This is a genomic window from Oxalobacter vibrioformis, from assembly GCF_027118995.1.
GTDB lineage: Bacteria > Pseudomonadota > Gammaproteobacteria > Burkholderiales > Burkholderiaceae_D > Oxalobacter > Oxalobacter vibrioformis.
Genome location: NZ_CP098242.1, coordinates 2,234,500 through 2,289,942, shown reverse-complemented (window position 1 = coordinate 2,289,942; position 55,443 = coordinate 2,234,500). Strand labels below are relative to the sequence as shown.

Below are 55,443 nucleotides of genomic sequence, written 5' to 3'. Positions count from 1 at the left end.
TCACGGACAATACCGGATCAGATACCGTCAATCTGCCGCTTTCGCGTCAGCGGGCAGCCAATGTCCGGGATTACCTGGTTAAAAAGGGTGTGGCGGCCAACCGCTTTTATATTGAAGGGCACGGTTCAAGCCAGCCTGTTGCAGATAACAGGTCAGAAGCCGGACGCGCAAAAAACCGGCGGGTAGAAATTTATGTTGCCGAGGCAGCCAAACAGGGAGCCTCATCATCAACGCCATCCCAGCAGCAGCCATCCAGGCAGATGCGCCGCTGACATTATCCGGCAATCAGGCATCAAAAAACGGGTACAGCATGCTGTGCCCGTTTGTTTTTCCAGCATAACACCTGTCCGAAAATATTGCCAAATCCCAGGCAGGCATGTAGATTAGCAATTACAAAACACTTTAAACATTTTTCGGAACACTTTTCCTCTTCAGATCACAGGGAAAGCGAGAAAAAATAACGAAACACTTACGCGAAAAAGCTGCCAGGCCAGCGCGGACTGGTATTCCTCTGTTTCGCCCGGATCAGAAGGCATCAATAGCATGAAAAAACACCAGTCTCCCACACAGAAAATGCAGGAGCCGTCCCATTCGCTCCCCTCATCAGTCAAAAAAAACTCTCCTTATGCCGGACTGGATCGCATGTCCATGCTCGTCAGCTCACTCGGTACGCTTCGCCTTGCATTGATGAATACCGTCAATACGAACGCTTCCCTGGATACAGGCGATTGCCATGCCCTTGCCGCATTTGTCACACTGCTGGAGGAGGAACTGGAAAATGTTATTGAGGAGCTGTATCCGGCCCGGCAGAAGTAGCGCTTTTTTCCCCGGATTGATTTTTTGACGGTGCAGGTTGGCTTCGTGCCGTTTCCGGAACGGTTTTGCCCGATAACACATTCAGACGCATTTTTGCCTCAACATGCCCTTCATCCGCAGCGCGTGTGTAGTAAAAGCGGGCTTTTTCCAGGTCCTTTTCGATTCCGGTTCCTGTCTCACACATGTTGCCAAGCATATAGTTGGCATTGGCCTTAACCAGCGGATCCCTTTTCATGAACAACCCGATGGTTTTTGAATATTCCTCTCCCGGCACATAGACATCCCAGAAAATTTCCTTCAGAATCCGGCTCTTTTCCGGTATGCCGATTGCAGCGGCCCTGCCAAACCAGTCAAGTGCCAGAAAATAATCCTGTGCGACGCCCTTTCCTTCATAGTGCATCATGCCGAGCTGATAACAGGCATGTGCATCACCTTTTTCAGCGCCTCTCATCAGCCAGTTTTCCGCAGTCCGGATATTTTTTTCGACTCCCCGGCCTTCCAGGTACATCATGCCCAGCTTGTAACGGGCACCCATATCCTTTTCATATTGTGCAGACTTCTCATACCACTCTGCCGCTTTCTTATCGCTTTGGGTTACGCCTGCGCCTGCCTCGTACAAGGCGCCCATGATCAATTGCCCGGCATAATTGTTATATGCTGCCGACTTGTGCGCCCAGTGAACCGCCTCATCAAAGTCCTGCGGCACACCCAGGCCTTCAACATACATAAATGCCAGGAGCGTCTCGGCAAACACCGAATCCTGTTTTGCCGCCTTTTTCAGCCAGTATGATCCGTTTTTATAATCCGGTTTTCCCTCTATTCCCGCCATATATAAAATGGCAAGCCGACTCTGCTCACTCACATTGCCCGCTTCTGCTTCTTTCTGGATTTCCGGCAACCTGGAAAGATATTGTTGCGCATTCAATCCTGTTTCTTCAGCGCCCCCCCATGAGGAACACGCCAGAAATGAAACCATCAGGATAGTGTTGCGAAACCACTGTTTCGAACAGCACCACCCCGACTTCTGTCCATCCTGCAACAGAACAGCGCTTTCCTGTCTTTGGCGCATGTCAAAAAGCGGAGGCGTCATTGGCATGATGATCAGCTTTCTTTCTGGTTGGCCAATGCCTCTTTGGCTGCCTCATTACCCATCTCAGCCGCCTGTCGATAATACTGGCGCGCCTTGCCTGTATCTTTTCCGGTTCCCTTCCCTTTTTCATACATCCAGCCAGCCATAAAAGCAGCTTTGCCGCGCACACCAGGATCCCGCTTCATCATGACTGCAATTGTCCGTGTATAGGCTTCACCCGGCACATAGGCGGCACCATAAAGCTTGCTTAAAGAATCCCGGTATGGATTGGGCCGGGTGGCCGCAGCTTTTTCAAACCACGTCAGCGCCTGAACATAATTCTGTTTGACAAATCTGCCTTCGTAGTAGAGATTTCCCAACTGATAAATGGCATAAACATCATCATGTTCTGCTGCTTTTGCAAGCCAGTCCAGCGCCTGTACGGTATCCTGTTTTACCCCTTTTCCTTCAAGATAAAGCATCCCGATCCGGTAACGCGCGCCCATATTGGAAGGATCAAGCGTTGCGCTGGTATACCATTCCATTGCCTTTTTGTAATTGCGCTTTAGCCCGGCGCCTTCCTCGTAAAAAACCCCCAGCATCACCTTGCCCAGGGTTTGATTCTTGGCGGCCGACTTGAAAGCCCATCGTCCGGCTTCAACAAAATCCTGGCTGGCACCCAGCCCTTCAGCATACATAACGGCAAGCAGCCCATAAACAACCGGCACATCCAGTTCGGCAACCTTGCGATACCAGTAAATTGCTTTTTCATAGTCGGGCTGCCCTTCAACACCAGCAGCATAAAGAATACCCAACTGAAACTGTTTTTCTGTATCGCCGGACTCTGCCTGTTTGATCAATTCAGGCAGCCTTGGGCGATAGGTCGCCATATCCATATCCAGATCAAGTTCATCGGCCATTACAAGCGATGAAGCACATCCGGCAAAAAAGAGCATCAGCAGGAAACGATACACACCGCGGGCAAACAGGCAAACGGTATTCAACTCACGCACTTTGACTGTCTGGTTTTTCTTACGAAACCACTTCATTTTGTCTCCGGGTCAATATCATGGTCAGTCTGGTATTTCTATGGCTTTTTTCAGTCACCTTATAGGCCTGACGCATTCACAACACCGATGCTATCATCTTCCGTCTCATGAACACCCTGTTCCATGATGCTGCCGATCATATCCATGACAACCAGTGCGACAGGATTATCCAGAATACCGATAACCTCCTCAATCCCGTCCATTTCCTGGGCGGTATACATGACCCTGGGGGCGGTGATGTTTTTTGCTTCAACCACGGTCAATGCCTGCATTGAAGAAGAGCCGTCCGTGGGTCGGGAGATTTCCGTTTTTTCCATGATGATGACGGGCTGCGATGCCGCTTTTTCCGGTAGTACCTTGAGTTCAGCGGCAGCAATAACAGGCGCCGGTTTTTGGGTTGTTTCCTGCTTTTCTGATGCTTGCCTGGCGGCTTCTTTTGCGGCAGCTTTTTCCTGCTGCTTTTTGGCTTTCAACTTTTCCCGTTCTGTTTTTTTCATGGCCGCCAGCCTTGTCCGGGCATCCTTGTGTCCTGCTTTGGCCGCCATGGCGTAATAGGCTTTTGCACAGTCCCGATTCAGCGGCGTTTCCCCAAACTTTTCATAAATGCGTCCCAACATGAAATTGGCATTGCGTTTGACATTAGGATCCTTTTTCATCATCTGCCGCATGCGTTTTGTATAGTCTTCTCCAGCAACGGCAGCCGAGCCGAAAATATCAGGGAATTTTTTACGGGTAACCGGACCGTCCGAAGCCAGTGTTTTTTCAAACCATACACCTGAGCGTACATAATCCACGCCGACACCGGTTCCGGTGAAATACATATAGCCAAGCTGGTAACGGGCATGCCGGTCTCCCTGGCTGGCAGCCGATTCGAGCCATTCGATGGCACGCGCCGGATTTTTCGGTACGCCCTTCCCTTCCAGGTTAAGCATGCCTAACCGGTATCGTGCACCGATATCACGTGCTTCCCGTGTTGCATATCCATAATATTGTGCTGCCTTCGTGTCGTCCTGCGGCACACCGGAGCCGGATTCGTAGAGCATGCCCAACAGCATGTATCCGGACCCGTCTCCCGAATCGGCAATTTTCTGCGCCCACCGCAATGCGGCAGCATAATCCTGTTCGGTACCCAGCCCCTCGATACTCATGACAGCCAGCAGATACATGGCGGTATTGCTGCCTGCTTCGGCGGCTTTCTGATACCACTCAACTGCTTTGGCATAATCCGGCCGGCCTTCTATGCCCTGGGCATATAAAAAACCGACCTCAAGCTGCCTGGCAGGACTGTTTTGGGCATCACTGATTAATTGGGGAAGCATCCTCAAAGCGGCTCTTCGCCCTGATTCGGGCTCGCCCTTTTGCCAGGCGGCAGCCAATGGCGGCATGGCAAACAATAGCAATGCAATGATGCCTGATACCAGTTGCATGATCTGTTGCCCTGCGGTTTTCCTCATATGTGTATGCCCTTTTTCTTTCCTGTGCGCCGGTCTGCCTCTGCCATGAGCCTGACAAATGCGCTTTTTATACTACCATGCCACCGCTTGAGCCTGCTACTGTATAAAACACCCATCCTGGAAGATGATGCGATAAAACACGCAAAAAGAACGTTCTTTGCAACCACAAAAAACGAAACACAAAAAAAGGGGGGAAAGCATGAAAAAGACCGGACAAAATTCAGGGGGGAATTCTGTCCGGTTAAAGTCAGGTCAGGCCACAGACAAAGCCCAACCCTGAAGTAAAATGAACACAAAGTAACTGTTACAAAGTTACTCGCAAATCCTAACATGCTGATATTAGTATTGCTATATTTTTTTAATATTTATAACCAGAATTTGTAAAGCCTTCCAGAAAATGAATATTTTCAAATAATGAAACAGCAAGAAAATCGGAAAGTATGGAAAAAAAGGATATTTCATGATTTTGACGGAAAAACCGGGATTTTATGACTGATATAAAAAGATCGGATATTCCACAAAAAAGACAAACCATAAAAAAACCGGCCTGGATGACAGGCCGGTTCGGCTGATATTTCTGCAAACCGGATGGGTAAAATATCCGGTTTTCCGAGGAAACACTTACTGCAATTCAGCCACTTTTTTCATCGCATCCATGTCACGATGGCTTGCCGCTTTCTTATACCATTTCAACGCTTCTTTTCTGTCCGGTGAGATGCCATCCCGCCCTTCCTCGTATATCCTGCCAAGCGCATACTGGGCTTTGACATGATCCCGCAATGCGGCTTTTTTGTACCAAGCGTAAGCTGCCTGGTCGTTTTTGCCGGACTCCAACTCCTCATAAAATTCGCCCAGCCGGTACTGGGCTTCAGCATCCCCTTTCTCTGCCAGCTCAAGCAGCACAGCAAGCATTTTTTCAATGTACCCGTCCATTACCTCCATAAGCTGCGCCATAAATTGTATGGATTCCTGCTGTGTCAATTCGGGATGTGCCTCGGAACGGGCGTACCACCTGCCGGACGCATTCTCATCTCTGACCACGCCCATGCCGGTTTCATACATCATGCCCAGCAATGCCTGTGCCAGTGCGTCATCCGCCTGGGCAGCTTTTGTTATCCAGGATGCCGCCTGCACAAAATCCATGCCGGTACCGGTTCCACTGGCACAGACAATACCCAGGGCAAGCCAGGTTGAGCTGTCGCCATTTTTTGCTGCACCTGCCAGCCTTTCATATGCCAGCCGCTCCTCCTCTTCTTCGTTGAGAAGCCGCCCCTGAGCATCTACGATGCTGTCATTGGCTGCGGCGGCTTTGACGACCCCTAAAAGACTGCGCATATAACGCGAATTGTTTTTCAGTTCCGGGCTGCCAAAAATGTCTACGCCCTTTTCACTGTCAAGATCCACCCCGATCCCAAAGGCATACATGATGCCAAGTACACTTCTTGCACGTTCATCACCTGATTCGGCCTTTTTCATGAACACCGCCATAACGGCAGGATCGGGCGCCCCGGGAACCAGACGCTGAGTGCTTTTTTCGACAACAACAAGTGGTTTTTTCCCGTCACCGGCATCCCGGGTAACCGTAACCGCATGGCTCATTGCCCTGTTTGACAGAAACAGGCAGGCGAGTAACAGCACCACACCCATCCACCAGCGCATTCTGTTGTACTGCATATCCATTCCCCTCAAAAGATTAATTTCTTTATTGGATGGCATCAGATGTTGAGACTATTCCAGCTCAACCAGCTTCTTTTTGGCATTGATATCGCCCTGATCGGCTGCCTTGCGATACCATTTCAGTGCCTCGGCCCTGTCTTCAGGAAGCCCGAGACCCTGCTCATACATTTCTCCCAGCCGGTACTGCGCCTGGACAACATCCTGCTCTGCCGCTTTTTTATACCAGTGTGCCGCTTCGGCATAATCCTGCTTGACGCCCATGCCCTTGTCGTACATGATGGCAACCCGCCCCTGGGCATCTCCGTCCTCCTGGTCAGCTACCTTGCGGAACCACGCCATGGCTTTGGCATAATCCTGGGGAACGCCCCTGCCTATCATATAAAGATATCCCAGCCTCGCCTGGCCATCCTCATTTCCCTGCTCTGCTGATTTCCGGTACCACTCGGCAGCTGTTTCAAAATTTTTGGCAACCCCATACCCGTATTCATAATAAACACCGAGTCGGTACTGGGAATTGGCCTGGCCGTTTTTGGCGGCTTTTTCAAACCACATTGCTGATGTATTGATATCCGGGCCACCTTTGATACCCATACCGGACGCATACATCCTGCCAAGCATGTCCTGTGCAAGGGGATGATTTTGTTCGGCCGCTTTCAGAAACCATTTTGCCGCTTCATCAAAATCCCGCTTGCCGTTTTTTCCTGCGGCATAATCCACGCCAAGACGAAATTGGGCCTCAGGATCGCCCTGTGCGGCTTTTTCCTCACGGCTGGCTTCTGCGGTCGTTATGCTGTCGTCTGCCTGGGCAGATTCATCCGTTTGGACTTCCTGCGCCGTCACCGTATCAGCCGATACAACACTGTATCCGCCCAGTATCGCCGTTAAAAATAATGACGTCACGATCTTGCGATAATTGCTGCGCATTACTTGCCCTCCCCATGATCCCGGCCAGGAGTTTCTGCAACCTTGAACCATTATTTGCGCACAGAGGTAGCCGGCTTGCCTGAAGCGGCTTTCAGCTCTTCAAGACGTTTTTTTGCATAAGGATTTCCCTGTGCCGCTGCCTTGCGATACCAGGCAATGGCCTGCTTCTGGTCCTTGGGAACCCCCATCCCTGACTCGTACATATTCCCCATATTGAATTGCGCCATTTCCAGGCCCTTGTCAGCCACCTTGCGCATCCAGTTTGCCGCCTGGGTATAGTCCTGTTTGACACCAATCCCTTTGGCATACATCGCAGAAAGGTAAAACTGCGCTTCTGTATGGTTCTGTTCTGCGGCCTTTTCCAGCCAGTGGACCATGACTTTGTCATCTGACCTGACAAACTTTCCTTCAGCGTAGGCAATGGAAAGGCGATACTGTGACTGCGCATCGCCAGCTTCCGCCTGCTTTCTGATCGTTTCAAATTCACTTCGGGTCTTGATGGAAAGCGGCTGGGCCTGCTGTTGTTTTCCTGCGCCAGCCTGTGCAAGGACAGTGGAAGAAGCCATACCCGCCATGATAAAAATACAGGCCAGGCCAACACGCAAACCCCATTTTCCTATTCTCTGCATAACCCCGTTTCCGTCAAAATCATTGTGCTGTTCAACACCATCCATACCCAACCAGAACACACCGCTTTTTCTGCCTGTTACTTTTTATTGTTTTCCTGTTTTTTCTGCCCTGCCGATGTATCTTCAACCGGGTCTTTTTCCCCTTCACCAAGTGCATCCAGCCTTCGCTGTGCTCTTAAACTACCCTGATCTGCAGCCTTTTTGTACCAGAATATGGCCTGTTTCAGGTCTTTTTCCACCCCGGTTCCCGAATCATAAGCCAGTCCCAGCTCATACTGTGCGGGCATAAAGCCCTTTTCAGCCGCCTTCTTAAACCAGGCCAGGCCATACCCGACATCCTGCCTGACACCGATCCCCCTGAAGTACATCAGGCCAATCGTACCCTGTGCTTCAATGTTTCCCTGCTCTGCCGATTTTTGCAGCCACATCATGGCCTCGCCATAGCTGGGCTCGACTCCCTGGCCTTCAAAGTAGGCTTCGCCCAGCCTGAACTGCGCCTCGGCATTTCCCTGCGCTGCTGATTTTTTAAACCATGCCAGCCCTTTGGCATAGTCGCGATCCACCCCATGCCCTTCAAAATAGGCAACGCCCAGACGGCACTGGGCATCGTCATCGCCTTTTTCTGCCAGGTTAAGCAGTTTTTGCAGGTGCGCAGCCAGTTCCTGCGGCGACATGTCGTCAAACACAAGTGAACCGCCACAGGCTGCATACACCATCCCCGTATACGTCATACAGCCAATCAAAGACAGCAGGCGAAAACATCTCAACATATCAGCTAGTCCCATGAAAAACCGTTGGCTGGTGTCTCGGTATCTCTTGTGCGAATCTGTCAGGAACCACTCAACCGGCTGGAAGCCGTGTTACACCAATCCGCCATTCCTTCACCATCCCGTGTTGATGTGATCTGGCCTGTCAGGGTACGGGTATCCAGCAGGTCAATGGATTTCTGATTTCCCTTGTTTGCAGCCCGGCACAGCCAGATGGTTGCCTTTTTCCAGTCTTCCGGTACGCCCTTGCCTTCTGCATAAAGCAATCCCAGCAGATACTCGCCATCGGCATACTCCTGCCGGGCTGATTCACTGGCCCATTTCTCTGCATGGCTGAAGTCACGTTCTACTCCCTGTCCATACAGATACATCTCTGCAATCTTGAACTGGGCTTCTGCATTATCCTGTCTTGCTGCTTTCATAAACCAGGAAAATGCCGCTTCCATATCCGCATCGACAATATCGCCCATCGCATAAATCTGTCCCATCATGAGTTGCGCGTCCACATCGCCCTGCCCGGCTTTTTCACGGTATACCGGCAAGGCATCTTTCATGGAATAGATCACGCGCTCACTTTTTGCCTGCGGCGGTGCCTGCTGATCCTCATCCTGGGCGGATACCATGCCTGAAAACCCGGTACAGAAAACCGCGACAAGCAATCCCAATATTCGCATTTTCATCGCTTCATCCTTTTTTTGACAGCCACACCATTTTCCTGTTTTACCTGTGTCGTAAAGGCATGATGCAGCCTGATATTCTCCTGCCATAATGCCTTACAACCCGCTTTTGACGCAACTCCCCAAAAAACGCGAAGACATCGCCAGAAACAGGTATCCCCAGCCAGGCAAAGGCTTTGCTGTCAGACAAAAAAAACGACCATGAATCCATGATCGTCTCTTTTTTGCCACTTTCTGCTGTGAGAGAAAAGGGCTTACTTGTTTTTGAGCCTTGGCCGGTCAACCAGAACCGGAATCTTGCACAGCGAAAGCACTTTGGATGTAACGCTTCCCAAAATCAGCTGTCCCAGCCCGGAGCGGCCATGAGACCCCATAAAAATCAGCTCGCAATTCTGGCTCTCCGCCACTTTGACAATCGCATTCGCCGCACTGTCAGAAAACGCAAAATGACTTGAATATTTCAGACCGGCTTTTTCCGCTGCCTCTTTGATCGGCTTGAGATACTCTATCCCGATTTTTTTCATCAACTCCTGGTACTCTTCTTCGAGCGGATAGGTAGGCGGAATAATCTCGATATAAACCGGATACTGGTATTCCGGTGCGACATAAATGCCGATCACCTCGGAATTATTGTCTGCAGCAAAGGCAACACCATCAAGCGCTGCTGCCAGGGATGTTTCGGAACCATCTGTCGGAATCAGAATTTTATTAAACATAACTCGCCCCTTTCGTCGATACTGCAGATATTATTCCTGCGGGTGTCTGGGGGTATTCTGAACGATAACCCCGCATTGCCGCAAGACTTTTCATCAAGACTTTATCAATGCCGCCATCATGCTGGCTGGATAAGCCCTGTTATTCAAGTTCCTCAAGACGGATGCGCGTTACCTTGCCCATCACCGTGCCGATTTTCTCGATTTTTCCGATGGCAGCATCGATATTTTTCTCCTGCGTCTGGTGCGTCAGGATAATGATATCAACCAGCGTCTCCCCTTCCAGCGGCTCTTTTTGCAGGAAAGCATCAATGGAAATATTCAGGTCCGCCAGGATACGGGTAATGTCGGCAAGAACACCCGGCTGATCCCTGACCTTCATCCGCAGGTAATAGCTGGTGGTAACTTCAGACATGGGAAGAATCGGCGTATTGTTCATCGCATCAGGCTGGAAAGCCAGCGGCGGTACCCGGTGCTCGGGGTCCACTGCTTCCACACGGGCAATATCAACCAGATCGGCAATGACAGCCGAAGCCGTGGGTTCGGCACCGGCACCCTTGCCATAATACAGCGTTGGTCCAACAGCATCACTGTTGACCAGCACCGCATTCATCGCCCCCTCCACATTGGCAATCAGACGGGAAGCCGGTATCAGTGCCGGATGCACACGCAGCTCAATACCATTTTGCATGCGTTTGGTAATACCCAAAAGCTTGATACGGTATCCCAGTTGCTCGGCATATCGGATATCCAGAGAATCCAGCCGGGTAATGCCCTCAATATAGGCTTTGTCAAACTGGACCGGGATACCAAATGCGATCGAGGACATCAGTGTCGCCTTGTGTGCCGCATCCACACCCTCAATATCAAAGGTCGGGTCTGCCTCGGCATATCCCAATGCCTGCGCTTCTTTGAGCACCGTATCGAAATCAAGCCCCTTTTCACGCATTTCGGAAAGAATGAAGTTGGTCGTGCCGTTGATGATGCCAGCCACCCATTCGATGCGGTTGGCAGTCAGCCCTTCACGCAATGCCTTGATGATGGGAATACCACCGGCAACGGCCGCCTCAAAAGCGACTGTCACGCCCTTTTCCTGCGCTGCGCGGAAAATTTCATTGCCATGAACCGCCAACAGTGCCTTGTTTGCCGTCACGACATGCTTGCCGTTTTCAATGGCTTTCAGTACGAAGTCTTTTGCCACATCGTAGCCGCCAATCAGCTCAACCACGATATCAATATCGGGATTGGTGACAATCAGATTGCCATCATCAACAATCTCGCACTCGCCGTTTGTGATTTCCCTGGCGCGCGCCACATTGCGGTCTGCGACCATCGTGATCTGAATTTCACGTCCTGCACGCCCCCTGATTTCCGCCTGGTTGCGCTTCAAGACATTCCATGTGCCGGAGCCAACGGTTCCGATACCGAGCAATCCTACTTTGACTGGTTCCATATGTGCTTTTGAATCGTAAAAAGAGTAAAAGATGAATAGGGCAAGATAACCATTGGCTCAACCTGTGTCAATACCTCAGGGGAGATGGCAAAACGTATTGAGCATATTGATGCCCGTGTTGCCGTGAATAAAGCCCTCCGACCGTTCAGCAGCAATACCAGAAAAATAAAAAAGGACTGAAAGATCAGTCCTTTTTTCAGATCAGGCCAGCCTTAAGCCGCCTTTTTCTTTTTTCTCTCTCCAGCGCCAGGTACTCTTTTTCTTGTCAACGACAATCAGCTTGTCTGTCCCGTGACGCTTGCGATAATTCTCAAGGAAACGGGTAAGGCGCTTCAATGCCTCTTCCAGATCATCAGATGTCGGCAGGAAAACCAGTCGGAAGTGATCCGGATTGTCCCAGTTGAACCCGCTTCCCTGCACAATCAGCACTTTTTCCTCTTCCAGCAGCTGATAGGCAAACTCCTGATCATTCGTAATCGGGTAGATTTCCGGATCAAGGCGCGGGAACATATATAGTGATGCCTTGGGTTTGACGCAGGTCACGCCCGGAATAGCCGTAAGCATGTTGTAAGCCAGATCCCGCTGACGGGTCAGCCGTCCGTTTGGCGCCACCAGGTCATCAATGCTCTGGTATCCGCCCAGCGCTGTCTGGATGGCAAACTGGCCTGGCGCATTGGCGCAAAGACGCAACGATACCAGCATATCCAGCCCTTCGATGTAATCCCTGGCGTGTTTTTTCTCACCGGACACAACCATCCAGCCGACACGGTAGCCACAGGAACGATAATTTTTGGAAAGACCATTGAGTGTGATAAACAGCACATCATCCGCCAGCGAGGCGATCGATGTGTGTGTCGCGCCATCGTAGAGGCATTTGTCATAAATCTCATCCGCAAAAATAATGAGATTATGCTCCCTGGCCAGGTTGACAATCTGCTGAAGTATCTCGACCGGATACAGTGCGCCGGTCGGATTATTCGGATTAATGACAATGATCGCCTTGGTTCGCTCGGTGATCCTGCTTTTCATATCCTTGATATCCGGATACCACTCATTTTCCTCATCACAGATGTAATGAACCGGGTTACCGCCGGAAAGAGAGACCGCAGCCGTCCAGAGCGGATAGTCCGGTGCCGGAACCAGCACCTCATCACCGACATCCAGAAGCCCCTGCATGGTCATGACAATCAGTTCGGACGCGCCATTTCCGATATAAACATCTTCAATATCCACCCCCTTGATTTTTTTCTCCTGGGAGTACTGCATGATGGCCTTGCGGGGTGCAAACATGCCTTTTGAGTCGGTATAACCCGCCGCGCTTTGCATGTTGGTAATCATGTCATGGACAATTTCGTCCGGTGGATCAAAGCCGAATACCGCCAGATTACCGATATTCAGCTTCATGATTTTCTGTCCTTCATCTTCCATCTGGCGTGCTTTTTCCAGGACAGGCCCCCTGATGTCATAAGAGACACCAGCCAGTTTTTGCGATTTCTTGAACGATTGCATGATCATCTTCCCTTGACGATTGGCTCGGGAATGTTGCACGTTACCGGATTTTTCCCGTTTTCCGGCAACTGCGGGCATTCTTTTAAGTGATACAGTTTACACCTTTACGGCAATTGTGGTGCTTTTATTAAGCAGTTGAAACGATACAATATTGCATTTGCTCAGTTTTACTTGTCGATTGCACTTTTTAACCTGTCAGACAGACTTGTTTTTATGAATTCATGACGCTATTTGAAAATCAGGAAAGACACCATCAGGCTGTCACCGCTTATGACGAGAAAAGCGTCACGATCAATCACACCCGCTTTTCCCAAAGCGTGCTTGTGCTCCCTGACGCCGCGCCTGCTTTATGGCCGGTATCTGACATTGACAGCCTGGCGCCGGAAGACTTTTCTGCCATCATTGCTGTGCAGCCGAATATCCTGATTATCGGTACCGGCCTCTACCAGCGCCTTCTTTCGCCACCGCTTCTGGTTTACCTCTCATCCCGGAAAATCGGGGTTGAGACCATGAATACCCACGCCGCCTGCCGAACGTTCAATCTGCTGCTTTCAGAAGGGCGACGTGTCGCACTGGCCCTTTTTTTGGAGGATACGGCATGATTTTTCCGACTTTTAGCCGTATCCCCTGTTCTACACAGGCAGAAATGTGCATAATCTGTATTGACCTCATAAAAATCAGGAGAGCCTATGTCTAAGCAATCAGTTGCCCTTGGAAAAAAAGTGCCGCCCTTCAAGGCTGAAGCAACCCTGGGTGGATTCTCTCTGTCAGACTACAAGGGGCAAATACTGGTTCTTTACTTCTACCCGCGTGACAATACCCCGGGCTGCACCCAACAGGGTATCGATTTTCGCGACCGGTATGAAGAATTCAAAAAAGCAGGCGCTGCCATTGTGGGCGTCAGCCGTGACAGTATGCGTTCGCATGAAGGATTTGCGCAAAAATTCGCACTTCCCTTTCCGCTTATTTCTGATACTGATGAATCTGTCTGCGGTCTGTTTGATGTCATGAAAACCAAAAAAAATTATGGCAAGCTGCTGGAAGGGATAGAGCGCAGCACGTTCATTATTGACCCGTCCGGCAAACTTGTGCAGGAATGGCGTGGACTGAGAGTAGACGGCCACGTTGATGAAGCACTGGAAGCCGTCAAAAAACTGGCTGCTTAAAGCAGCCCATGGCTCGGGATTTTCTTTCGGAAATCCCGCTTGTTATTTATATCAATGACTGGTGAAAGGCAGGACCATCTCACCATCATTACCAAAAAATCGAGGTTGTGATGCCCCTTCCCAAAATGCCAACCAGACCAGCAGACATGCTGAAACCGGAAGATATGAAAAAAACAGCAAAAACATCGAAGAAAACAGGCAACGCTGTGCCGGCAAAAGCAAAAGAAAGCAAGCCACAACCGAAAAAAACAGCAACGCCCGCAACACCAAAAAATCCTGTTACTGCCCGCCAGTCCAAAAAAACTGCTCCAGCAGTTACTGCCACTGTACCGGCAAAGCAACCCAGAAAAAAACTGGAAGACACGACGCTGCAATCTCCTGTCAGCCGGGCGGCGAGCAAATCAGGCCAAACTAAAATGTTTGTGCTGGATACCAATGTGCTGATGCATGATCCAACGGCCCTCTTCCGTTTTGAAGAACATGATATCTTCCTGCCGATGATCACGCTGGAAGAAATGGACAACCACAAGCGCGGCGTCTCGGATGTCGCTCGCAATGTGCGCCAGGTCGCCCGTTCTCTGGATGCACTGGTGGCCAACGTCGATGAAATGCGCCTGGAGGATGGCATCCCTCTGGATAAGCTGGGCAACAAGGAAGCCGGGGGACGGCTTTACTTCCAGACACGGCTTCAGCCCAGTGAGCTGCCCAAAGGGCTTCCTCGTGAAAAAGGGGACAACCAGATCCTTGGTATCGTCAATGCCCTGATGGCCGCATTTCCGGGACGTGCCATTGTCCTCGTATCCAAAGACATCAACATGCGTATCAAGGCGCGCGCTTTGGGTCTTGCCGCAGAAGATTATTTCAATGACCAGGTACTGGAAGACTCCGATCTCCTCTATCCGGGCACAATGGAATTGCCGGAAAACTTCTGGGAAACCCACGGCAAGAATATCGAATCCTGGCAGGAAAACAATCATCATGGCGCCAGCAAGACGTTTTACCGTATCACCGGCCCGCTGGTTTCTTCCATGCTGCTTAACCAGTTTGTCTACCTGGAACCGAAAAATGGTGAAGCGCCTTTCCATGCGCAGGTAAAAGAAGTCAACGGCAACACTGCCGTTTTACAGACACTGCACGATTACACGCATCAGAAAAACAATGTCTGGGGCATTTTAGCCCGCAACCGCGAGCAGAACTTTGCCTTCAATATCCTGATGGATCCGGAATGCGATATCGTGACACTGGTCGGCCAGGCGGGCACCGGTAAAACCCTGCTTGCACTGGCAGCCGGTCTGACACAGGTACTTGACAGCAAACGCTATAACGAAGTCATTGTCACCCGCGTTACGATTCCTGTCGGTGAAGACATCGGTTTTCTTCCCGGAACGGAAGAAGAAAAAATGTCACCCTGGATGGGCGCCTTTGATGACAACATGGAAGTCCTCAACAAGGCCGGCCACCAGGAAGGCGGGGAATGGGGACGCGCGGTTACTCACGACCTCATCCGCTCCCGCATCTCGGTAAAATCCCTGAACTTTATGCGCGGGCGCACTTTCATCGACAAATTTCTCATCATCGACGAGGCCCAGAACCTGACGCCAAAGCAGATGAAAACCCTGATCACGCGTGCAGGCCCTGGCACCAAGATCGTCTGCCTGGGCAATATCGCCCAGATTGATACGCCCTATCTCACCGAAGGCTCCAGTGGTCTGACCTATGTCGTTGACCGTTTCAAGGGGTGGGAGCACAGCGGGCATGTGATGCTGGCCCGTGGCGAACGTTCAAGGCTGGCTGATTATGCCAGCGACATCCTGTAGGGCATTATCCCGCCAAAGCGGGCCAGGCAAGAAAGGAAGCACATGGAACGTGAATTGACAGCCCTTATGACAACACCACTGGAAATGGAAATCATTACCGGCCTGGCGGAAAGAAGAACCCTTTCTTTCCGCACACCGGAAGGCTATTTTGCCCTTACCGATGCAGAAACCAATCCGGAAGGGGATGATTCCGCCTACTACGATGTTAACGAAGCTGCCTATGAGGATGACAGCCTTTCCCTGTATTTTTCCCCTGATGCCCAATTCCAGGATGAATACGATGTGGTCATCCTGAACTGGCCCATGAATGAAAAAATCATTGATTTTCTGGCCGGTCACCTCTTTTTGGGCACGCCGCTGCGGCTGGCCTTGAATACCGACGGCAGAAACCGGATGCAATAACAGCAGCATGACCAGGCAGATCCGTTACCAGGTCATCAAGGAAAACCGGCTGGTTGGCGAAGAGCATACCCTGCTTTGCGATGCAATCCTGATGGCTGCCAGCTATGATGGACATGCGGCAAAATTTGTGCGCGACAAGCATGGCTTCATGTGCTTTTATGCCAGTCGCCAGCAAATGCCTCATCAGGAATATATACCAGTCCCCTGTGATGCTTTTCGCCCCTGGTCCCCCTTAAAAGATGAAGCCCAGGCAAAAGAACAGGTTGCCCGGCTGATTGCCGAAAGCGGCTGGCTTCATTTCAGGCACAAGGATATGGGAATCGTCTTTCTCACGTATGAAAATGACATCCTGACAGAACTCAGTGAAAATGCCCCGCCGGAAATGCTCGCCCTGTGTGGTGGATAAAAACGCATTTTACGGGCAGGCCATGAAAAAAGGCGGATAAATCATCCGCCTTTTTCTTATCCCAGCAGCTCCCTCAACACAGGCATATTGCGCACCTCATACCGCTTTTTGAATGCATCAATCTCTGCCTTGCTGTATTTTTCTCCATCCAGGACAAAGGACTCTGCCGGAAACGGCCGCTTGTTGTCCACCTTGACATCAATAACAACCGGCTTCTCACTGCGACTTGCCTCAGTAAATACTTTTTCCAGTTGTTCGGGCTTTGTCACCGTAAACCCGACAGCCCCCATTGCCTCGGCCGCTTTCGCAAAATCAACAGGCGTCAGGTCTACCCCGTAATATTCCTGCCTGCTGTCTTCCTGCTCAGCCTCGATAAATCCCAGCGAATCATTGGAAAAGACGATATTGATAACCGGCAGGTTATAGCGAACCTGGGTGATGATGTCCTGCATACTCATGGCAAAGGCGCCATCTCCGTTCAGCGTAAAAACCTGCCTGTGGGGATAACTGAGCCTGGCGGCAATCCCTCCGGGAATCCCATAGCCCATCGTGGCAAACCATCCTGAGGTCGTGAATTGCTGCCCAGCTGCATTCATTTCCAGAAGACGCACAGCATGAATGGTGGAATTACCCACATCCGTTACAAAGACGGCATCCGGTTCGGCAATCCGGTTGATTTCATGAAAAACCGGCTCCACACGCATCGGGACGGCATCACTGTCCTTAAAGCCCTTGAGCCACACATCCCATCCTTCCCGGTTCAAGCGGTTTGCTTCAAGCCACTTGCCGGCTTCTTTTCTTTTCCCTTTCGCCACCATCTGGCGCATGGTTTCACGCGCATCCCCCAAAATGGCAACATCCGCATGATGGCGGCGTCCCAGCTTCGACGAATCAATATCCACCTGGATAAAGCGTGCAGCAGGTGAAAAAAAGGCGCGCGCAAAAGGAAAGTCACTACCGATAAAAACAATGAGGTCAGCCATTGCCAGCGCTTCATTAGCCGGTTTGGTGGCAACCCTGGCTGCCATCCCCAGGAAATTTTTATAATCATCCGGCACGATGCCCTTAGCCAGAACCGACAGCACAACCGGCATGGCGTAGTATTCGGAGAGTGCCATAATTTCCTCTGCTCCGCCTCGTGCCCCCTGCCCGACATAAAGCACCGGCCTTTGGGCCTGTGCCATCAACAAAATGGCGGCATCCACATCTGCGGCATCCGGCATCAGTACCCCAGAGCGATGGTTTGCTGCGGTTGAAACCGGCACATCCGGAATATCGACAAGCGCAAAGTCCACCGGAACCGTCACAACCGCCACCCCTTTATATTCATAAGCGCGGCGAATTGCCTCATCGACCACATGCGGCAGACTTTCCGGTGTCATGACCGTGCGGTTATAAACGCTGACATCGGCAAACATCGGATTTTCATTCAATTCCTGAAAGGAATCATAATTCATGGCTGAAGAGGCCACCTGCCCGATGATCGCCAATACAGGCACATGATCCATACTGGCATCATACAATCCGTTAAAAAGGTGCGTCGCGCCCGGACCGGCGGATCCAAAGCAGACACCGATCTTTCCCGTCAGCTTGGCATCTGCCGATGCAGCAAGGGCACCGGTTTCCTCATGGCGCACCTGGATAAACCGGATATGATTGCGCCGCTCATACAGTGCCGCGACAAAGGAGTTGATCGAACCGCCGGGCAAACCATAAATGTGATCCACGCCCCAGCTTTCCAGCACACTGACCATGGCCAGCCCTGATTTGATACTTGCGCCCATTTTTTCCTCCTGCTATCCAGCGACCCGATGGCCTGTGCTTTTTCCGGTATCGGCCTGATCGATAGCGATATGCCTCGCAACTGCCTGTACCGGTCACCGCCCAGTGATACCGCTTCATACTGTTGTGGTGCGCGTAGACATTTCCTGAAAATTCCGCAATTTTCGTATGGGATACGTTGACTTTTCTGGTGCTCATGATTTGCCGCCTTCTCAATCTGAAGCCGTATCAGCCCCTTTTGCCGCATCAGCGAGATAAAAATGACGCACACCGGGCATGAATCAATAATCAGGACAACAGACAAAAGCATCCTGATCACCCAGTACTGATTGGGTCTGTTTTGTATATTACCTTGGCTGTGTGCGTCATATTTTGATTTATGTGAAAGACAAATCCACTCTGTCTGTTCTCATATACCTGTTTTCTTTTTCCATACACAACAAGGCATTTTTTTCATGTGCTTTTCTGCTGTCTGTCATAAAATGATGGCTGTATCCGGCATTGCGCTGTTTTTGGCGCAAAAGACAAGAGGAGATTTTCATGCGCAGACGACTGTTTTCATACGTACTGACTATTCTGGCAACCTGTCTGCTTATGTCCTGCGCATCCAGGAATGACGTTTGCGAAACCTGTATCGAACGAACCGATGAAAGACTGATGGATGCAGCAGCCGAACTCTATCCGGGCGCCGTCCAGCGCCTGCTTGATGAGGGCGCAGACATCAATGCAACAGACCAGTATGGTGAAACGCCTCTCATGAAGGCACTCAGGCAGCCGGCATCCCGTTCACTGGAAAGCATGCGCACCTTAGAAACCACTGTCAGCGAACTCCTTGATGCCGGCGCAGATATCCGGGTTGTCAACACACGGGGAACAGATACATTGAAACTGGTACAGGAAACCGGCAACCTCGAAGTCGTCAAGCTGTTTGACAGCCGTATGACGCAGGAAGAAAGAGACCAGATGTTCATGCGCACCCTTGCCGACCGGCAGTATGATCCGGCACTTTACCTGTTGGGCTCAGGCGCCAACCCGGCACAAGTGAATGAGAAAAACCAGTCAGCACTGCATCTGGCAGTAAACAGCATAGAGCCCAACCCTGAACTGGTCAATGCCTTGCTGAAAACCAATGACGTCAATCTGGTGGATAACTATGGCACAACCCCCGTCATGACGGCCTGCGCCAATGGCGCGCCTGTTGGCATTGTGAAATTACTCCTGGAAAACGGCTCACAAATAAACAGCCGCTATCACCAGAAAAACCTGCTCTATCTGGCCCTTACAGCAGAAAAAGAAAATATCGACCTGGTGAAATACCTGCTGACAAGCGGTTTCAGCGCCAATGAAACGGCACCCAATGGACAGCCTTTCATTGTGCTCATGGCCAAGGCAGACCGTATTCGCAGCGCAAAGGCGCTGGCGGATGCGGGAGCAGAACTATCGGTTCTGGATAAATACGGAGAAAGCGCCTATCGTTCACGCCTGAATATCCTGGCTATCTAACCGTTAATCCCCCCTCTGGCACGGGTACATCAAACAGGGATGCCTGAATTGTCCGGCATCCTCTGGCAAAAAGCTCGCTGAAACGTCAAAAAGGCAGAAATGTCTTGAAAAACAACAGAATGATGAAGAAAGAAGAAAACTGGAGCCGCATTTGAAACGCCTGCGCAATGAAACAAGGTAACCCCCTCATTGCATCACCCTCTCATACATCCAAAGAGACTATTCAGACCGTATCTTTGAGAAAAACCAGACGTTGTTTTGCAATATCATCACCAGCGTCAGCTGCTTTCTGATACCAGCTTCGCGACTGCTCCATATCCTGTCCAGTACCACGTCCGGTTTCATACATCAGGCCAACATAAAACCGGGCATCACGTACCACATGCGGATTGCGTTTCATGATTTGCGCAATGGTTCTGGTATAGACCTCACCAGGAACCGCTGCCTGCCCGAAAACGACCTCAAGGCCATCCATGCCCTTTTCCGCGTTTTTTTCTTCTGCTGCAGCCAGATACCAGTTCAGCGCCTTTTCATAATCCCGTTCAACCAGCCGGCCGTCGTAATAAATCATGCCAAGCTGGAAACAGGCATTGGCATCTCCCATTTCAGCAGATTCATTCAGCCACTTCAGCCCTTCTTCCGTATTCCGGGAAACCCCTTTCCCTTCAAGATAGAGGGTTCCCAAACGTTGTCTTGCCCCGATTTCGACAGGGTGATTTGCCGCATAGCGATACCAGTATGCGGCACGCTCCAGATCACGCCTCACCCCGGCACCCTCTTCCAGCAATGCGCCCATCAGCAGTTGTGAAATAATATTGCCGTGCAATGCGGACAGCCTCGCCCATCTGGCTGCCTGCATGTAGCTTCGACGTACACCCAGCCCTTCCAGGTACATCAGGGCAGTGAGCATCTGCGCATTGGGCTCTCCCTGCTCGGCGGATTTCCTGAGCCAGAATATGGCACCGCGATGATCGACCCATCCCTCAACACCTGCAGCACACATGACACCCAGCTTGAGCTGGGCATCCGGGTCACCGGCAACGGCATTGCTTTTCAGCCGGGCTATTTTTGATTCATCAGCAGAATATTCAGGAAAGCGCAGTTTTCCCTTTGCAGCGGCTTTACCAAATACTGTCAGGAAGAAAAATGAAGCCAGAGAGCCCAATAACAGGGCGAAAAAGCGGCGCACGGCACTGAAACCGCGCTCAGCAGAAAATGCAGTATCTTCATCCCGAATCTGTCTGTCCATGCGTTTCCTTCCCATTCACCCTGATTTGGCCAATATTCTCTGATACCACCTGATTTTACCTCACTCTGCAATGAAACATTCAACAGCACAACAGACGTTTTGCCAAATAAACCCGTCATACAGGAACTTTCCCGCGTGAGTCCGGTCTACTGTTTATAAAAAAATTTCCTCCGGATGATAAAAATGGATGAACAGCCCCAGCTTGATGAAGAAAAAATCAAATCCGCCATTGCTGATCTATCAGACCTGTCTGACTCGCTGACGTCAGTAAAAGCGCACTCCCCCTATCAGGGACTTGATCGCCTGTCCGTTCTGATTGCCTCACTCGGCACACTTCGCATTATCTTTCATCACACAGCCAGTATGGACGCTTCTCTTGACCAACATGACTGCGAAGCACTTGCCGCTTTTATTACCCTGCTGGAAGAAGACTTTGAACGCGTCCTTGACAGGCTGTACCGGGAAAATCCGTAAGAAAACGCCGTAATGGTCGCTGTCAGTCCTTGGCCTCTTTCTGCTTTCTTTTCACCTCTTTGCCCGCATCAGCAGCACGTTTGTCTCTTTTGGCCTGGGTTTCGGCCGTCCTGCGCTGAACACTCTCCTGCTTTTTTTCCGCTTCCAGCTGTTTGTCTTCATAATCCTGGACATTTTTTGCGCGCTGTTCAGGTGTCAAGGTCGTATCCGGATGCTTCAGCTTGCTGGGCGTTCCGACTGTATAAGCGCCATCTTCCACTTTGGGAGGTGATGCTTCATCAGCCGCTTTCATATCCAGATAACGTTCCTGTTTTTCGTCATACTTCACGCGTGATGCCTGGCGTTTTGCCGACTGCTCATCTGCCCCTGACGCCGCCTGCCCTTCAAGATAGCGCGCCTCCTTTTCCTCATAGCGGCGGCTGGATGCCTCTCTTTGCTGCGCCTTGCCCAATTCTTCCTGCTCGGCATCCACCAGCGCTTCATCCCGCAAACGAACCTTGTTACTGCGCTTGAAACGATCAGCTTCCACTGACAGCGGACGCAATGCCGCACGATCTTTCCTCAAACGCAACTGAGCCTCGTCGTAGCAGTTGTTGACCAGAAACCTTTGGGTACAGGCATCCATGTCCACGCCAAACTGGTAATCCAGCATCTTGTTTTCGTAATTGACGGCATCCAGCACTTCATCGGCTTCCTCAACAGAATCGATTGTGCCGGCAGGAAATTCCTCCATGAGCGCTTTCACTCTGGGAGACAGGGAAATACCCTCTTCTGTATGTGCACACCCCTGCATTACGCCAAGCAACAAGAGCATGCCGGCAAAAACAAACCGGCGCAACCATCCGCGCTCACTGAAAACAACCATCATCAATTTCGTCATAAATGCAGCAATCTGTTTTTTCTGTCCGGATGGTCCCGCCTCAGTAATTCAACAGGCGGCCATTTACCCCGAGTGCCGCTTCCCGAACCGCTTCTGACAGCGTGGGGTGTGCGTGGCACACTTGTGCAATATCTTCTGAAGACGCCTTGAAAGACATCGCCAGCACGACTTCGGCAATCAGTTCGGAAACCATCGGACCGATCATGTGCACACCAAGCACTTCATCCGTATGCGCATCGGCCAGGATTTTCACGAACCCTTCGGTTGAATTCATCGCCCTTGCACGCCCGTTCGCCATAAAAGGAAAGGTGCCCGCACGAAATTCACACCCTTCTGCCTCCAGTTCCTGCTCGGTTTTCCCCGCCCATGCCACCTCTGGATGAGTATAAACAATAGAGGGGATCGTTGCATAATTCACATGACCATACTTTCCGGCAATCCGGTCTGCCACAGCAATACCTTCCTCTTGAGCCTTGTGCGCCAGCATTGGTCCCCTGACAACGTCACCAATAGCCCAGACATTCTGCAGGTTTGTCCTGCATTCGCCATCCACTGCGATAAACCCCCTCTCATCCAGTTTCAGGCCAATATTGTGAGCGTCAAGACCGGACGTACGCGGTACCCTGCCAATGGCAACAATGAGGCGATCAAAAGTTGCACGCTGCACGCTGCCGTTGGCATCATCGTATTCCACAGTCACACTTGATTGTGCCGTATCTATATTCCGTATGGCCGCGCCTGTCTGGATAGTCAGCCCCTGGGCACGCATGAATTTCAGCGCCTCACCGGCTATCTGCCTGTCAGCCATGCTGAGCAGTGTCGGCTGTGACTCCAAAAGCGTCACTTTCGAGCCCAGCCTGTGCCAGACCGACCCCAGCTCCAGGCCAATAACACCAGCCCCGATAATGCCCAGGCGCTTCGGCACGGATTCCATTGCCAGTGCCCCCGCATTGGAAAGAATGCGTTTTTCATCAAATGCCAGATCCGGCAGACTTCTGGGCGTTGATCCGGTAGCAATAATCACATGGCGGCATGTCAGAAACTGCTCTTCCTTGCCTGACACCTTCAGTTCATACCCGGCTTCTGAAGTGCCGGCAAAAGACGCCGTGCCGTGATAAAAGCTGACACCATTTTTCCTGAAAAGAAAAAGAATGCCTTCATTGCTTCTTTTCACTACGTCATCCTTCCGGCCCAGCATGCGGTTCAGGTTCAGTGTCGCTCCCTTTACCTCAATGCCATGTGCAGCCGCACCATTTTTGACCATATCAAAGTTGGCCGAAGACTCCAGCAGCGCCTTGGAAGGAATACAGCCGACATTGACGCAGGTTCCGCCTGGCGCAGGGCCGCTCGAGACATTTTTCCAGTCATCGATGCAGGCAACCGACAGGCCAAGCTGGGCGGCCCTGATGGCGGCAATATACCCGCCAGGCCCTGCCCCAATGACACCGACATCAACAAGAATGCCCATACAAACCCTCCTGTGGTTGCATTTGTTCGTTAAAGGTCTAAAAGCAGACGTGACGGATCTTCCAGATTTTCCTTGATCGTTACCAGCGCCTGTACCGCTTCGCTACCGTCAATCAGGCGATGGTCATAAGACAGCGCCAGGTAATTCATTGGCCGGATAACGATCTGCCCGTTTTCCACGACCGGGCGTTCCCTTGTGGAATGGATACCTAAAATCGCTGATTGCGGCGGATTCACAATAGGAGTCGACATCATCGAGCCAAAAACCCCACCATTGGAAATCGAAAAGGTCCCCCCGGTCAGGTCATCCAGTGTCAGTTGCCCTTCTTTGGCCCTCACACTGAATTCCGCTATCTTCTTCTCAATATCCGCGAGAGACATCAGGTCCACATCGCGCATGATGGGCACCACCAGACCACGCGGCGAACTGATGGCAATACCGATATCAAAATAGCCATGATAGACAATGTCATTTCCATCGATGGAAGCATTCACCACGGGGAATTTTTTCAATGCAGCCACGGCAGCCTTCATGAAAAAGGACATCAGGCCCAGCCTGACACCATGCTCCTCCTCAAACTCCCTGCCCAGCTTGCGACGGATATCCAGCACGGGCTGCATATTCACTTCATTAAACGTCGTCAATGTGGCATTCGTCAGCTGTGACTGGATAAGACGTTCTGCAATACGTGCGCGCAGTCGACTCATCGGCACCCTGTTTTCCGGACGGTTATTGCTGGTGGTATTCGGCACAAAGCTGGAGGGCGGGGAATACGGCACAGACTGCAAGGAAGGCGGTGAAGAAGCAAGACGTCCCACATCCGGCCCGATTTCCATCGCACGCAGGACATCTTCCTTCAGGATACGTCCGTCTTTCCCGGTACCGGTCACATCGTTGTACCCCAGATCATTCTCAGCCATCAGGCGGGCCGCCGCAGGCATGACAATACCGGCCGGATGGGATGACTCATCATAAGATGACGGTGGCACAGCAGGCGCTGCCGCTTGAGGCGGCGCTGAAGGCGGCGGCGAAACCGGCACGGATGTTGTCGCAGCAGCCGGAGCGGCAGGTGCCGGAGCTGGCGCCTCTTTGGCCGCTTTTCCTTTTTTGCCCTTCTTTACCGGCTCGTTTCCAACGGCGTCCGTATCAATCCGGGCAATGACTTCTCCCGCTTTTACCATCGCACCGGCCTCCTTGAGTATTTCCGTCAGGACCCCTGCGCCGGGACTGGGCAATTCAAGTACCACCTTATCTGTTTCAATATCGACCAGATTTTCGTCCTGCACTACCGCATCACCGACTTTTTTACGCCAGGTGAGCAAAGCAGCTTCCGAAACCGATTCGGACAACTGCGGGACCTTAACCTCAAGAATAGCCATAGCGCTTCTCCACTAAATTAGATAAGTACAGCAAACGAAAACAGGCATCAGCGGATGATGACCAACCCTTTCATCCGTGAAAATGCCGCATCAAGCAGCGCTTCCTGCTGCTCCAGATGCATATCCAGATAACCTACTGCCGGGGAAGAACTGGCAGGCCTGCTGGCAACAGACAGCTTCTGCCCCATTTGCATGCCTGCCAGCAGATTGGGATGTATCTGCAGCCAGGCGCCCTGGTTTTGCGGCTCATCCTGAACCCACATCACCTCTGTACAGCTTGAAAACCCCTTTATGGCCCGCGCAAACAACTCGTGCGGGAAAGGATAGAGTTCCTCCATGCGAATAATGGCCGTATCCCATTTTTCACGTTTTTGACGTTCATTGACCAGGTCGTAATACACCTTGCCCGAACAGACCAGCACACGCTCAACCGTATTTCTCTTGACGTTGCTGTCCACCTCACCAATCAACGGGCGAAACTCACCCTTTGCCAGTTCATCAATATGGGATGAGGCATCCTTGTTACGCAAGAGAGACTTTGGCGTCATGATAATCAGCGGCTTTCTGTACATCCGGAGCATCTGCCTGCGCAATACATGAAATATCTGTGACGCGCAGGAAGGCTGCACCACCTGGATATTATCCTCGGCACACAGCTGCAGATAACGCTCCAGCCGGGCAGAAGAATGCTCAGGCCCCTGCCCTTCATAGCCATGCGGCAGCATCATCACAAGACCGGAAGACCTGCCCCACTTGGCCTCACCGGACGTGATGAACTGGTCAATCACCACCTGCGCCCCGTTGGCAAAATCACCAAACTGCGCTTCCCATATCGTGAGTGTATTGGGTGCCGCTGTCGAGTAGCCGTATTCAAACCCCAAAACGGCTTCTTCCGAGAGGACGGAATCAATCACCGTAAAATCGGCCTGATCGTCTGAAACATGCTGTAACGGGATATAGGTACCGGCATCCCAGCGTTCCCGGTTCTGGTCATGGAGCACGGCGTGACGGTGCACAAAAGTCCCCCGCCCTGAATCCTGGCCCGAGAGCCTGACAGGAAAACCGGCAGCCAACAGCGAGGCAAAAGCCAGATGCTCACCCATTCCCCAGTCAACCATTTCCTCGCCCCGCCCCATCGCCAGGCGGTCATGCAGCACCCTTTCCACCAGCGGGTGCACCTTGAAATCTTTCGGCACCGTGGTAATACGCTCTGCCAGCCGCTTCAGCTCTTCCGCCGGCAGCGCCGTATCAACCCGTGTCTTTCCTGGTGTCTGGAGATAAGGATGCCATTCCGAGCCTGACTTGCTTATCGCATTGGAGAAAACCGGGTCAATCACCGGCTCACCGGCATCCATCCGGTTCTTGTATTCCGCCATCATGCCGCTGGCAACCGCTTCTGTTGTCACACCCTGCGAAACGAGTTTTTCCACGTAAATATGCCGCACCCCGGGATGGTTTTCCACTTTCTTGTACATCAGCGGCTGTGTCATGGAAGGCGTATCCTGCTCGTTATGGCCAAGCTTTCTGTAGCACACCACATCAACGACGACATCTTTCCTGAATTCCATACGGAAATCGAGCGCAATCTGCATGGCAAGCGCCACCCCTTCCGGGTCATCGCCATTCACATGGAGTACAGGCGCCTCAATCATTTTCACCACATCCGTACAGTACAGTGTCGAACGGGAATCTCGCGGGTCAGACGTCGTAAAACCGATCTGGTTGTTAATCACAATATGCAGCGTGCCCCCGGTGCTGTACCCTCTTGTCTGGGCCAGATTCAGCGTTTCCATCACTACACCCTGACCGACAAACGAAGCATCCCCATGAACGAGAATCGGCAGAACCTGTGAGCCATCCTCGTCATTGCGATGCTTCATGCGTGCCTTGGCAGACCCTTCCACCACCGGATTGACAATCTCAAGATGGGACGGATTGAAAGCCAGGGAAAGATGAACCGGGCCGCCCGGTGTGGAAATATCGCGCACAAAGCCCTGGTGATACTTCACGTCACCGGAACGCACATCCACTTCCTTCGTTCCCTCGAATTCGGCAAAGAGATCATTGGGCATCTTGCCCATGATATTGACGAGTACATTCAGGCGACCACGATGGGCCATACCCAGTACGATCTCCTGGATACCCCGCTCACCGGCGCGCTGAATCGCTTCATCCAGTGCAACGATGAAGCTCTCGCTGCCTTCGAGTGAAAAACGGCGCTGCCCGACATAACGGGTATGCAGGTAGCGTTCCATGCCTTCTGCAGAAGTCAGGCGCTCTAAAATGCGGCGTTTCTTCCTGGGAGAAAAATCCGGTGTGGCCTGAATAGATTCCAGCCTTTCCTGCATCCAGCGTTTCTGTGCAGGATCACTGATGTACATGAATTCGGCACCGATCGTCCGGCAGTAAGTGTTTCTCAGCATCTGCAACAGATTGCGAAGCGATGCCGTTTCTGGGCCAAAATAGGTATTGCTGATATTGAATGCCAGATCCATATCGGCATCCGTAAATCCGTAAAACGCCGGGTCCAGCTCGGGGATATGGGGCCGCTCACGCCGCTGGAGCGGATCAAGATTTGCCCAGAGCGATCCCTGAAAACGATAGGCAGCCGTCATCTGCTGCGCAGCAATCCGCTTTCTTTCCAGCTCGGCGCTGGTGGAAGGCTGCAGCGCGCGATAGGGCTGCCTGGCCCGTTCGGAAAACGCGGTGATAATAGGACTATGCCTCACATCCGAACGACCGCTGCCATCAACAGCGGGGACATTCTGCATGGAATTGAAATAATTGCGCCAGTTCTCAGGAACAGAGCCCGGGTTGTCAAGGTAGGCTTCGTAAAGCTCCTCGACGTAGGGGGCGTTTCCTGCAAACAGGTAGGTATTTTTTCCGTAATCCTGCTTCATTGATGTCACCTGATCTTTCCTGTTTCTGCCAGTTCCCCAGCTATATCGCACATCGTCTCAAACCGGAAACAGTCAGCAAAAAACGAATGGAAAACAAACCCGTCACCAGGCGTATGAAAACATCCCGGCAAAAAGCATAAACAACAACCCGTACATCCGCCTGATCCTGTCTTGTCACTTTGCAGGACGCTGGTGTTATGGCAAACAGAACACCGTTGCGAAAAGGCTTCTCACTGCGAAGAAATTATACACTTGTGAATGTTAATTGTCGTTCCTGTTTACCACAGGGAAGCAACGATCTTTTTTTGCCAAAAATCATCTTAATTCACTCTGGACAGCGCATCAAAAGCTGACAGGGCAAATTTTATTCCTTATAGCCATTCGGGTTCATGGTAACCCACCGCCAGTAATCGGTACACATCTCATCCAAAGTATGTTCGGCCTTCCAGCCAAAAAGCGACGTGGCTAGAGAAGGATTGGCAATGCATACCGGGGTATCGGCCACCTTTCTTGATTTGATCTCATAGGGAATCGGAAGTCCCGTTACCCGTTCAAACGCACGGATGATCTCCAGCACGCTATACCCTTTTCCACTTCCCAGATTGACGGTAAACCCTTTTCCCTGCGTAAAAAGATAAGCCAGCGCATCCACATGCCCTCTGGCCAGATCCATCACATGCAGATAATCACTGACCTGTGTGCCGTCTTCGGTCGGATAGTCATCGCCAAATATCGTCAGTTTGTCCAGCTCGCCTGCGGCAACCTGCGCCGCATAAAACATGATGTTGTTCGGAATGTCCTTGGGATCTTCCCCGATACGGCCGCTTGGATGGGCGCCTGCCGGATTGAAATAACGCAAAACGCCAATGGACCAGTTGGGATCAGCACGCACCAGATCAGCGAGAATCACCTCTGCCATCAGCTTGGAGCGGCCATAAGGATTGGCCGCTGAGAGCCGGGCGGACTCTGACACCGGCGCACTTTCCGCCTGTCCGTACATATTGGCCGATGAGCTGTAGAGCATATGTTTGACGCCTGCATCAGAAAGCGCCTGCATCAGGGTCACCGTCCCGCCGACATTCACGCTGAAATAGCGAAGCGGCTCTGAAAGATATTCGCCGGAAGCCTTGATACCGGCAAAATGAATAACGCCATCAATGGAATAGTCTGAAAATATCCGGTTCAACAGCATCCGGTCGCGTATGTCGCATTGATGAAAGGCAACCCCTTTGTCAGTGATTTCCTCGACACGAAACAACGCTTCACGCGAACTGTTGGCGTAATTATCGATGGCTAAAACCGGATAGCCCCTTTCCAGCAACTCAATGCAGGTATGTGAGCCGATATAGCCGCAGGCGCCTGTAACAAGAATCATGGATACTGTTCTATTTTTTATGCCTCAGCCCTGAGTCGGGATGAGGCAAACCCGGAAAGTTTTACCATTATAACCTGCGAAAAACTGTCAGTTTTATGATAATACGCTTATTGGTTTTCCGTTTTTTTTGCGCTATCGCATCAGGCGTTTATCTTCGCTGCATAACATAAAGATTTCCTCTGAAACCCTTTACTCTCTAACCGGGGAAACGCTATGAAAAACCACTTCCTCACCAGGCTGATGCTTGGTTTTTTACTCTTTACCATCACAGGGATAATACTTGGCGCGCGCGCGCAGAATACAGGCTCGGCAGCATCCATGCAGGCAGCATACACCCGCCTGAAACCCCAACTGGAAAACAGCCCTTACAAAAGCCCGATATGGCTGGACTCCGCACAGGGTGATAGCAAAATAAACGGTGAAGTCTACGGTACACTTAAGCAGCCCTTTTCTGCCGTCAGAAAAAATCTCCAGGACCCTGTCGGCTGGTGTGAAGTGCTTTTCCTGCATTTGAATATCAAATACTGCAAAGCCATCAACGACAACACCATCGAAATCTATGCCGGAACAAAAAAACCGCAATCGCTTGATGAGGCAACGAAAATGCAATACCAGTTCAAGCCGGTCGCTGATCGTTCCAATTACCTGAAAATCGCCATGACCGCAGCAGAAGGGCCATACGGCACGTCAAATTACAACATCACGATGGAAGCCATCCCGCTGAATACAACGCAGAGTTTTATTCGCGTGGACTATGGCTATCACTACGGCACCGTTGCCAGCCTGGCCATGAAAACCTACCTCTCAACCATCGGCAGCGACAAGGAAGGGTTAAGCATCGTCGGTAAAAAAAGCGACGGCAGCCCCGAGTACGCCTCCGGCATGGCTGGCGTTATCGAGCGCAATACCCTGCGCTATTACCTGGCCATCACGGCTTACCTGGACGCTCCTGGAAACCAGCAGCTTGAAAAACGACTCTCCTCCTGGTTTGACGCAACCGAACGCTATCCGCAACTGCATGAAATCAGCAAAAAAGACTACCTGGGCATGAAAAGAGATGAATACCAGCGCATGCAGAAAGGCATTCAGAAAATGAATCTGGCCAAATAGGACGTGTTGACACGCCCTGGTTCTATTCCAGATTCTGGACCTGCTCGCGCATCTGCTCGATAAGCAGCTTCAGATCAATGGAAGCGTCGGATACCTCCCGCACCGTCGCCTTGGAGCCGAGCGTATTGGCCTCGCGATTCAATTCCTGAAGCATAAAATCCAGCCGCTTGCCGACAGGCCCCCCTTTTTCAGGATATTGCGCGTTTCTTCCAGATGGATAGCCATCCTGGAAAGTTCTTCAGCAACGTCAATTTTTGTGCCATAGATCAGCACTTCCTGGCGGATACGCTCGTAGGCATCCTGCTCCGAAACAACAGAATGCCCTGAACTGGTTGGTGCCAGGCCAAGCGCTTCCTGCATGCGCTCCATGGATTTCTCCTGGAACTGCAGGAGAATCTGCGGAATAAGCGGCGTGACTTTCTGGACAATGGCTTCCATGCCATCGACTTTCTCAAGAAGCGTTGCGGTCAGGGCACTGCCTTCCCTGTCACGCGCAGATGCAAACGAATCAACAGCAGATGACATGGCGGATACCACCTGCTTTTGCAGGGTTTCCTGTTCAACATCCGCTTCCTCAATGACCCCCGGCCAGCGAAGCAGCTCATTGACAGAAAGAGGTGCTGCCTGCGGAAACAGCTTTTGCGCTTCTTCCTGAAGCTGGGCAAGCTCACCCAGCAACGCATTGTTGAGCGCATAAGAGAGGCTGGCCTTTTTTTCACGGGCCAATGTCAGGCGGCACTCGATTTTTCCCCGCGAGACCTGCTGTATCACCGCTTCGCGCAAAAGCGGCTCAAAAACCCGCAGCTCATCGCTCATGCGAAACTGCAGGTCAAGATAGCGCGAATTCACACTCTTGACTTCAATTGTCAGCAATCCGGCAGCGGTTTCGGTCGAGGTGCTTGCATAACCTGTCATACTTCTTACAGACATATCATTTCCTTTTCATGTTACCGCCATCGGCCAGCCAGCTTTGCACTGGCGCCGGATAAGCTGTTACAGGGGCCAGCGTTTACTTGTTGGCCCTGCTGCGATATTCATTGGTGCGGGTATCGATTTCAATCTTGTCACCAATGTCAACAAAAAGCGGTACCTGCAGGGTAAACCCGGACGCGATCTTGGCTGATTTTGTCACCTTGCCGGAAGAGGTATCCCCTTTGACAGCCGGTTCGGTATAAGTGACTTCCCTGACGATGGTATTGGGCATCTCCACGGAAATGGCTTTACCGTCGTAAAACACTGCATCCACCTGCATGCCATCCTCAAGATAATTAAGGGCATCTCCCATATTTTCTGCCTCAATTTCATACTGGAGATAGTCCGCGTCCATCCAGACATACAGCGGCTCTGCAAAATAAGAGTAAGTAACAGGTTTTCTCTCGAGAATAACCGTATTGAACTTGTCATCGGCGCGATATACCGCCTCCATGTTGGAGCCTGTCAGGAGATTTTTCAATTTCATCTTGCAGACAGAGGCATTGCGGCCCGATTTGCTGAACTCTGATTTCAGAACCACCATGGGCTCGTTGTTGACCATGATGACATTGCCTGAGCGTATTTCCTGTGCTTGTTTCATAAAAATAACGATAAATTAAGACTGAAAAATCCCTGCATTGACCAGAAAGACAGCAATGCAGCACGTTTGGTTAGGCAGAGCCCAAGCTTGTTATTTTAACGCATACTGCTGACGAATCGGAAAAGCGAGGCGGCAAAATCTTCTTCACCGGCCAGTTTATTTGCCCATTTCGCGCCATATGCTGTCAATGTCGGCAAATCCCGGAAAATCATTTCCCGCATAGCGCTCGCAGTATCCGCTTCATTTATGCTGATGCCATTCCACATCCGCCACGCATTCCCGACGGTTTTTGCCATGCTTTTTGGCATTTCCGCAAAATAATACGCCAAAAACGCATCCAGTTTCACAACATGCGCCTCATCGTCCTGCGGGTAAATCTGCCAGATAAAAGGCCTGGCCGCCCATTGCGCCCGCAAAAAAGAGTCTTCTCCCCGGACAAAATTCAGGTCACACGACCAGAGAAGCCGATCATACGCATCCTGACTCACAATCGGAATGACCTGCACGGTTAATGCACCCTCTGACTGTTTCTCCCCTGCTTTGGCCGGACAGCCCAAAAACCGGCTGACAGATGCGCTGGCAACCCCTTCCGGAACCAGGCACAGCACGCTTTTTTCCTTTTGTTCTGCCAGCATCCGGAATAAATCCATGACCGGCGCATCCTCATAGCAGAAAAGTGACAGGACATCATCCGCCGCGTTGTCAACACCCAACTGCTGTAAAAACGCCTGTTTACCTGCGTCATCCGCCTGAAAGCAGCTGCGCTTTTCAATCAGGCCGGCCTCCCGGAACAACCCGCCTGTCGCTCCGGTAAAGCCCGGAAAGAAAAAATGTCTGGTTAACGGCAGTGATGATTGTGGTGACGCCATCCTGTGGCAATTATCCACCCAGGATTCCGCACTCAGGTATTCCATATTGATCCAGACAGGCTGCCTGTGGCAATGCGCCATAGACAAAAGGTAATTGTCCGGCAAATGGCAGCCAAACCCTTCAATAACAACGTCCGGAATCGATGCGGTATCCGTATCGGGAAAGACTTCCGGCCAGTGCCGAACCGTTACTCCCGATACGAGCTGTTCCGCTTTCCCGGCATTCAGTGCCGGGCTGATTTTCTGCAGTGTCTCAAGCCGGTCTATCCACAGCCTGACCTGTACCGGATACTCTGCAGCCAGTTGTCTCGCCAGCCGCCAGCAGACGCCTGCATCGCCAAAATTATCGACAACGCGACAGAAAAGATCGAACTGAAAGCCGGACGTCATACCTCACCGGACGGTTCAGCAGCTTACGCGAAGGGCTGCAAAAGATGCAGCATCTGTGCAAAAACGCGCGGATTACCGGCAATAATATCGCCACTGTCCAGATAGCCCGTCTCGCCTGAAAAATCGCTGACAAGACCGCCAGCTTCTGTCACCAGCAAGGCACCCGCGGCAATATCCCAGGCATTCAGGTTTTTCTCGAAAAAACCATCATACCGGCCGGCTGCCACATAGGCCAGGTCCAGCGTTGCCGCACCGGGGCGGCGCAGGCCGTGGCAATTCATGGTCATCACCTCAAACATCTTCAGGAAATTCTGCAGCAGTACCGGGTCCCTGTCCCCGCCGACAAAGCCGGTACCGATCAGCGCCTTTGCCAGGCGGTCCGTTTTTGAGACACGCAGCCGTTTATTATTCAGGAAAGCGCCGCCGCCCTTGCTGGCAGTAAAAAGATCATTATGAACCGGATCATAAACCACCGCCTGGGTAACAAGACCTTTATGCTGCAGCGCAATGGATACCGCGTACTGGGGAAAACCGTGGATAAAATTGGTGGTGCCATCCAGCGGATCAATAATCCAGACAAACTCACTTTCATCGTTCAGGTTGGATGACGGGCCGGACTCTTCGGCCAGGATGGCGTGGGTTGGATAGGCTGTCAGCAGGACTTCAATAATCGCCTGCTCGGCGGCTTTGTCGACTTCGGTCACAAAGTCGTTCTGTTGTTTGGCCGTGACGGTTACCTTTTCCAGATCAAAAGTGGCACGATTGATGATCGAGGCGGCACGGCGTGCTGCCTTGACCGCCGTGTTAAGCATAGGGTGCATAGTGCTTCCGTTAAAATAATTATCCCGTGCATTCAAAAAACTGCACGGCACATGAACAAAAAAATTAAAGAGCGGACTGTCCGGCAAAACAGTAAACTGTCGGGGTTTAAAAAGAATTAACCCCGCTGGCCGGATTTTAACCAAACCATTATTGTAAATGAACGTATCGCAAAGGGATATATCCCTCTTTTCCAATCTTCGCTTTATCCTGGTTGAAACCAGCCATCCGGGCAATATCGGCATGGTCGCCCGCGCCATGAAAACCATGGGATTTTCCCGGCTGGTGCTTGTCCGCCCCCGTCTTCCCGGCGCACTGACTCACGAATCCGCCATCCAGCTTGCCAGCAATGCCGTGGATATCCTGGAAAACGCCGAAGTCGTGGATTCTGTTGAGGAAGCCTTGAAGGACTGCCGTTTTGCCTGTGCGGTCACCAGCCGCTTCCGTGAATTTTCTCCCCCCATCATTCGGGCCCGGGAAGCCGCTGTTCATATTGCCGCGCATCCTGACCTGAATCCGGCGCTGGTTTTCGGCAGTGAAAAATATGGGCTGCCCAATGAAACCGTCGAAAAATGCCATGCCATGATCAGCATTCCGGCCAACCCGGACTATGCCTCGCTCAATCTGGCGCAGGCGGTACAGATACTGGCTTATGAATGCCGCATGGCACTCCCACAGGACGTGCTACCTGACCAGAATGTGGAATCAGCCGGATTTGAAGATATACCGGCCAGTGTGTCCCAGATAGACGGCATGCTGAACCATCTTGAAGAGGCGCTGACAACCATTGGTTTTCTGAACGAGCACAGCCCCAAAAAACTCATGCCCCGCCTGCGGCGGCTTTTTGCCAGGAGCGCGCTGGAAGTGGATGAAATCAATATCCTGAGAGGCATTGCCAGCCAGATCATGAAAAAAAAACGCCCCGACAGTCACTAGGTGTTGAGTTCCAACACGCTATTGCACGGTGCGCACCAGGCCGACAACCAGTCCTTCCAACGAAAAATCCTCTGAATCACCTTTGACAACAATCGGCTCAAAATCCGGGTTTTCCGAATGAAGCTCAATGCTGCGCCCGGCTTTTTTGAAACGCTTTACCGTCACCTCGTCGCCAATACGGGCAACCACAATCTGCCCGTCCCTGACCCGTTCGGTTTTCTTTACCGCGATCAGATCGCCTTCCATGATGCCGATATCCCGCATGGAAAGCCCTCTTACTTTCAACAGAAAATCAGGCTTGTCGGAAAAAAGCGCAGGATCAAGACGGTACTCTGACTCCACATGTTCCTGCGCCAGAATGGGAGAGCCCGCCGCAACCCGCCCGACAAGCGGTACGCTGTACGACGGATAGCGATCGGCATTGGCCGCGTCTGCATTCGGAAGGCGAATCCCTCTGGCGATGCCCGGCGTGATTTCAATGACCCCTTTCCTGGCCAGCGCCTGCAAATGTTCCTCAGCCGCATTGACCGATCGAAAACCCAGTTCACTGGCTATTTCAGCACGTGTTGGCGGGAATCCTGTCTGCTCGATGGCCCGGCTGATCAGATCCAGAATCTGTTGTTGACGCGCAGTCAGCTTTTTCATTCATGCCCCCTGTCTTCAATCAAAACGGCATCCTCATGCCGCATACAAACTGTATATTTTCACAGTATCATACCTGCTTCCTCAGCCAAATGCAAAAAAACGCACTCATCGGCAGTACCATCCGTCTGGACGCATAAAAACCCCTCATTCAAGGCCGTTGACAATCCTTGCAATACATTGAATGGTCAGGTAAAATTCCATGTTTTCTTCTTCCCACACCCGACCTGACGCCGGGGTGGGCTGTTTTTAATGTCCATAAGGAGTACTTAATGCGTCACTATGAAATTGTATTTATCGTTCATCCGGACCAGAGTGAACAGGTTCCGGCCATGATCGAACGTTACAAAAACACGATCACTTCAAAAGGCGGCGTTATTCACCGCGTAGAAGACTGGGGCCGCCGTCAACTGGCTTACCTCATCAACAAATTTGCCAAGGCTCACTATGTTTGCATGAATATTGAATGCAACCACGAGACCCTGCAGGAACTTGAAACCGCTTTCAAATTCAACGATGCCATCCTGCGTCACCTGACAGTCAAGATGAAAAAAGCAGAAACCGGCCCTTCGCCCATGATGAAATCCGTACAAAAGGATGATTCGGCAAGAAGCCGCGCTGAGCCAGAAACGGCTCCCAGCCAGCCTGCACCGGTTGCTGAAGAAAGCGCAAAAGAAGAAGCAGGCACTGCTTCGGAATAATCAGGGGAATGTGACAGGAGGAGCGAAACGCTTTTGGAAAACCGGCTTAGCCTTATTGCCAGCATCATTGAACGTGACGCGATACGCTATACCCCGGCAGGAATACCGGTCGTAACAGCCAGATTGCAGCACAGTTCGACGCAGACCGAAGCAGAGATTGAACGCATCGTCGAATTTGAAATACCGGCAACAGCCATCGGCAAAATTGCCGGTACGCTGGAAAAAACTGGAACCCGGACAAATTCAGCGTTTTACCGGCTTCATGGCAGGGAAAAGCAAGAAAAGCAAAAGCCTCGTGTTTCACATCACCAACGTGACATCCATAACGGATCAGGAATAAATTATTTATACAGGAGCCTCAACATGGCAATGGGTAGAAGATTTGATAAAAACAAAATGAAAGAAAGACGCAAACAGCAAAACCCGCTGTTCAAGCGTAAAAAATTCTGCCGCTTTACGGCAGCCAAAGTAGAACAGGTTGATTACAAAGATATCGAAACCCTGAAAGACTTCGTTCAGGAAAACGGCAAGATCATGCCAGCCCGTCTGACCGGCACCCGTGCGATCTATCAGCGCCAGGTGGATACGGCAATCAAGCGCGCCCGCTTTTTGGCCCTCTTGCCGTACACATCCCTGCACCAGTCGTAATCGCGGTGCATTTATCAGATATCGGAGAAAATCATGCAAGTTATTCTGTTGGAAAAAATTACCAACCTTGGCAATCTTGGGGATATCGTCCGCGTAAAAGACGGTTATGCCCGAAACTACCTCATCCCGCAACGCATGGCACGCCGTGCCACCGCAGCGGCTATTGAGGAATTTGAAGCGCGTCGCGCCGAACTGGAAAAAGTCGCAGCTGAAAAGCTCGCCGCAGCCAAAGGCCAAGGCGAAAAACTGGACGGCATGACAGTCCAGATTCAGCAAAAATCCGGTGTGGATGGCCGCCTGTTTGGCTCCGTCACCAATGCGGATATTGCTGAAGCACTGTCAAAGCAGGGCTTTGCGATTGAAAAAGCCCAGATTCGTCTCCCGACCGGCCCGCTGAAAACCGTGGGTGACTTCCCTGTTGCTGTTTCACTGCACACTGATGTGGTAGTCAACGTTACGGTTGCCGTACTTGGCGAACACGCATAAAAACAGCTTCACAAAAAAATCCCCGTAGCATTGCGGGGATTTTTTTGCCCTGACGGCATTTCACCTGTCCGCAGGAAGAAAATCCTCCCCTTTGAGCACACGGTGGGCATTACCCCGATCGTTCCCAATGTCGGTTCTGATAATGCCCACTCAGGGATGTCAAACGGCATGTCAGAAAAGCGATCAGGCGGCTGATCAAGATCACCCAGTTTCCTGTCCATCCGTTCGGCCTGTGGGCGAACGGCATCAAGGAAAGAGGCTCCCGTCAGAAATGACCTGGCAGACCTGCAAGTTGTGTCAGACAGCGTGGCATCTCACCCTCCTTGCAGTAAAAATGAAAAAATAAGGAGCGAACTTTAACAAAAGAAACAGCAGATGGCAGGCACCAGCTCCCGGAATAAAGCAATGGCACGGCATGAAAAAAGCCCCCCATTGATGAATGGCGGGGCTTTTTGTTCATAATCCGGTCAAATCAGCCAATTGATCCGGTTACGCAGTGTCTTCAAATGACGAAAAACGCTTTCCATATCTTCCGGGTCGATTTCCCTGGCCTGCATATACAACATCTCATCTGTCGTATCCAGAGTAATCCACTTCTCATCATCACCGATATGCAGATGGTAGGACTCCGGGCTCAGCTCCCTGTTTTTGATTTTCCCCATCATCGGTCTGACCGTTTCCACTCTCACACCTTTTGATTCAAGAAAATTCATTGTTGTCTCCTTTCATTTGTGAGTGAAAAGGGTAAGTCCAAAGCGCATACTCACATTTGAGAAAAAACAAACAATACCCGGGCTGAAAATCCTCCGGATATATGGCCACACCCGCCAGGCAGGAACGCAATTTGATCAGAATCAAACCTTTTCCTGCATAGCACACCCATCCATGAATCAAAAACGGTTTTTGCGGACTAAGGAAGAGGATGGACTTTGACAGGAAACAAAATGAACCACCATGCAGACATCAATGACAATATTGATCACATCGACACCATCATGATTTATAGCATCGATCTCGATGAGGCCATGGCATATGACAACAACAATTCTGCAGAACGGTTTTCCAAAACAGAAGCGGTAAAGGAAGCATCCTGCTGCCAGCCCCTCAGTGACAATTCAATGACATTTATCCGGAACACCGACATGAATGACGGCAAAAAAAGCCGTCAGAAAACGCGAACACGCCTGCCCCAATCCACAGGGAATAATCGGGTGCTGCAATACCTGAATCACACCCGGACAATCGTCGGGCGTGAACCCTTCAAGGGACTGGTCATTGCCGCTATGGCCGGTTTTCTGGTGCATGCGCGCCTGTTCAGGTAATCCCGATTTCTGTAGAAAGCCGATTTAAAAATAATCGGAAAAATACGGCTCCTGGTTAGGGATGATATTTTCCAGCATTTTGACTGTCTCGGTATCTGTCCTGATACGCTCCAGATCGGCAAAATAACTGGCACTCCGGTAATTCATCAGGAGCGCGGAGAGCGTCTGTATCGAAAGTGCGATGGGGTTGCCGAGCGGCTCATCCGTGATACGGTTTTTTCCGTTTTCCGTTCCGGCAACACAGAAAATGCCATTATTCCATTCCGCTACTGGATCAGATACGACAAAGTGAAAAGGTGTTTTTAAGCCGATAAAAGGAAACAACTCTAAAAAGGCCTTCACATCCACTATCCGTGCCATGTAATACGGTGTGATCGTTTCCGTGATCTCGCTGTCATCCAGGAAAAACGCCAGCGGCTCATTCTTGTAAATCTTGCCCTGGACTTCATCGATCATCGAATAGTGTGCACCGATGAAATTCCACAGCCCCTTGCGGGATTCCATATCCAGATACACCATTTCCTTGATATGAAAAATATCCTGCTCCACCCAGTAGATGACAAAACCGGTCGGCTCCCGTTTTTCATTGTAGTAAACCGCCGCGATCCGCTCTTCCTCATTTTCCCAGCGCCAGTATTCTTCCCAGTCATCCTCGTTTCTGATCAGGGCGCCATGTGTTCGCCGGGCAAAATGATCATAGGTCTTGAGTACATCAGGATGATCGATCTCGCCCCTTTCGACATACCCCGGCACATCAACCTGTTTGGGCAATTTGGCATCCGAAACGGTAAAAGACACCATGTCTGACATGATTTCCCAGCCCTTGTGGCGATAAAAAGGAATATTGTAGGGGTAGAGGTAGGATATCCACTGCCTTTTCTCGCGCATGGATTTGAGCGCTACCCGGAGAAGGTCACTCATCAGCCCGATACCGGCATATTCCGGATAAGTGCCGACCCCGGTAATCCCGCCCATGTCATATATCCGCCCATGAATATTAACGGTACAGGGATAGATGCATACCTGTGAAACCAGGTTGTCCCCGTTGAACCACCCGAAAACATCGGCCCGCTCCAGCATGGGCAGCTTCGAGCGAATCAGCTCACCATCCTCATAGCCGCCTTCCAGCAGATCCTTGCTGGTAACCTGGAACACATATCTCAGGAGCTTGTTAAACTGCTCAAGGTGCCCCTCATCCACCGGCTTTAATACCAGCTTTTCACGAATTTTACGATTTGCCATAGCTTAAGTGTTGTCCGGATCTCCGCTTCGGGTTTATCTTGCCACAAGCACAGAAAAACAGGGCAAGCCATATCAAATAACACCCAAACGGATACCCTCTACCTTACACCGGTATGGAAAAAAAAGCAGCACGTGAAGCAGGTGAAAAAGCGAGGCCGCATTGATAAAATGGGCAAAAAACGGACAAATCATGGGCAAACTCTACACCTACATTGTGGCAGAAGACACCGGTCTGGCACCCAACCCCTTTTTCCAGTGGTGCACACTTGCCCTTGCCACACCCAATCATATGCACGCCAGAGCTTTCAGCGGAGACTGGATAGCCGGTTTTTTCCCTGTGTCGGGCCAGTACCGCCTGTTGTATGCCATGGAGGTGCAGCTCAGGCTCTCCCTCTCGGATTACTTTCTCCATCCGGACTTTGAATGCAAAAAGCCTGACGTGAAAGGAACGGATGAACAGAAATACGGAGATAATTTTTACAGCCTTGAAAACGGCATCTGGCTGCAGCACCAAACCCTGCACCACCGGGGAGATGAATGGCGGCAGAAAGACACCCGGCACAACCCGCCGGTATTTGCCTCACAAAAATACTGGTACTTTGGCAAAAACGCGGTTGAGGTACCTGCCGAATTCTCAGAACTGGTTCCCCGCCAGGGTATGCAGGTCAACCACCCCCACCCAGAAAAAGCTGCCGCTTTCAAGACATGGGTTGAAGGATACCGCAAAGGCATGCATGCCTACCCTCGAGATTTTTCCGAAGCAGCAGATGATGCCTTTTCGATTTTCAGGACGCTTTGACCCTGAACAGGGCAACCATACTCCAAAAACAAAAAAGGAGGCTATTCGCCTCCTTTTCTCTGCACCTGATCTCATTTATCAGCAAAAATCCTGCAGCGACTTCATCTCGTAGATGGTCTCATCGATATTCTTCCGGCTCAGCCGGCCTTTGTTCAGGTAACGGGCAAAATTTCGCATCATGTGCTCGTTGGAATACCGGCCGACAACAAAGTTTCTGGCCTCGACTCTTTTACTCCTTGCCGGTGGTGAAATCAGGTAACTGACTTCCCCCTTCTCCCTGATTTCGCTTACCAGGACGCCGTATTTTTTTTCTATATGGTTCAGGATGAGATTGAGCTCGGCTCTTTTTGAATGAGACTGTCTATCGCGCTCGTTTTGCGGAATATCAACTTTCAGCTGTCGCGATATCAGTTCAGCGTTGGCAGGCGAGTTTAATTCAGCATGATCCATATGCATATGTCTTTCCTCACGGGTTGATTGATCCAGAACTGAAAGAACGCCTTTCAGCTCCCCTATGAATACATGGGGCCGGATCAGAAAGTTTAAAAGGTGTTTTTCAAAACGGAATAGTGTGCGCTATTTCGCCCGCAAGAGGCTTGATAAAACGCAGAATCGGGAAAGCAAGGCGGGATTTCTACACTATGTCTGCCATCAAGGTACGCAGACAGCCTGTGCAACAACACATTTTATTTCCAGCTGGCTATCAACACAGCTGGAAATAAAATGGTGCAAGGGGGCGCATCGAATAGTCTGCAATAAGGCGCATGAATACTGACATTCTTACATTCGATTTTTAAATATACCCCCAGAAATACCCCCATTTTGATTTGATGCTTTGATGAAATAAGGGAGCAAATACCGCTAAGAAACACTCATTCCCTTCACCTAATCAAGGCTGCTAGAGGTGTTTTTCGAATGTGAATTTACCCTTTATATATTGAAATAAGCCCGCGCTTTTCATATTCCTCTGCAAGAGCTTGACTCCATATGTCAGTGACATATTTAATATCTAGAATATCAATCACGAAATCAACGTGATCTATTGTGGTAATCCTAACATCTCCGTAATATCTCCAAACGCCCCCTTCACCAGCGTTATTTCCTATGTTAAGGCCGCGCAACACTCCCTGAATTACCTCGCCATTTTCCAAGGCAATGCTACACAGAGAACTGGCAACTAATTTTTGAGGAATTTCTGCCATTTTTGTCATGTCTATTATTGTTTGAGTCCAGCGAGCCATCTTTTCTCCTTATTAATATTAATGAAACACCAGAATTATTGGTACATGTGATTATCTCATATGCTAGCGTGGAAGCAGATTATGAAAGCAGGATAGCCTTTTTGCGGAATTTGTAGAACAGGGAGCCGAAATCCTCCCTTTGGCCGGCAGTCTTCCTATTTCAATAAACTGGCTATCATAGAATTTTAAGTAGAGGAATTATGTTTTCAGAAACGCCATCAGAACGCCAAGTGCGAGCACAACAAAAATTAATAAGGTTCCTGGCTGAGATAATCGCAGAGAAGATTCTTGAGGAAAATGGGTACTGCATTTCGGATTTTCCGAAAGCATCACTTACCGATCAGGAAAATACTGATACTCCGGAAAAATAAAACAAGATTCCCCTGCTTTGGTAAAAGTTGCCGTGACAGCTTATTCGCTTAGCAGTTGCTCAAAAGCGGACTGCATTTCTTCCTGGTATTCAAGATCCGGTTTAATATCGAGCATAAAAATCTCCTTTGGATCAAGTGAAGAAGTGGGTACGCCTCCAGCAGCTATCCTTACAGTGTCCGCCTTAATTCCATACTTATCGCATAAAATCACTAGCACATTTTCCAGTGCCAGTAACCGGGATTCAGCAACACCTATGTTGGAAAATGCCTCATTGAATTGCTCGTCACTGACACCATCAAATAAAAGCGTTGTATTGGCAATATAACGGCCTGCCATCAACTTCCAGTAAGAAATGCCCCATGCTGCTGCAAATGCGCTTATGGCCGTCAGATGTCGCCAATAGGCAGGGTCAGTTATTGGTTTTTCAAACGTGAATCTTGGTATAGCGTCAATAATACGCTTTTCTTCAAGCTCGCTCGCATCGATGTAGCTATTAAAGCGCAGTACGGCAAGTTCCTCACTATTAAGCCCGTCATACAGCTTTGAAATACGGTCCGTCTTCATTTTTTCTTTCTCCTTTCGATTGCTCTTTCCAGAAATTCCACGCGCTCCTGTAAAACGCTGGTGTCATACGCTTTGCGTATCATGTCCAGGACATAGGCCAGCCTGGTGCCTTCCTGTGTTTCAATGCGGCCGGAGCGCATGTCCCGGTACACAGATCCCAACTCCCTTCGGATGGCGTGAGCGTCATGCAGGTCGATCTTTGGAAGGGGGGCAGGGTCAAGTAAATTCCCTTCTTCATCAAAGACTTCCACCTCCTGTTTTTTGCCGTTTTCCATCAGATCCTTGCCTTACACAACTCTCGGCACATCGGAGTAGCGCATGCTGGTACGGCTGAAGTAAAGCTTTGTTCGCCCCTCCCAATCACCGTTACGCTGTTTCTCACAGATCAGGACGGTGTCAGGATCGTTGCGATTTACCTCTTTGCCAGCCTCAGCATCTTTTTCCTTCTGGCGGTTTCTCCATAGGATGATGACGTTATCCACCAGGTCAGTAATGGCGCCGGTACCTTTGATATCCATTTTTCCGGGCATGCCCCTTTCGTTGTTGCTCTTGCGCATGTGCGCTACCAGGTGGATGTGAACGTTATAGTCACGTGCAGCGGCCGTAAGATCATCTACAAACGCTTTCTGGCCGTTGTAATCATCCTCGCCTCTCACGCACTTCATGAGGCTGTCAATCGCGATATGTTTGCAGTTCAGTCTTTCCGCGCAATGCTTCACAACGGCGATCATGCGCCGTGCATCGGTGGTGCCCTGCTGATCGTACAGCCAGAGCTTGCCCTGTGTTGAATCAAGCCATTCCCTGACTTTTTCCTTTGATGGCTTACCGTGCTGTGTGACCTGCCGGACAATTCTTGCCAGTGTCATGGGTGGTTTCATTTCAAAGCTGGCAATGCAGACTCCCTGCTTTTCGGAAAGCCCGGCCATAACCTGCCCCTGCAGCATGGACTTGCCGGACCCGTTTTCACCGGCCCAAAGGGTAACTTCACCAGGGCGAAACTCCACGAAGCAGTTGGCAAAGGGCATGCGCGGGTTTCTCGGTGCGTCCTGTGCCGGCGCCAGGACGTGCATAACTTCATTCAGGTAGCCTGATGCCGGCCGCACTTTCTCTGCGGCGTCTGTCTCGCTCAGGTAGTAGTCAAAGTCGATATCGTCATCAACGAGTATGTTTTTCATGTTTCCCATTTTCCGTTTCTCCACATGCCCAGTTGCTGGGTTTTCCTGTCCATGAAGAGCAGCATTTCGGGCTGATATGAAATGATCTTCTGCACGGTTTCCTTTGCTTCCCTGGTAATCCTGTTGCAGTTGAAAGCGACCTTGCAGCCGGATAGAAACCGGGTATCAGGTACAAGACCTTCTCTGATGTAGACAGTGGGGTGAAGTCCGTAGAGAAGCTGTTTCTCTGGGTGCTGGAAGTCCCACTCTGCTTTGGGCGGTTCTTCTCCGTACTCAACCAAAACCAGTGATGGCTTTTTCCCCTGCTGTCTTGCCCTGATGATTTGCTGATGGCCGATCATGGCAACTCCCAAGGCCTGACGTTCGCAGCTGATGGTGTTGCCGTACCCTGACGCTCATTCCTTACCCAATTTCTCCAGGTAGCGGCCCAATCGGCTTTTCTGCCGTCCTTCCCTGGCTTTGATAGCCAAAAGTCCCGGAACCTTTCTCCAACTTCATGTGGATCAAGATCAGGTCTTTTTTGTCGACAGTAGGAAATCATCTCTTCTGATGGTTGCCAGTCATCAGGCAAGCGAGTACCTCGCGCAGCACTATCTCTATTCCCTTTATATTCCTTTTGTGTCCGTACCCCGTTTTTGGGGGTGCTTCTCGGTAAAATAGGGGGTGCTTCCGGGTAATTTAGGGCGTACTCCGTTTTTGGAGGTACTCCAACTTTGGGGGTATTTAACTCATCCGTTTTTGGTGGTGCTTTCGACATTGAAAGCTGATAAACGATGACAGATTTTGTACCCCCGACTCTTTTTCCGGTATCAACCAGAAAACCATTTTCCTGAAGAAACTTGATATTCTTCTGAACGGTCTTTATGTTTTGCTCCAGGACTTCGGAGAGATACCGCTGCGAGGGGTAGCAAATGCCCTGATCATCAGCCAGGTTGGCCATGACAAGAAGCAGGGCCTTTGCAGATGAACCGCCAACCTTTTGCCTGGACGCCCATGTCATCACCTTGAAGCTCATAGGACCTCCGAGCATCGCAGCATGGCGATCAGCGACCGGCAAAGCAAATGCGCTTGCCAACGCCTGGCATCAGGTGACTTCAGCTTGCCGATCTGCCGGGCCATTTTCATAAGATCCATAGGGGACATGGCGCCACCTCACGATCCCAGCAGTTTTTTCTGGAAAGCTATCAGGTCACTACCGCGCCAAAATGTCATAGATCCATTCCTGATTGGCTGCCCAATCTCTTTTGCTGCAACCTTCCGTAAAAAGGTTGAATCGGAAAAGGGGAAAATGGGAGCAACACCTTTTGACGGGTCGCCCTTTGTGATCTGTTTCATCCTGTACAGGCCATCAGGATTGATTACTTGCGGCTTGATGTTTTGGATAGCCATGCTTGTTTTCTCCTAAGAGTGGTGGACACGGTTATCTATTATTCACATGATTTTAAGAAAAAATAGTCGCAGTTCACCGCGCCAACGGGGTGCGGGTAACTCGCAAAATGCTCTGAAAGCCGCGAAAATACTATAATAAATGGGCGCGGGTAATTATTATCTCGGGCCAGTCCGCAAGCCGTCTGCGCGAAGGATTGTCGCCATGATTTCGGCGGTTCGGTCCGCTACGCCCTGCTCTTTTAACCAATCCTCTACTTGCTTATTTGTGGGAGCAGTGGATGGGTCTTCTGGATCGTAAGTCGTCCAAAAATTCCGAGCAGCTTGCTCAAGTCTTCGTAGCAGATCCGTCTCGTAGTCGCCCCACGGCCATTTGTGATTTCCAGTATCGATAGAATCACTATTTATCTCTTTTTTATTAACGTCTGCCATGGTAAAAGGGAAATCAGGAAAGTCCTTATCGGCGGCCCATTTGATTATCTCTTTCGGGTAATAAAGTTTGTTGTAATTTGGATATAAAATAAAATTCAAATTTTCAATGAAACTTGATCTGTTTGTTTCCTCCTTCAGTTTACCCATTGCGGCAGCATCAGAAAGCAATTGAAGCGTGTCGGAAAAAACGGCTTTAAAATCGCCATCGTGTGCAGCACGCGCCAGAGCATCAATAGTTGGGTCATAACCATGTAGCAAACTTGCAGCCTGCCACCCCTCCCACGCATCCCTTCTCAGCCAGTGCTTTTTTCTTTCTTCATCCATAAAACTTCTCTCCTTGGTAGTGGAAAACTGCGCCGGCCGGATAGGATATTCCCGGTTTTTCCTCTCGTCGAAGTAGGCGCAGTTATTTTGAAATTTTAATTATTCATGGCCTCTTGCTTCAGCAAACTTGCATTTACAGCCTCTACTACTGCCTGGGCCATATCGATCAAATGAACCACAGCCCAATCTGCACCGCAAGGGCTGTCATTGCACTGGACAACACTGGTAGCGGAAGAGAGAAGGCATGACACTTGGGCTAAAGCATCGGTGATTGGCACGTTTTCCCGAACGGCGAACAAGCTGTCATGCTGCGAATTACAGTGAAAAAATGCGTGTTCCTGCAAGGTGCGCTTCACGGCTTTGTCATTGCTCATGGCACACCTCCATTTTCAGCGAATGATTCGCCGTTTCAATGACGGCCATTGCCATTTCAAGGAGGCAGTAAATGCTGTACATGGAATCTGCATCAGGGTTGCAAAATGCAGAATGAGCGATATTTCGCGCTGTTGAAACGAAATTTCCGGCCTCGTCCAGTGCGACGGTAACGGGTACCCCGGGGTTAACGGCAAATAATTCTGGGTGGTCTTTATTGAACGTGAAAAAGCCGCAATGCGTGGTCTTTGCCTGGTGCAATTTTGCTTTCGGCCTGTTTTGTGTAGAATGGTTTTTAGCCATAGCTGCTACTCCTTTTCAGTAGTGATTATGGTCAGGCAGCCAAGGTGCTCCAACACCTTGAACTGCCGCTTTTCCTGATACCGTCAGGCACGGTTAAAACCTCTTCAGAGCGCGTTATCCTCCTGCGATTCACTTTCCTCAAGCATGCTCTGCCGACGCTCTACAGGTGGCGCCTTCACAAAGAGCTCATGCAGTGTCTTGATAGCCAGCATGGCCTGTAGGTATTCTCTTGCCCATGTCGGCGGTCCAGAGGCTGCCCAGGCACTTACTGTGTTCCTGTGCAACTCCATCTTCCGGCAAATATCTGCCTGTTTCCAGCCCAGTTCCCGCAATGCCGCCTTGAATTCTGCGCCTGTCATCCTGTTTTACCCCGCATAAAATAGTATTTGTTTTTGCACATTATACAGGACATATTTTATAAATACAGCATAATTTATGTGCCACCACAATTTAACATAACGTCTGTTATGCGAAATTCATATGTAGCGGCTAAGTAGTAATGTCCGAATATAGCCAAGTAGAAATGTCCGCTTTCTTCCTTATAAAACAAGGAAGTATCCTGATAGACCCACGTCAGCACAGGAGACATTTCAATGAGAAACGTATCGGAGATTATTACTGTGAGCATGCAAGAAATCAACCGCCTCAAAACAATCCAGGCCATCATTGACCGTCACATGACCACTTCCATTGCTGCCAACAGGCTCGGACTGTCAGACAGACAAGTCCGCCGACTTGTTGAAAGATACCGTGACGAAGGATCGTATGGTCTTATTTCAAAAAAACGCGGCAAGCCAAGCAATAACCAGTTGCCCGGAGAACTGAAGGAAATGGCGCTTAAAATCATCCGCGACCATTACCATGACTTCGGACCAACACTTGCGTGCGAAAAGCTGGCCGATACCCATGGCATTCATCTGGCCAAGGAAACTGTCAGGCGATTAATGATGCGTTCAGGTATCTGGATTCCACGAAAAATGCGAACGCCAAAGATTCAGCAGCCACGTTACAGGCGTGCTTGCCTGGGCGAACTTATCCAGATTGATGGTAGTGACCATCGCTGGTTTGAAAATCGGGCACCAGCATGCACCCTGCTCGTTTATGTGGACGATGCGACCAGCCGCCTCATGCACTTGCATTTTACCCGCTCTGAATCCACCCTGAGCTATTACGTTGCGACACGGCAATATGTCGAGAAACATGGCAAACCCATGGCCTTTTACAGCGACAAGGCAAGCGTTTTTCATGTGAACAAAAAACAGGCCACCAGCGGCAAAGGCCATACCCATTTTGGCCGTGCCTTATACGAACTGAACATAGAAGGATTTTGTGCACACACTTGCCAGGCAAAAGGCCGTGTTGAACGGGCACACCAGACCTTGCAGGACCGTCTTGTGAAAGAACTCAGGTTGAAAAAAATAAAAACCCTTGAAGAAGCAAACGCTTATGCTGAAGAGTTTATCCAAATTTACAATATGAAATTCGCAAAAGAACCCCGTCACAGCAATGACGCTCACCGCCCGCTTCGCGATGATGAAGATCTTGATCTCATCTTTACCTGGCGCGAACAGCGATGTGTATCAAAACGCCTGACCATCCAGTACGACAAAAAACTTTACCTCTTTGAAGATAATGAAACCACACGCCGCCTGATAGGACATTACATTGATGTGTACCACTACCCGGATGGAAGGATAGAACCACGGGCGAATAACACTCCCCTTCCCTTTGTTATCTATGATCGGCTCTCAGAAATAGATCAAGGGGCTATTGTGGAAAACAAACGGCTTGGTCACGTTCTTCAGCTGGCACAGGCTGTCCAGGAAAAACGAGAAAACAGACGCTCACAAGCTGGCCCGACATCTATAGAAGCACCTCGCCGACGAGGAAAAACACCAGGCAAGAAATCCCAGCGAGCATTGGATGACAATGATGTCCTGGAAGCATGGCAGCAGCTGCAACAGTGTGCGTAAAAAGTGAGGTTAAAGGATGATACTGCCCTTTTGTTTTGCCGCTACCAGGTCGCTTTCAGCGGCCGTGCGTAGACGTACAAAATCGCTTTCCCTCATTTTTGAAAACTCTCTGGTGAAAATATTGTAGGTGAGCATGATCCATTGCTCACCTTCTTTTTCCACAGAATAGGCCATGATAACAGCGCCGTCCATCGTGACTTTATTGAGGCGAAGGAGTCGCCTGTTGGGATAATCTAGACGTCGAGGTTGTCCGTAATGTCTGCTAAACACGTCCATAACTTCTGTCGAGAACCCAGGATGGTGTGATTTTTTATGAGTTTCGTAACTCTCACGTATGGCATCATCGACATTTTGATGACAATCTCGAATCGCCTTCTCGTCGAAAGGCTGTTCTTCAACGATATAAGGCGGCCCGACATACCAGCTCGGGTCACGATCCGGATCAATTTCGATCGCCAGGATGGTTCTGCTTCCGACATCTGTACATCTCCAGGTTTGCCCTGTTGATGTCATGAATTCAGTGCCAATACTAAAATCCTCAAGCTTCATCCTTAGTCCTTGCTCAACAAATCATTCAAATACAAAGCATTAGTATACCTTCTGCCTGTGCTTGCATGAACGTCAAAGCGCCTAGTTTTGCAATATTTCAAATATAGTTGTATAGTTATATTATGGATACGAAACAAGCAACAACGACTTTTGAAGCCCTCTCTTCAGATGTGAGGCTGGATATCTTCAGGCTACTCGTCAAGCATGCGCCGGATGGACTCGTTGCAGGCGAAATAGCAAAAGCACTGGATATTCCTTCAACTAACCTCTCCTTTCACTTGAAAGGGATTACACACAGTGGGTTGGTCAACATGGAAAAGGAAGGCCGTTACCTGCGGTATCGCGCCAATATCCCTCTCATGCTTGAGCTGATTGGCTATCTGACGGAGGAATGCTGCTCAGCTGATCCGGAAAAATGCATGAGTTATCGGGCTGATTGTGGCATTCCCGCTGGTTTTTTGCCTGATCCGGCTGCCAAAAAGAAAAAATGACATCTAGTAAAAGGATTACTGACATGAGTACACAGGAAAAAAACGAAACGATTATCAGAGACACCGTGCGTACCGGCTATGCCGCTATTGCTATTGGTGCAGAATCTCCGTGCTGTTGTAGTGGGCGCAGCGGTCCATCAGACCCTGCTCGACTTGCTGCTGCTATGGGGTACGATGCAAACGATCTTGCCAACTTGCCGGATGGGGCCAATATGGGTTTATCCTGTGGTAATCCGGTTGCGATTGCGGCACTGACTGAAGGCCAGGTTGTACTTGATCTCGGCAGTGGCGGCGGCTTTGATGCGTTTCAGGCTGGTGAAAAGGTGAAGATGGCAGGACGGGTTATCGGTGTGGACATGACAGCCGAAATGCTGGGTATCGCCAGAAAAAATATTGGACAGTACAGAGAACGAACTGGACTGGATAATGTGGAATTTCGTCTGGGCGAGATTGAACACCTTCCTGTGGCAGACAGCACCGTTGACGTCGTGCTTTCAAACTGCGTCATCAATCTTTCACCCGATAAGCCCCAGGTCTGGCAGGAAATCCATCGGGTATTAAAACGGGGCGGCAAGTTATCTGTTTCTGACCTGGCCATTCTAAAACCGCTTCCGGAAAAGGTGCGTGAGATGGCTGCTGCTCTCGTCGGTTGTGTGGGCGGTGCGGTATTGGTTGATGATACCCGTGCCATGCTGGAAAAGGCTGGATTCACTTCCATTATGCTGACTCCAAAGCCTGGCTATGTGCAGCAGATGCAAGACTGGAATGATCCACTTTACAAAGAGATTGCTGAAGCGTTGCCGGAGGGTGAAAAACTGGAAAACTATGTTGTCAGCCTGAGTATAGAAGCCAGAAAAAATGTCTGATAAGAAAAATACAGATTTAACTGATTCCGAGAAACCGGCTCCTCTTAGCAATCTTGATACTTATCTTGACTTCCTGGTTTCGCAGTTGGATGCAGTTTTCCCTGGCAATCCTGAATCACAGTCCGCTGATAAACATGATGAACTTGGAAACGAATTAAGAAGACGTTTTCCTATAAAAAGAAAACATCATCACGTCTGGGCCCATTATCTCAGGAGCTGGTCCAACGGAAGAGATATTCACTATATTTCAAAGAGCGGGAAGATCAGCAACGATAGCATCGCCGGTCTTGCTCAGGAGCGTGATTTTTACAAACTCGAAAAAATTGAACCTGATGAGCTAGCTTTGATTGAAGCACATTTTACGCATGTTCATCCTTCATTAAAAAAAGCCCACCAAAAGAGATTAGACCTTTACAAAAGGCGATATGAAAAACTTGAGCTGATACGAAAGAAAGGCAGTCATATACCTGGTGTGGAGGCTTTTGTTGAATGGTGCACCTACAATCTCATTGAAGGTGAAAACTCGGCCATTGAAACCTATGCCAGGCCCGTCTTAGACGCTCTTGTCAAAGGTAATTTATCTATTCTCGATAAGAGAGAAAATTATGTGAATTTCACGAAGTTTCTTTCCTTGCAGCTAACGAGAACAAAAGCCTTGAGAGACAAATTCACACGAGCACTGAGGGCAGACAATTCTCCTGATTCACTAAAACTGGCCAATTTAATTGAAAAGCACTGGTGGTATCTGTACTTTATGTTTGGGGATAATATCAGTACAGATTTTATTCATAACTCAGATTCTTATCGTTGTACCATGTGCACCAATAGAACGGGCATTGAGTTCATTACTTCTGACTGTCCAGTAGCTAACATTCATCCCCAACCCACTGTAGAGATGATTAATTATTATCCTTTATCTCCTGAAAGAGCATTTATCATTTCCAATACAGAAGAATTCCCTGTTCACCGCGAGATTAACACCGATGAGGAAGTGGATTTTCTAAACAGGAAAATTGTTGCAGCAGCTTACGAGAACGTTTTTGCCAGCAATGCGGAGATTTTGAATAGATACCGCCCTCATTATTTGAATACACGGCAATAGAAAAAGTGGACATTTCTACTTAGCCCGAAAGCGGACATTTGAGCTAAGTCTTGACATCATAATGTGGATAATTTGTGACATATAACGGCAAAACAGCATGAATACTATGCATCAGCGACTCGATCATTTGCACAATAAACAGGCATGGTGCACAGAAAAAGTTATCCACAGTTATGCCGCATTCCCCCGCAATGAAATAATCTCCGCGCCGGCCTTCAACTTATCCAGGTAATCGGCCCATTGCTGCATCATCTTCTTGCGCTCCGGCAGATGGGCAGTCCGGTTGTACGCGCGGCCATTCGGGTCCCTGACGGCATGCGCAAGCTGATGCTCAATCAGATCCGGACGGACACCCAGCACTTCATCCAGGATGGTCCTTGCCATTGCCCTGAAGCCGTGGCCCGTCATTTCGTCTTTGCCAATACCCAGACGGCGCAAGGCTGCCAGGATGGCATTGTCAGACATTGGGCGCTCACCAGTCCGGGCACTCGGGAAAACATACCGGCCACGCCCGGTTAATGGGTGCAGCTCTTTCAAGATGGTTACTACTTGCCGCGCCAAGGGGACAATGTGCTGCGTGTCGGTCTTGGTAACGGTGTATCGCCATTCGGCTGCATCAAGATCAATATCAGCCCATTCAGCCGTTCGAAGTTCTCCGGGACGGACAAACACATAGGGTGCGATTTTAAGCGCACAGGCAACCGGCAAGGTACCGGTATAGCCATCTATCATGCGCAACAGTTCTGCTACCTGTTTCGGCTCTGTCAGTGCGGCCATGTGTTTTACATTGCGGGGCTTCAGTGCGCCCTGTAAGGCTCCTGCCGGGTCATGTTGCGCCCGCCCGGTTACAACAGCATAACGCATGATCTGACTGCAAATACCCCTCAACCGGTGCGCTGTCTCCAGCTTTCCCTGCTCTTCCACGCGGCGCAGCACACTCAGAAAATCAGGTGCGGTAATGGCATCTATTGGCCGGGCCCCTATCAAGGGGAAAACAAGACGCTCCAGCCTGGCCATCACGTTCTTTGCCGTGTTGTGTGTGAAATTGGTTTTCTTGGAATGCCACTCCCGCGCCACTGCTTCAAACGTGTTTGCCGCTGCGGCGATCCTGGCGGCCTTCTGCGCTTGTTTTATCCCGGCCGGATCAATGCTGTTGGCTATTTGCGTTCGCGCCTCCTGCTGCCGCTTACGGGCTTCAGCAATGGAAACATCCGGGTACTTTCCAATGGACAGCAGCTTTTCCTTGCCGTCTATCCGGTATTTCATGCGCCACAGCTTGCCCCCCGATGGCGTTACCAGCAAGTACAGGCCGCCACCGTCCGGCTTTCTGTATGCCTTTTCCGCTGGCTTTAGCTTGCTTACTTCCCTGTCTGTCAGCTTTCCCATAAGTATCCCCATAGCCTGGGGGTACTTTATTTTGACTCGGGGGTACTTTCATCAAAATATACCCCCAGCATACCCCCGATTACATGATAACGCATGAAAGCGAATGAAACAAAAAACCCGCATAATCTATTGTGATTATACGGGTTTTTGATGGAGCATGAAGGCTTATGAAAGTGCCTTTTGGTGCGAAGGGGGGACTCGAACCCCCACACCATAACTGGCGTCAGGACCTAAACCTGGTGCGTCTACCAATTTCGCCACCCTCGCAACTGAAGTCATGTTTGACGGCAGGCATTTTACTGCATTTGCCTGTCTTTGTATCAATTTACACATACAGCAAACCGTCAGCCTGACATGTTACCCCAAAATAGAAAAAACAACGCCGGCAGCGATCAAATAATTTCAGAGATGTTCTTGTTCAGTCGTTTTTAATTTAACATGAGGGTTGTTTTCAACCCGATAGAAAACAATGGCTGTCGACCACTACGAAAACTTTCCTGTTGCCTCTGTCCTGCTCCCTGCCAGGCTGCGTTATCCTGTGGAAGTGATTTATGCCTTTGCCCGATCGGCTGATGATATTGCTGATGAGGGCGATGCCACACCTGAAGAGCGCCAGGCTGGACTGGATGACTACCTCAAGGAACTCGACGCCATAGAACAGAACCTTCCTTCAAAAAACGCGCTCTTTATCCGTCTGAAAGATGTCATAAAACAGTACAGCCTTCCCCTGCAGCCTTTTCGTGATCTGATATCGGCTTTCAAGCAGGATACGCATACTCTTCAATATCACACCTACCATTCGCTGCTGGATTACTGCCAGCGCTCGGCCAATCCGGTTGGCCTGCTCATGCTGCACCTTTATGGCGCAGCGACAGAGGAAAACATCCGCATGTCCGACGCCATCTGCACGGCACTCCAGCTCATTAATTTCTGGCAGGATGTTGCCGTGGACTGGCAAAAAAAACGGATTTATATTCCCCAGGAAGATCTTGCACGATTTGGTATAACGGAAGAGATAATTGCCAGTGCCACTGTCAGTGATGCCTGGTGCTCGCTCATGCAGTTTGAAATCCGACGGACCCGCAAGCTCATGCTTTCCGGTGCAGCACTGCCAAAACGCATACCCGGGCGTATCGGCCTGGAACTGCGTTTCATCGTAAACGGCGGATTGAGAATACTGGATCGCATAGAATCAGCCGGGTTTGACATTTTCAGCAAACGTCCTACCTTAAAACGCCGTGACTGGCTTTCCATCTTCTGGCGCAGCCTGATATATCCCTACTGACATCCCCAACTAATCGTGTCTTACACAAACAATCGAGACACAATAAAAGATTACAACTTGTTGAATTTTCATTTGTTTTGGGATAGTATGCGTCTTTCTATTTTTGACTGTGTCTTTGGAGGTGGTTTATGGCCCGTGTGTGCCAGGTGACAGGCAAGAAGCCTATGTCAGGCAATAATGTCTCTCATGCGAATAATAAGACGAAGCGTCGCTTTTTGCCCAATTTGCAAAACAGGCGTTTTTTTGTGGAATCGGAGAATCGGTGGGTTTCGCTTCGCCTCTCCAGAGCCGGCTTGAGGACGATTGATAAGCTGGGGATTGACGCGGTGCTGGCTGATATGCGCGAGCGCGGTATTAAGGTTTAACAGGAGATAGTTATGGCGAAGTCAGGCAGGGAAAAGATTAAGCTGGAGTCTACGGCTGGTACGGGGCATTTTTATACGACGACGAAGAATAAGCGTACTACCCCGGATAAGCTGGAGATTGTGAAGTTTGACCCGAAGGCAAGAAAGCATGTGCCTTATAAGGAAGCGAAGATTAAGTGATT

General features: G+C 50.4%; 62 protein-coding genes, 1 tRNA gene and 2 pseudogenes (1 of these 65 only partly in view). 25 read left to right on the top strand and 40 right to left on the bottom strand.

Annotated elements, in window-relative coordinates:
- Both NB640_RS11315 and NB640_RS11310 read left to right on the top strand, forming a co-directional pair.
- A protein-coding gene (locus tag NB640_RS11315; RefSeq protein ID WP_269308802.1) for an OmpA family protein crosses the window boundary here: on the top strand, nt 1-272 show its 3' portion. 442 nt of this gene lie to the left of the window's left edge; 272 of the gene's 714 nt are visible here — the last part of the coding sequence; its start codon lies beyond the left edge, outside the window; its stop codon occupies nt 270-272.
- Between the two features lie 271 nt (nt 273-543).
- Nucleotides 544-816: a hypothetical protein gene (locus tag NB640_RS11310; protein WP_269308801.1), complete on the top strand. Its 273-nt coding sequence runs from the start codon at nt 544-546 to the stop codon at nt 814-816.
- Here NB640_RS11310 and NB640_RS11305 read toward each other — a convergent pair.
- The 11 genes from NB640_RS11305 to NB640_RS11255 form a co-directional block, all read right to left on the bottom strand.
- Entirely contained in the window at nt 782-1,912 is a 1,131-nt protein-coding gene (locus NB640_RS11305) for an SEL1-like repeat protein (protein WP_269308800.1), read from the bottom strand. The two genes, NB640_RS11310 and NB640_RS11305, sit on opposite strands and share 35 nt — an antisense overlap.
- Nucleotides 1,913-1,917: 5 nt before the next feature.
- Entirely contained in the window at nt 1,918-2,934 is a 1,017-nt protein-coding gene (locus NB640_RS11300; RefSeq protein ID WP_269308799.1) for an SEL1-like repeat protein, read from the bottom strand.
- A gap of 59 nt (nt 2,935-2,993) precedes the next feature.
- Nucleotides 2,994-4,388, bottom strand: coding sequence for a tetratricopeptide repeat protein (locus NB640_RS11295; RefSeq protein WP_269308798.1), 1,395 nt, complete (start codon nt 4,386-4,388; stop codon nt 2,994-2,996).
- Between the two features lie 621 nt (nt 4,389-5,009).
- Nucleotides 5,010-6,062, bottom strand: a complete 1,053-nt coding sequence (locus NB640_RS11290; protein ID WP_269308797.1) for a tetratricopeptide repeat protein — start codon at nt 6,060-6,062, stop codon at nt 5,010-5,012.
- Nucleotides 6,063-6,116: 54 nt separating this feature from the next.
- Nucleotides 6,117-6,989, bottom strand: a complete 873-nt coding sequence (locus NB640_RS11285) for a tetratricopeptide repeat protein (protein ID WP_269308796.1) — start codon at nt 6,987-6,989, stop codon at nt 6,117-6,119.
- 50 nt (nt 6,990-7,039) lie between these two features.
- A complete protein-coding gene (locus tag NB640_RS11280) occupies nt 7,040-7,618 on the bottom strand; it encodes a tetratricopeptide repeat protein (RefSeq protein ID WP_269308795.1) in 579 nt (192 codons plus the stop codon).
- 77 nt (nt 7,619-7,695) lie between these two features.
- A complete protein-coding gene (locus NB640_RS11275) occupies nt 7,696-8,349 on the bottom strand; it encodes a tetratricopeptide repeat protein (RefSeq protein WP_269308794.1) in 654 nt (217 codons plus the stop codon).
- Nucleotides 8,350-8,447: 98 nt separating this feature from the next.
- Nucleotides 8,448-9,065 carry a tetratricopeptide repeat protein gene (locus NB640_RS11270; protein WP_269308793.1) on the bottom strand — a complete coding sequence of 206 codons (618 nt, stop codon included), beginning with the start codon at nt 9,063-9,065 and terminating at the stop codon, nt 8,448-8,450.
- Nucleotides 9,066-9,316: 251 nt separating this feature from the next.
- Nucleotides 9,317-9,778, bottom strand: coding sequence for a universal stress protein (locus NB640_RS11265; protein WP_269308792.1), 462 nt, complete (start codon nt 9,776-9,778; stop codon nt 9,317-9,319).
- Between the two features lie 139 nt (nt 9,779-9,917).
- A complete protein-coding gene (locus NB640_RS11260; protein ID WP_269308791.1) occupies nt 9,918-11,228 on the bottom strand; it encodes a homoserine dehydrogenase in 1,311 nt (436 codons plus the stop codon).
- 201 nt (nt 11,229-11,429) lie between these two features.
- Nucleotides 11,430-12,737: a pyridoxal phosphate-dependent aminotransferase gene (locus NB640_RS11255; RefSeq protein WP_269308790.1), complete on the bottom strand. Its 1,308-nt coding sequence runs from the start codon at nt 12,735-12,737 to the stop codon at nt 11,430-11,432.
- A gap of 221 nt (nt 12,738-12,958) precedes the next feature.
- Here NB640_RS11255 and NB640_RS11250 point away from each other — a divergent pair, with 221 nt between their 5' ends.
- The 5 genes from NB640_RS11250 (at nt 12,959) to NB640_RS11230 (ending at nt 16,528) form a co-directional block, all read left to right on the top strand.
- Nucleotides 12,959-13,339, top strand: a complete 381-nt coding sequence (locus NB640_RS11250; RefSeq protein ID WP_269308789.1) for an Mth938-like domain-containing protein — start codon at nt 12,959-12,961, stop codon at nt 13,337-13,339.
- Between the two features lie 87 nt (nt 13,340-13,426).
- Nucleotides 13,427-13,903 carry a peroxiredoxin gene (locus NB640_RS11245; protein ID WP_269308788.1) on the top strand — a complete coding sequence of 159 codons (477 nt, stop codon included), beginning with the start codon at nt 13,427-13,429 and terminating at the stop codon, nt 13,901-13,903.
- A gap of 110 nt (nt 13,904-14,013) precedes the next feature.
- Entirely contained in the window at nt 14,014-15,720 is a 1,707-nt protein-coding gene (locus tag NB640_RS11240) for a PhoH family protein (RefSeq protein ID WP_269308787.1), read from the top strand.
- A gap of 42 nt (nt 15,721-15,762) precedes the next feature.
- Complete coding sequence (locus NB640_RS11235; protein WP_269308786.1) at nt 15,763-16,122, top strand: hypothetical protein; 360 nt, start codon at nt 15,763-15,765, stop codon at nt 16,120-16,122.
- A gap of 7 nt (nt 16,123-16,129) precedes the next feature.
- A complete protein-coding gene (locus NB640_RS11230; RefSeq protein WP_269308785.1) occupies nt 16,130-16,528 on the top strand; it encodes a hypothetical protein in 399 nt (132 codons plus the stop codon).
- Nucleotides 16,529-16,584: 56 nt separating this feature from the next.
- On the opposite strand, the gene spxB is transcribed toward NB640_RS11230, so the two are convergent.
- A complete protein-coding gene (gene spxB, locus NB640_RS11225) occupies nt 16,585-18,312 on the bottom strand; it encodes a pyruvate oxidase (RefSeq protein ID WP_269308784.1) in 1,728 nt (575 codons plus the stop codon).
- Nucleotides 18,313-18,850: 538 nt separating this feature from the next.
- Here spxB and NB640_RS11220 point away from each other — a divergent pair.
- Nucleotides 18,851-19,813, top strand: coding sequence for an ankyrin repeat domain-containing protein (locus NB640_RS11220; protein ID WP_269308783.1), 963 nt, complete (start codon nt 18,851-18,853; stop codon nt 19,811-19,813).
- Between the two features lie 223 nt (nt 19,814-20,036).
- Here NB640_RS11220 and NB640_RS11215 read toward each other — a convergent pair whose 3' ends face one another.
- Nucleotides 20,037-21,062, bottom strand: coding sequence for an SEL1-like repeat protein (locus tag NB640_RS11215; protein ID WP_269308782.1), 1,026 nt, complete (start codon nt 21,060-21,062; stop codon nt 20,037-20,039).
- A 183-nt stretch (nt 21,063-21,245) separates the two neighbouring features.
- On the opposite strand from NB640_RS11215, the gene NB640_RS11210 reads away from it, so the two are divergent.
- Nucleotides 21,246-21,536, top strand: a complete 291-nt coding sequence (locus NB640_RS11210; protein WP_269308781.1) for a hypothetical protein — start codon at nt 21,246-21,248, stop codon at nt 21,534-21,536.
- Nucleotides 21,537-21,558: 22 nt separating this feature from the next.
- On the opposite strand, the gene NB640_RS11205 is transcribed toward NB640_RS11210, so the two are convergent.
- From NB640_RS11205 to galE, 5 genes are all read right to left on the bottom strand, one after another.
- Entirely contained in the window at nt 21,559-22,416 is an 858-nt protein-coding gene (locus NB640_RS11205) for a hypothetical protein (protein ID WP_269308780.1), read from the bottom strand.
- Nucleotides 22,417-22,456: 40 nt separating this feature from the next.
- A complete protein-coding gene (lpdA, locus tag NB640_RS11200) occupies nt 22,457-23,884 on the bottom strand; it encodes a dihydrolipoyl dehydrogenase (protein ID WP_269308779.1) in 1,428 nt (475 codons plus the stop codon).
- 29 nt (nt 23,885-23,913) lie between these two features.
- Nucleotides 23,914-25,263 (bottom strand): 2-oxoglutarate dehydrogenase complex dihydrolipoyllysine-residue succinyltransferase, encoded by a 1,350-nt coding sequence (gene odhB, locus NB640_RS11195; protein ID WP_269308778.1) that lies wholly within the window; start codon nt 25,261-25,263, stop codon nt 23,914-23,916.
- A gap of 47 nt (nt 25,264-25,310) precedes the next feature.
- Entirely contained in the window at nt 25,311-28,163 is a 2,853-nt protein-coding gene (locus NB640_RS11190) for a 2-oxoglutarate dehydrogenase E1 component (RefSeq protein ID WP_269310454.1), read from the bottom strand.
- Nucleotides 28,164-28,527: 364 nt separating this feature from the next.
- Nucleotides 28,528-29,538 carry a UDP-glucose 4-epimerase GalE gene (galE, locus tag NB640_RS11185; RefSeq protein ID WP_269308777.1) on the bottom strand — a complete coding sequence of 337 codons (1,011 nt, stop codon included), beginning with the start codon at nt 29,536-29,538 and terminating at the stop codon, nt 28,528-28,530.
- A 213-nt stretch (nt 29,539-29,751) separates the two neighbouring features.
- On the opposite strand from galE, the gene NB640_RS11180 reads away from it, so the two are divergent.
- The gene (locus tag NB640_RS11180; protein WP_269308776.1) at nt 29,752-30,648 is read left to right on the top strand and encodes a hypothetical protein; all 897 of its coding nucleotides are present in this window, start codon (nt 29,752-29,754) and stop codon (nt 30,646-30,648) included.
- A gap of 22 nt (nt 30,649-30,670) precedes the next feature.
- Here NB640_RS11180 and NB640_RS11175 read toward each other — a convergent pair.
- The 4 genes and pseudogenes from NB640_RS11175 to NB640_RS11160 form a co-directional block, all read right to left on the bottom strand.
- Nucleotides 30,671-31,578, bottom strand: a pseudogene (locus NB640_RS11175) (YicC/YloC family endoribonuclease).
- Between the two features lie 79 nt (nt 31,579-31,657).
- Nucleotides 31,658-32,221: an elongation factor P gene (efp, locus tag NB640_RS11170; RefSeq protein WP_269308775.1), complete on the bottom strand. Its 564-nt coding sequence runs from the start codon at nt 32,219-32,221 to the stop codon at nt 31,658-31,660.
- Nucleotides 32,222-32,316: 95 nt separating this feature from the next.
- Entirely contained in the window at nt 32,317-33,480 is a 1,164-nt protein-coding gene (gene earP, locus NB640_RS11165) for an elongation factor P maturation arginine rhamnosyltransferase EarP (protein WP_269308774.1), read from the bottom strand.
- Between the two features lie 23 nt (nt 33,481-33,503).
- Nucleotides 33,504-34,292 carry an inositol monophosphatase family protein gene (locus tag NB640_RS11160; RefSeq protein WP_269310453.1) on the bottom strand — a complete coding sequence of 263 codons (789 nt, stop codon included), beginning with the start codon at nt 34,290-34,292 and terminating at the stop codon, nt 33,504-33,506.
- A gap of 166 nt (nt 34,293-34,458) precedes the next feature.
- Between NB640_RS11160 and NB640_RS11155 the strand changes: the two genes are divergently transcribed.
- Nucleotides 34,459-35,235 (top strand): RNA methyltransferase, encoded by a 777-nt coding sequence (locus NB640_RS11155; protein WP_269308773.1) that lies wholly within the window; start codon nt 34,459-34,461, stop codon nt 35,233-35,235.
- Between the two features lie 18 nt (nt 35,236-35,253).
- Here NB640_RS11155 and lexA read toward each other — a convergent pair whose 3' ends face one another.
- A complete protein-coding gene (lexA, locus tag NB640_RS11150; RefSeq protein ID WP_269308772.1) occupies nt 35,254-35,880 on the bottom strand; it encodes a transcriptional repressor LexA in 627 nt (208 codons plus the stop codon).
- Between the two features lie 269 nt (nt 35,881-36,149).
- On the opposite strand from lexA, the gene rpsF reads away from it, so the two are divergent.
- The 4 genes and pseudogenes from rpsF (at nt 36,150) to rplI (ending at nt 37,712) form a co-directional block, all read left to right on the top strand.
- On the top strand, nt 36,150-36,578 hold the full coding sequence (rpsF, locus tag NB640_RS11145) for a 30S ribosomal protein S6 (RefSeq protein ID WP_269308771.1): 429 nt from the start codon (nt 36,150-36,152) through the stop codon (nt 36,576-36,578).
- Nucleotides 36,579-36,611: 33 nt separating this feature from the next.
- Nucleotides 36,612-36,758: pseudogene (locus NB640_RS13075) on the top strand (primosomal replication protein N); the annotation flags it as partial.
- A gap of 183 nt (nt 36,759-36,941) precedes the next feature.
- On the top strand, nt 36,942-37,226 hold the full coding sequence (gene rpsR / locus NB640_RS11135) for a 30S ribosomal protein S18 (protein WP_269308770.1): 285 nt from the start codon (nt 36,942-36,944) through the stop codon (nt 37,224-37,226).
- Nucleotides 37,227-37,259: 33 nt separating this feature from the next.
- Entirely contained in the window at nt 37,260-37,712 is a 453-nt protein-coding gene (gene rplI, locus NB640_RS11130) for a 50S ribosomal protein L9 (RefSeq protein WP_269308769.1), read from the top strand.
- Nucleotides 37,713-38,179: 467 nt separating this feature from the next.
- On the opposite strand, the gene NB640_RS11125 is transcribed toward rplI, so the two are convergent.
- Nucleotides 38,180-38,425, bottom strand: a complete 246-nt coding sequence (locus NB640_RS11125; protein ID WP_269308768.1) for a hypothetical protein — start codon at nt 38,423-38,425, stop codon at nt 38,180-38,182.
- 231 nt (nt 38,426-38,656) lie between these two features.
- Between NB640_RS11125 and NB640_RS11120 the strand changes: the two genes are divergently transcribed.
- Nucleotides 38,657-39,034 carry a hypothetical protein gene (locus NB640_RS11120; RefSeq protein WP_269308767.1) on the top strand — a complete coding sequence of 126 codons (378 nt, stop codon included), beginning with the start codon at nt 38,657-38,659 and terminating at the stop codon, nt 39,032-39,034.
- A 24-nt stretch (nt 39,035-39,058) separates the two neighbouring features.
- Here NB640_RS11120 and NB640_RS11115 read toward each other — a convergent pair whose 3' ends face one another.
- Nucleotides 39,059-40,276, bottom strand: coding sequence for a GNAT family N-acetyltransferase (locus tag NB640_RS11115; protein WP_269308766.1), 1,218 nt, complete (start codon nt 40,274-40,276; stop codon nt 39,059-39,061).
- Between the two features lie 190 nt (nt 40,277-40,466).
- Between NB640_RS11115 and NB640_RS11110 the strand changes: the two genes are divergently transcribed.
- Nucleotides 40,467-41,075 carry an Nmad2 family putative nucleotide modification protein gene (locus NB640_RS11110; protein WP_269308765.1) on the top strand — a complete coding sequence of 203 codons (609 nt, stop codon included), beginning with the start codon at nt 40,467-40,469 and terminating at the stop codon, nt 41,073-41,075.
- A gap of 78 nt (nt 41,076-41,153) precedes the next feature.
- On the opposite strand, the gene NB640_RS11105 is transcribed toward NB640_RS11110, so the two are convergent.
- Both NB640_RS11105 and NB640_RS11100 read right to left on the bottom strand, forming a co-directional pair.
- Nucleotides 41,154-41,531, bottom strand: a complete 378-nt coding sequence (locus NB640_RS11105; protein WP_269308764.1) for a hypothetical protein — start codon at nt 41,529-41,531, stop codon at nt 41,154-41,156.
- Nucleotides 41,532-41,998: 467 nt separating this feature from the next.
- Nucleotides 41,999-42,316, bottom strand: a complete 318-nt coding sequence (locus tag NB640_RS11100; RefSeq protein WP_269308763.1) for a hypothetical protein — start codon at nt 42,314-42,316, stop codon at nt 41,999-42,001.
- 200 nt (nt 42,317-42,516) lie between these two features.
- Between NB640_RS11100 and NB640_RS11095 the strand changes: the two genes are divergently transcribed.
- Nucleotides 42,517-42,687, top strand: a complete 171-nt coding sequence (locus NB640_RS11095; protein WP_269308762.1) for a hypothetical protein — start codon at nt 42,517-42,519, stop codon at nt 42,685-42,687.
- Nucleotides 42,688-42,727: 40 nt separating this feature from the next.
- Here NB640_RS11095 and NB640_RS11090 read toward each other — a convergent pair whose 3' ends face one another.
- The 10 genes from NB640_RS11090 to NB640_RS11045 form a co-directional block, all read right to left on the bottom strand.
- Nucleotides 42,728-43,252, bottom strand: coding sequence for a hypothetical protein (locus NB640_RS11090; protein ID WP_269308761.1), 525 nt, complete (start codon nt 43,250-43,252; stop codon nt 42,728-42,730).
- A complete protein-coding gene (locus tag NB640_RS11085; protein WP_269308760.1) occupies nt 43,249-43,527 on the bottom strand; it encodes a hypothetical protein in 279 nt (92 codons plus the stop codon). The genes NB640_RS11090 and NB640_RS11085 overlap by 4 nt, the downstream gene beginning before the upstream one ends.
- Nucleotides 43,528-43,539: 12 nt before the next feature.
- Nucleotides 43,540-44,427, bottom strand: a complete 888-nt coding sequence (locus NB640_RS11080) for a DnaB-like helicase C-terminal domain-containing protein (RefSeq protein WP_269308759.1) — start codon at nt 44,425-44,427, stop codon at nt 43,540-43,542.
- A complete protein-coding gene (locus NB640_RS11075; RefSeq protein WP_269308758.1) occupies nt 44,424-44,768 on the bottom strand; it encodes a hypothetical protein in 345 nt (114 codons plus the stop codon). Before NB640_RS11075 ends, NB640_RS11080 begins: the two co-directional genes overlap by 4 nt.
- Nucleotides 44,765-45,442, bottom strand: a complete 678-nt coding sequence (locus NB640_RS11070) for a helix-turn-helix domain-containing protein (RefSeq protein WP_269308757.1) — start codon at nt 45,440-45,442, stop codon at nt 44,765-44,767. The genes NB640_RS11075 and NB640_RS11070 overlap by 4 nt, the downstream gene beginning before the upstream one ends.
- 137 nt (nt 45,443-45,579) lie before the next feature.
- Entirely contained in the window at nt 45,580-45,816 is a 237-nt protein-coding gene (locus tag NB640_RS11065; RefSeq protein WP_269308756.1) for a hypothetical protein, read from the bottom strand.
- A gap of 156 nt (nt 45,817-45,972) precedes the next feature.
- A complete protein-coding gene (locus NB640_RS11060; protein ID WP_269308755.1) occupies nt 45,973-46,569 on the bottom strand; it encodes a hypothetical protein in 597 nt (198 codons plus the stop codon).
- A gap of 95 nt (nt 46,570-46,664) precedes the next feature.
- The gene (locus NB640_RS11055) at nt 46,665-46,943 is read right to left on the bottom strand and encodes a DUF3077 domain-containing protein (protein ID WP_269308754.1); all 279 of its coding nucleotides are present in this window, start codon (nt 46,941-46,943) and stop codon (nt 46,665-46,667) included.
- On the bottom strand, nt 46,933-47,244 hold the full coding sequence (locus tag NB640_RS11050; RefSeq protein ID WP_269308753.1) for a DUF3077 domain-containing protein: 312 nt from the start codon (nt 47,242-47,244) through the stop codon (nt 46,933-46,935). The genes NB640_RS11055 and NB640_RS11050 overlap by 11 nt, the downstream gene beginning before the upstream one ends.
- Before the next feature lie 104 nt (nt 47,245-47,348).
- Nucleotides 47,349-47,603 carry a hypothetical protein gene (locus NB640_RS11045; RefSeq protein ID WP_269308752.1) on the bottom strand — a complete coding sequence of 85 codons (255 nt, stop codon included), beginning with the start codon at nt 47,601-47,603 and terminating at the stop codon, nt 47,349-47,351.
- Nucleotides 47,604-47,837: 234 nt separating this feature from the next.
- On the opposite strand from NB640_RS11045, the gene NB640_RS11040 reads away from it, so the two are divergent.
- Nucleotides 47,838-49,217, top strand: a complete 1,380-nt coding sequence (locus tag NB640_RS11040; protein ID WP_269308751.1) for an ISNCY family transposase — start codon at nt 47,838-47,840, stop codon at nt 49,215-49,217.
- Nucleotides 49,218-49,226: 9 nt separating this feature from the next.
- Here NB640_RS11040 and NB640_RS11035 read toward each other — a convergent pair whose 3' ends face one another.
- Nucleotides 49,227-49,766 carry a hypothetical protein gene (locus NB640_RS11035; protein WP_269308750.1) on the bottom strand — a complete coding sequence of 180 codons (540 nt, stop codon included), beginning with the start codon at nt 49,764-49,766 and terminating at the stop codon, nt 49,227-49,229.
- Between the two features lie 122 nt (nt 49,767-49,888).
- Between NB640_RS11035 and NB640_RS11030 the strand changes: the two genes are divergently transcribed.
- From NB640_RS11030 to NB640_RS11020, 3 genes are read left to right on the top strand one after another with little or no spacing between them, the layout of a single operon-like run.
- Nucleotides 49,889-50,257 (top strand): ArsR/SmtB family transcription factor, encoded by a 369-nt coding sequence (locus NB640_RS11030; RefSeq protein ID WP_269308749.1) that lies wholly within the window; start codon nt 49,889-49,891, stop codon nt 50,255-50,257.
- A gap of 23 nt (nt 50,258-50,280) precedes the next feature.
- Complete coding sequence (gene arsM, locus NB640_RS11025; protein WP_269308748.1) at nt 50,281-51,123, top strand: arsenite methyltransferase; 843 nt, start codon at nt 50,281-50,283, stop codon at nt 51,121-51,123.
- Nucleotides 51,116-52,225, top strand: coding sequence for a DUF4238 domain-containing protein (locus NB640_RS11020; protein ID WP_269308747.1), 1,110 nt, complete (start codon nt 51,116-51,118; stop codon nt 52,223-52,225). Before arsM ends, NB640_RS11020 begins: the two co-directional genes overlap by 8 nt.
- Nucleotides 52,226-52,396: 171 nt before the next feature.
- Here NB640_RS11020 and NB640_RS11015 read toward each other — a convergent pair whose 3' ends face one another.
- On the bottom strand, nt 52,397-53,611 hold the full coding sequence (locus NB640_RS11015; RefSeq protein ID WP_269308746.1) for a tyrosine-type recombinase/integrase: 1,215 nt from the start codon (nt 53,609-53,611) through the stop codon (nt 52,397-52,399).
- Nucleotides 53,612-53,792: 181 nt separating this feature from the next.
- Nucleotides 53,793-53,878 (bottom strand) — tRNA-Leu (locus tag NB640_RS11010).
- A 202-nt stretch (nt 53,879-54,080) separates the two neighbouring features.
- On the opposite strand from NB640_RS11010, the gene hpnC reads away from it, so the two are divergent.
- From hpnC to rpmG, 3 genes are all read left to right on the top strand, one after another.
- Nucleotides 54,081-54,896 (top strand): squalene synthase HpnC, encoded by an 816-nt coding sequence (gene hpnC, locus NB640_RS11005; protein WP_269308745.1) that lies wholly within the window; start codon nt 54,081-54,083, stop codon nt 54,894-54,896.
- Between the two features lie 128 nt (nt 54,897-55,024).
- A complete protein-coding gene (gene rpmB, locus NB640_RS11000) occupies nt 55,025-55,261 on the top strand; it encodes a 50S ribosomal protein L28 (RefSeq protein ID WP_269308686.1) in 237 nt (78 codons plus the stop codon).
- A gap of 12 nt (nt 55,262-55,273) precedes the next feature.
- Nucleotides 55,274-55,441: a 50S ribosomal protein L33 gene (gene rpmG, locus NB640_RS10995; protein WP_269308685.1), complete on the top strand. Its 168-nt coding sequence runs from the start codon at nt 55,274-55,276 to the stop codon at nt 55,439-55,441.
- Nucleotides 55,442-55,443 lie beyond the last annotated feature (2 nt).

Coding starts and splice junctions, on each gene's coding strand:
- NB640_RS11285 (WP_269308796.1), bottom strand. CDS start 6,989: ATGCGCAGCAATTATCGCAAGATCGTGACGTCATTATTTTTAACGGCG.
- NB640_RS11015 (WP_269308746.1), bottom strand. CDS start 53,611: ATGGGAAAGCTGACAGACAGGGAAGTAAGCAAGCTAAAGCCAGCGGAA.
- NB640_RS11255 (WP_269308790.1), bottom strand. CDS start 12,737: ATGCAATCGTTCAAGAAATCGCAAAAACTGGCTGGTGTCTCTTATGAC.
- NB640_RS11280 (WP_269308795.1), bottom strand. CDS start 7,618: ATGCAGAGAATAGGAAAATGGGGTTTGCGTGTTGGCCTGGCCTGTATT.
- NB640_RS11250 (WP_269308789.1), top strand. CDS start 12,959: ATGACGCTATTTGAAAATCAGGAAAGACACCATCAGGCTGTCACCGCT.
- lexA (WP_269308772.1), bottom strand. CDS start 35,880: ATGAAAAAGCTGACTGCGCGTCAACAACAGATTCTGGATCTGATCAGC.
- rpmB (WP_269308686.1), top strand. CDS start 55,025: ATGGCCCGTGTGTGCCAGGTGACAGGCAAGAAGCCTATGTCAGGCAAT.
- NB640_RS11265 (WP_269308792.1), bottom strand. CDS start 9,778: ATGTTTAATAAAATTCTGATTCCGACAGATGGTTCCGAAACATCCCTG.
- NB640_RS11065 (WP_269308756.1), bottom strand. CDS start 45,816: ATGGCTATCCAAAACATCAAGCCGCAAGTAATCAATCCTGATGGCCTG.
- NB640_RS11260 (WP_269308791.1), bottom strand. CDS start 11,228: ATGGAACCAGTCAAAGTAGGATTGCTCGGTATCGGAACCGTTGGCTCC.
- rpmG (WP_269308685.1), top strand. CDS start 55,274: ATGGCGAAGTCAGGCAGGGAAAAGATTAAGCTGGAGTCTACGGCTGGT.
- NB640_RS11035 (WP_269308750.1), bottom strand. CDS start 49,766: ATGAAGCTTGAGGATTTTAGTATTGGCACTGAATTCATGACATCAACA.
- NB640_RS11125 (WP_269308768.1), bottom strand. CDS start 38,425: ATGAATTTTCTTGAATCAAAAGGTGTGAGAGTGGAAACGGTCAGACCG.
- NB640_RS11060 (WP_269308755.1), bottom strand. CDS start 46,569: ATGGATGAAGAAAGAAAAAAGCACTGGCTGAGAAGGGATGCGTGGGAG.
- NB640_RS11085 (WP_269308760.1), bottom strand. CDS start 43,527: ATGGAAAACGGCAAAAAACAGGAGGTGGAAGTCTTTGATGAAGAAGGG.
- NB640_RS11245 (WP_269308788.1), top strand. CDS start 13,427: ATGTCTAAGCAATCAGTTGCCCTTGGAAAAAAAGTGCCGCCCTTCAAG.
- NB640_RS11290 (WP_269308797.1), bottom strand. CDS start 6,062: ATGCAGTACAACAGAATGCGCTGGTGGATGGGTGTGGTGCTGTTACTC.
- NB640_RS11110 (WP_269308765.1), top strand. CDS start 40,467: ATGGGCAAACTCTACACCTACATTGTGGCAGAAGACACCGGTCTGGCA.
- NB640_RS11050 (WP_269308753.1), bottom strand. CDS start 47,244: ATGGCTAAAAACCATTCTACACAAAACAGGCCGAAAGCAAAATTGCAC.
- spxB (WP_269308784.1), bottom strand. CDS start 18,312: ATGGGCGCAAGTATCAAATCAGGGCTGGCCATGGTCAGTGTGCTGGAA.
- NB640_RS11240 (WP_269308787.1), top strand. CDS start 14,014: ATGCCCCTTCCCAAAATGCCAACCAGACCAGCAGACATGCTGAAACCG.
- NB640_RS11190 (WP_269310454.1), bottom strand. CDS start 28,163: ATGAAGCAGGATTACGGAAAAAATACCTACCTGTTTGCAGGAAACGCC.
- NB640_RS11080 (WP_269308759.1), bottom strand. CDS start 44,427: ATGAAAAACATACTCGTTGATGACGATATCGACTTTGACTACTACCTG.
- NB640_RS11275 (WP_269308794.1), bottom strand. CDS start 8,349: ATGACGTATACGGGGATGGTGTATGCAGCCTGTGGCGGTTCACTTGTG.
- NB640_RS11075 (WP_269308758.1), bottom strand. CDS start 44,768: ATGATCGGCCATCAGCAAATCATCAGGGCAAGACAGCAGGGGAAAAAG.
- NB640_RS11205 (WP_269308780.1), bottom strand. CDS start 22,416: ATGACGAAATTGATGATGGTTGTTTTCAGTGAGCGCGGATGGTTGCGC.
- NB640_RS11305 (WP_269308800.1), bottom strand. CDS start 1,912: ATGCCAATGACGCCTCCGCTTTTTGACATGCGCCAAAGACAGGAAAGC.
- NB640_RS11230 (WP_269308785.1), top strand. CDS start 16,130: ATGACCAGGCAGATCCGTTACCAGGTCATCAAGGAAAACCGGCTGGTT.
- NB640_RS11040 (WP_269308751.1), top strand. CDS start 47,838: ATGAGAAACGTATCGGAGATTATTACTGTGAGCATGCAAGAAATCAAC.
- NB640_RS11100 (WP_269308763.1), bottom strand. CDS start 42,316: ATGGCTCGCTGGACTCAAACAATAATAGACATGACAAAAATGGCAGAA.
- NB640_RS11095 (WP_269308762.1), top strand. CDS start 42,517: ATGTTTTCAGAAACGCCATCAGAACGCCAAGTGCGAGCACAACAAAAA.
- efp (WP_269308775.1), bottom strand. CDS start 32,221: ATGAAACAAGCACAGGAAATACGCTCAGGCAATGTCATCATGGTCAAC.
- NB640_RS11180 (WP_269308776.1), top strand. CDS start 29,752: ATGAAAAACCACTTCCTCACCAGGCTGATGCTTGGTTTTTTACTCTTT.
- NB640_RS11220 (WP_269308783.1), top strand. CDS start 18,851: ATGCGCAGACGACTGTTTTCATACGTACTGACTATTCTGGCAACCTGT.
- lpdA (WP_269308779.1), bottom strand. CDS start 23,884: ATGGGCATTCTTGTTGATGTCGGTGTCATTGGGGCAGGGCCTGGCGGG.
- NB640_RS11120 (WP_269308767.1), top strand. CDS start 38,657: ATGAACCACCATGCAGACATCAATGACAATATTGATCACATCGACACC.
- galE (WP_269308777.1), bottom strand. CDS start 29,538: ATGATTCTTGTTACAGGCGCCTGCGGCTATATCGGCTCACATACCTGC.
- earP (WP_269308774.1), bottom strand. CDS start 33,480: ATGACGTCCGGCTTTCAGTTCGATCTTTTCTGTCGCGTTGTCGATAAT.
- rpsF (WP_269308771.1), top strand. CDS start 36,150: ATGCGTCACTATGAAATTGTATTTATCGTTCATCCGGACCAGAGTGAA.
- NB640_RS11270 (WP_269308793.1), bottom strand. CDS start 9,065: ATGAAAATGCGAATATTGGGATTGCTTGTCGCGGTTTTCTGTACCGGG.
- NB640_RS11045 (WP_269308752.1), bottom strand. CDS start 47,603: ATGACAGGCGCAGAATTCAAGGCGGCATTGCGGGAACTGGGCTGGAAA.
- NB640_RS11160 (WP_269310453.1), bottom strand. CDS start 34,292: ATGCTTAACACGGCGGTCAAGGCAGCACGCCGTGCCGCCTCGATCATC.
- NB640_RS11115 (WP_269308766.1), bottom strand. CDS start 40,276: ATGGCAAATCGTAAAATTCGTGAAAAGCTGGTATTAAAGCCGGTGGAT.
- arsM (WP_269308748.1), top strand. CDS start 50,281: ATGAGTACACAGGAAAAAAACGAAACGATTATCAGAGACACCGTGCGT.
- rpsR (WP_269308770.1), top strand. CDS start 36,942: ATGGCAATGGGTAGAAGATTTGATAAAAACAAAATGAAAGAAAGACGC.
- NB640_RS11215 (WP_269308782.1), bottom strand. CDS start 21,062: ATGGACAGACAGATTCGGGATGAAGATACTGCATTTTCTGCTGAGCGC.
- NB640_RS11055 (WP_269308754.1), bottom strand. CDS start 46,943: ATGAGCAATGACAAAGCCGTGAAGCGCACCTTGCAGGAACACGCATTT.
- NB640_RS11030 (WP_269308749.1), top strand. CDS start 49,889: ATGGATACGAAACAAGCAACAACGACTTTTGAAGCCCTCTCTTCAGAT.
- rplI (WP_269308769.1), top strand. CDS start 37,260: ATGCAAGTTATTCTGTTGGAAAAAATTACCAACCTTGGCAATCTTGGG.
- NB640_RS11020 (WP_269308747.1), top strand. CDS start 51,116: ATGTCTGATAAGAAAAATACAGATTTAACTGATTCCGAGAAACCGGCT.
- NB640_RS11070 (WP_269308757.1), bottom strand. CDS start 45,442: ATGAGCTTCAAGGTGATGACATGGGCGTCCAGGCAAAAGGTTGGCGGT.
- odhB (WP_269308778.1), bottom strand. CDS start 25,263: ATGGCTATTCTTGAGGTTAAGGTCCCGCAGTTGTCCGAATCGGTTTCG.
- NB640_RS11295 (WP_269308798.1), bottom strand. CDS start 4,388: ATGAGGAAAACCGCAGGGCAACAGATCATGCAACTGGTATCAGGCATC.
- NB640_RS11210 (WP_269308781.1), top strand. CDS start 21,246: ATGGATGAACAGCCCCAGCTTGATGAAGAAAAAATCAAATCCGCCATT.
- NB640_RS11155 (WP_269308773.1), top strand. CDS start 34,459: ATGAACGTATCGCAAAGGGATATATCCCTCTTTTCCAATCTTCGCTTT.
- NB640_RS11310 (WP_269308801.1), top strand. CDS start 544: ATGAAAAAACACCAGTCTCCCACACAGAAAATGCAGGAGCCGTCCCAT.
- NB640_RS11105 (WP_269308764.1), bottom strand. CDS start 41,531: ATGCATATGGATCATGCTGAATTAAACTCGCCTGCCAACGCTGAACTG.
- NB640_RS11090 (WP_269308761.1), bottom strand. CDS start 43,252: ATGAAGACGGACCGTATTTCAAAGCTGTATGACGGGCTTAATAGTGAG.
- NB640_RS11300 (WP_269308799.1), bottom strand. CDS start 2,934: ATGAAGTGGTTTCGTAAGAAAAACCAGACAGTCAAAGTGCGTGAGTTG.
- NB640_RS11235 (WP_269308786.1), top strand. CDS start 15,763: ATGGAACGTGAATTGACAGCCCTTATGACAACACCACTGGAAATGGAA.
- hpnC (WP_269308745.1), top strand. CDS start 54,081: ATGGCTGTCGACCACTACGAAAACTTTCCTGTTGCCTCTGTCCTGCTC.